Below are 57,671 nucleotides of genomic sequence, written 5' to 3'. Positions count from 1 at the left end.
TAAAACGTGCTAAGTATATATATAATATACAAGATTTTAATCCCGAACAGATCATGAGTGTAGGGTATAGTAACAATAATATATTTTTAAAGTTGGCGATGAGTTTGGATAAGTTTACTTGTCGTCATGCGGATATGGTTATTACTGTTGGTAGAGATTTAGTAGAAACATTAAAGAAACGGTTTGCGAATAAGGATGTTCCCAGATATGCAATGATTAATAATTGGATTGATGAGCAGAATGTTTACCCATTATCAAGAAAAAATGTAAATGTACTAGCATTTAAAAAGAAATATGGGTTAGAAGGTAAATTTGTTGTAATGTATTCTGGAAATATTGGTCTGTATTATGATTTGGAGGGATTGATGAGAGTAATATATGAGTTTAAGCCGGGAACAACCATGTATGATGGACGGGAAGTAATATTCGCTTTTGTGGGTGCCGGAACAATTCTTAATAAACTAAAAGAATATGTAAAAGAGAATAAAATGAGAAATGTATGTTTCATTCCTTATCAAGACAAATCGAAACTTATTTACTCTTTGAATGCTGGAGATGTTCATTTGTGTGTAAATGCGAGAGGAATAAAAGGTGTAAGTTGTCCTTCGAAAGCTTATGGAATCATGGCAGTGGGGAAACCAATAATAGGTGTGTTAGAAGCTGGTACTGAGATTAGAAGTATCATTGATGAAAGCGGATGTGGAAAGTGCTGTGAGCCTGGAGATTATGAGAAAATAAAAAAAATAATTCAATGGTATATTGAAAATGATAGTGCTGAAATGGGGGAGAGAGGAAGATTGATATTAGAGAAAAGATTGACTAAGAATCGTAGTGTGAAAGAATATATTAATATAATAAAAGGTTTGTGATTTTGTGAGAGTTGTTCAAATAAATACGTTTCCAAATAAGTCGACAGGAACAATTATGATGAATATCCATCATGCGTTGCAACAACAAAATTATGAATCTTATGTTGTGTGGGGACGTGGACGTAAAACTGAAAATGAATACGAATATTCTATGGAAGATATTTTGGGAATATGTATTCATGGTGTCATGACTAGATTGTTTGATCAAACAGGATTTTGGTCAATGCATGCAACTCGAAAATTAATTGCCTTTATTGAGAAAATAAAGCCGGATATTATACATCTTCATAATTTGCATGGATATTATATAAACATAGATCTGTTATATGAATATTTAAAAAAAACAAAGGTTAAAGTGGTTTGGACATTACACGATTGTTGGGCTATAACTGGACATTGTGCACATTTTCAAATACCGAGGTGTAATAAGTGGCAAGATGGGTGTGGCAAATGTGTAAAAAAAATGAGTTATCCAGCATCGTTTTTTGTAGATGGATCTAAAAAAAACTGGGAACGAAAAAAAAGAATTTTTGCAAGCGTAGAGTCTTCTATCGTTGTCCCTAGTAGGTGGCTAGGAGATATAATAAAAAAATCTTATTTAAGAAATAATAGTATTACTATTATTAATAATGGCGTTGACCTTGATTTATTTAGACCTAGAAAAACGAGTTTTAAGATAAAATATGGGATTGAAAATAAAAATATAGTGCTAGGGGTAGCTAGTGAATGGACTGAACAAAAAGGTATTAATGATTTTCTAAAACTAAGGAATTATCTTGATGACAGTATTCTGTTAGTTATGGTTGGTGTTACAAAAAAACAGAGGAAAAAATTGCCAGTCGGAATAATAGGGATTGAGAGAACCAATAATGCGAAAGAATTAGCAGCGATATATTCTTCGGCGGATGTTTTTTTAAATACGACGTATGAAGATACGTATCCAACTGTAAATATGGAAGCTTTGGCGTGTGGGTGTCCTGTCATAACATATGATACTGGTGGGGCATTAGAATCAGCATGCTTAGGGGATTATGAATATAAGCCACATGGAAAAGCATTTCGGAAATTAGGAACAAATTCAGTCTGTATAGAAGAGCTTGCGGATAATGTTAAGATGATGATAAATAAGAAAAAAAACATAAAAGCATGTCGTTCTGTTGCAAAAAAAAATCATGATGTTCATACTCAAAACTTAAAGTATATTGAGCTATATAAAAGGATATTAGTACCTTAAGACTTCTGGCAATTTTTATTATTTGAATGTAGGCGGTAATGTTATGAAAATTTTACATATATGTTTGTGTGGGCCGATGACTGATGGATGGAGTTATCAAGAAAACGTAATTACAAAGTACCAAAAAAAAATGGACTTGGATGTAACAATAATTGCATCAAAATATGTATGGAATAAAAAAAATCAGTTGGTTTTTTTTGACAGAACTAACTATGTCAATGATGATGGGGTTAAAGTTGTTAGAATTAATAATGCTTTTCACACCAACGTATTAAGCAAATTTAAGATATATACTGGATTGTATGATAATATAGAGAAAATTAAGCCGAATGTTTTGTTTATACACGGCGCATCGTTTTTGGATACATATACAATAGTTAAATATTTGCGTAATAATCCGGATACGAAAGTATACGTAGACAATCATAATGATTTTTCGAATTCAGCGAGAAATATGCTTTCAAAATACATTCTGCACAAGTTTTTATGGAGAATTATGCATAGAATGCTGCTCCCGTTTACAGAAAAGTTTTATGGAGTTTTACCAGCGCGTGTTGATTTTTTGGTAGACGTATATGGAATCCCCTCTCAAAAAACTGATTTATTAGTTATGGGGGCAGATGATGAAGCGGTAAGGAAAGGGATGGGGAAGAAAGGGGATATTCGAAGAAAGTATAGAATAAAAGATACTGATTTTTTAGTTATGACAGCAGGGAAAATAGATTTGTATAAAAAACAAACACTGTTATTGATGAAAGCAGTTAAGGCGATAAATAGAGATAATGTTAAGCTGATAATCTTCGGTAATATAGATAAAAAAATAGAAAATGAATTTTTAAAGCTATGTGATAACAAGCTTGTTAAGTATATAGGTTGGGCTGAAGGAAATGAATCGTATGCTTTTTTCTCTGCAGCTGATTTGGTAGTGTTTCCTGGTCGTCATTCTGTATATTGGGAACAAGTTGTGGGGATAGGCGTGCCAATGATTTGTAAACATTGGCCGGGAACTACACATGTTGATATTGGGGGGAATATTAGATTTTTAAATGAAGACTCTCCAGAATGCATAAAAAAAGAGATTTTATCATTGGTGGATAATCCAACTGAATACGAGAAAATGAAGATGAAGGCTAATGGGAAAGGCAAAAAAAGATTTTTGTATAGCACTATAGCAAGACAATCAATAGGATATCAAAATGGTGATGATTGAATTATGTAAGGTAAGGATAAGAAAATGAAGCATACTTTTTATGTATTAAAACTGCATGATTATGTTGCAATATTATTCTTTTCATTTGGGATAGGAAGGATAGTATGGTCTGGATATAATACGGTGTTACTTTTTTTGGGGCTTTTGTGGATATGTTTGGTGTTGCCATGGTTTGTTAGAATGTCATATATAATAGATAAAAAGGTTATGTTATATAGCTTATTTATATTGATATATGGCCTGATAATGTTGACGGCAAATGATTTTAATGTTGCGATTAGTTATTTTGGCACATATTTGATCTATTGGATTATTTTGGTTATGTCTTCTTACTATTGCCAGCCAATGTATATTAATAGGATAAAAAAGATTATAGATATTGTGCTTGTTTGGATAGGAATAATGTGCTTAGGCGCAATAATATATTATAATAGTCATCCTGGAGCGGCACGATTATATGCAACGCATCAATCGGATTTAGATGGTTATATGATAGGGGGGGGATATCAATTAGCTATAATCTGTTCTATGTTATTACCACTTTGTATTGAGCGGATCTTTAAACATGAAAGAATATATATATTGTTTTCAGTGTTGATGATAGTGTTGATTTGGAAGACTTCATCGGTGATAACTATAATAACGGCAGCTCTAGCTTGCTTGGTTCAATTCGCTTATCAAATAAGCGCGCGTAAAAGATTTTATATGCTTGTCGTTGTGGCCGTTTGTGCCTTCTTTAGTGGTTACGTTGGTGATATTATAATTGACTTGTTTTCTGTCCAAAAAACATCTGGAATAGCACCAAACCCTGTTTTTGTAAGAATGTCAGAAATTGGGATGTTGCTAAATGGTGTAAATGTAGGGGAAATCCTTAATACGGCGTTATATTTACGGATAGAAAATTATATGTATCCAATACAAAGTATAATGGATAATCCGTTGTTTGGGAGTATGTTTTCGAAAGGCGTAAGTCCAGAGTCTGGTATATATAATGATTCAGTGATAATTACGTCTTTTGCTTGTTGGGGAATACCTTTGACAATGCTTTATTTATCTCCGTTTATTTGTAATTTTGTGCGATATAAAATTTGGGGTGGATCAATATTTGCGATAATTATGACATTGCTTTTAAATCCGTCTATGGGATTTTCACTTATTTGTGGAGCATGGCTCATTTTGCCAGCGTTATGTAAAATAAATATGAATTATAGAAACGAGAGGTAATATGAATATTGTATTTTTTATCAATAAATCACATAACTTTCCTAGTAAAATGATTGAATACATGACACAAAGATTTCCTGAAATTAAGAAAGAATTTTATGTAGTTGATAGAAAAAATGAGGTTTACTTGCCTAATCTAAATAATGTACATAGAATTACATCATATTTTGAATTTATTACAAATAATCAATTGAGAAGAGACATAAGGAAAAGTGATAAAATCATTGTCAGTGGTGTATTTACGATGCAATATGTGATGATGTTTATGGGTAAAGATATATTAAACAAAACATATTGGCAATTTTGGGGTGGGGATTATGAAGTATTCAATAATGAGAAAATCACCATTAAACAGAAGATGAGAAAGAAAATAGTAGATAGATGTTTATCTCTAGCTAAAGGAATCGTTTTATTAACACATCAAGAAGTGGATGTGTTTAAGAAAGTTTTTGGTAAAGTATATGATTGTAAAATGTTTGCAGTTCCAGTTCCTAGTGGAAGCGGATATGAAAAAATTCTAAAAAAAGTTAGAAGCCAAAATCCTCAAATGAAAAGAGGGGGGAAGAAAAGAATAATAATTGGAAATTCAGCTACGGTAACTAATAGACACGAAAAATTATTCAATAAAATTGCGAATCTAAATTTTAAGGATATCGACTTGCTATGTCCTCTCTCGTATGGTAATGATTTATACCGAAATGAGATAGTTATATTAGGGAAGCGATTTTTTGGGGATAGATTTATACCTATTGTTGACTATATGGAATATGATGAGTATGTTTCCTTGTTGAATTCTTGCGATGTAGGTGTTTATAATCATAGTCGACAACAAGCCTTGGGGAATATATCATTGATGCTACATTTAGGTAAAAAAGTCTATGCGCCTTCTAATATCTGCGATTATTATGAGCAGTATGGCTACAAAATATATAATATAGATTTGATTTCGAAGCAGAATATAAATGAGGTGCTTGAGTTTTCGGATGAATATGCAAAGCGGAATGTGAAATGTTTAGCTGTTAGACAAAAATATATTTATGATGAATGGAAAAAAATAATTACTGATTAAGACAATGTGCACAAGTTTAATCGATAATATTTGACAAGGAATTCCAATGCATACATATATTGTATTTGTTTTGAAAATTTTTATATAATTATTCGATATATGGCAAAAAGGATAATGTTTTTTCTTGAAAAATAAGGAGAAAATTTCTTTTTTATGAAGATTTCACGCGTTATTTCGGGTATGTTCTGGCGATTTATAGAAAAGTCTGCTTCGCAGGGAATTTCTCTGGCGGTTACAATTCTTTTAGCGCGTCTGCTTAGCCCTACAGATTTTGGTACCCTTGCATTGCTGACCATTTTTATCAATATTTTACAGGTTTTTGTAGACAGTGGTCTTGGGAGTGCTTTGATACAGAAGAAGGATGTCGATGATGTGGATTTTTCCACGGTGTTTTATTTCAATTGTGTATCTTGTGCTGTGATGTATGGAGTACTTTATTTTGGGGCACCTTGGATTGCAGAGTTTTATCAGGATGAAGCGCTGACGGAGTTGATTCGCGTTCTAGGTCTAGTATTGTTGATTTCTGGTGTGAGGAGCGTTCAGAATGCCTATATCATCAGAAAGTTGGCTTTCCGGTTGTCTTTTACTGCTTCGCTGACGGCTCTTATGATTTCAGCAATTGTAGCTGTGGTTATGGCATTTTATGGTTTTGGTGTATGGGCGCTGATTATGCAGCAGATTGTTAACGTTGCTGTGGGAACGGTTGTTCTTTGGTATGTGACGGCATGGCGGCCTAAGTTAACTTTTTCCAGACAGAGATTCCATTTCCTGTTTACGTTTGGCAGCCGATTGCTATTGTCTTCCTTGTTGGACACGGGATACAAAAATCTTAGCCAGCTGATCATCGGTCGGATTTACTCGCCCAGTGATTTAGCTTATTACACGCAGGGGGCGAGGTATCCGATGACAATCGTTTCGAATATCAATGCTTCCATTGACAGCGTTCTGTTTCCTGTGCTATCGCAGGCACAGGACGATACGGCACATTTACGAAATATGATGCGCCGGGCAGTCTGTGTGAGCAGCTTTTTGCTGTGGCCGTTGATGATGCTGCTTGCAGCGGCGGCGGAACCTTTGGTGCGGCTGCTGATGACGGAAAAGTGGCTGCCGTTGGTGCCCTATCTGCAGGTGTTTTGCTTTAGCTATGCTTTATGGCCAATTCATACCGCGAATCTAAATGGCATCAAAGCTTTAGGACGGAGCGATATTTTCCTGCGACTGGAGATAATAAAAAAAGTCATGGGCCTTTGTGTATTGGTGACTACTATGTTTTACGGGCCGTTTGTGATGGCTTGCGGTACGGCGGCAAGCGGCTTGGTTAGCACAGCAATCAATTCCTGGCCGAACCGGAAGCTTTTGGGGTATTCCTGCCGTGAACAGTGGGAGGATATTGCTCCAGGATGTATTTTGGCAGTGTTGGTTGGAGCAACTGTTTATCCGCTGGGGCATATGGGCTGGCCTGATGCATTGTCTGTGGCGGCAGAAGTCTTGCTGGGCCTGTTGCTATATGCTTTGCTGGCTTATCTGTTGAAGCTGGAGGTTCTGACTTATTTGGTGCAGACGGTAGAGAGCATCCGAAAAAAGCACCAGAGCAAATAGTATGAGCAAAATATTTTATATGAATGTCAGGGGGATTTTAGTATGAAAAAATTGATGCTTTTAGGTGGTTCACGATATTTATTGCCGGCCATAAAAGCTGCACATGAATTAGGTGTTTATGTTATTACCTGTGATTATCTGCCGGATAATTATGCTCATAAATTTGCAGATGAATATCATAATGTAAGCATTATAGATAAAGATGCTGTCCTGGAATTGGCACAGAGATTAAAAATTGATGGAATTATGTCTTATGCAACCGATCCCGGTGTGGTTACGGCTGCTTATGTGGCTGAACAAATGGGATTGCCTACTAGTCCCTATGAATCTGTATGTATCTTACAAAACAAGGGGCTGTTTCGCGCTTTTTTGCAAGAACATGAGTTTAATGTTCCTAAAGCGAAGAGTTATAAGCAGTTTGCAGAATTAGAAAAAGATATGGATGAGTGGGATTTTCCGGTTATTGTTAAGCCTGTGGATTCAGCAGGAAGCAAAGGAGTTAGCCGCGTTGATGATAGAGAAAAGCTTAAAAGTGCTTTTGATTATGCAAGGGAAAAATCTCTAACCGATGAATGTATTGTGGAGACATTTATCGAAAATGTTGGTTATGCCATGTCAGGGGATAGTTTTTCTGTTGATGGTCAGCTGGTATATTTTTGTTTGGACAGTCAATGGTTTGATGTGTCAGCACCCAATCCGTTTGCGCCAGGTGCAAACTTTTGGCCCACAAATGCAGCTAAAAGTGTGCAGTTAGAGCTTAAAAGAGAAATTCAGCGGTTGATATCGCTTTTAGGGATGAAAACGACCATATATAATATCGAGGCACGTGTGGGGAAGGATGGCAAGGTCTATATTATGGAAGTTTCACCTCGAGCTGGTGGAAATAGATTGGCCGAGGTTCAGCGTCTGGCAACAGGACAGGATATTATTATGGGAGCAGTAAAGGGCAGTCTGGGCATGGCTGTTACTGAACTGTCAGAACCACAATACGATGGAGTATGGGGGCTGAGTGTTATTCATAGTCGGCGTAACGGCAGGTTTGTTTGTTTAGATATAGCACCTAAGGTAAGGGATAAGATTCATGAAATTGATTTATGGGTAAGCCATAATGAATTCGTTAGAGCATTTACAGGAGCAAACGAATCATTAGGGACGATTATCTGGCATTGTGCAAATCAGCAGGAGATGATAAATATATTAGATGATTTAGGGGATTTGGTACAAGTAAATGTAGAGTGATGGGGGCAGAACATATGAGAGAAGATATGCAGGAATTAGGTGGATATATCGAATTTGAGCGATTTGATCGTCCAATGAAGTATGCAGATGGAATCCTGTTAAATTCTGGGAGAAGCTGCTTGGAATATCTGTTGCGTGCAAAAAATATTTCGCTAATTTACCTGCCATGGTTTTGCTGTAGTTCTGTAAGGGATACTTGCTTGAAAATTGGCACGGAAGTACGTCAATATGATTTAGGCGAAGATTGGTTGCCGTGTAATTTGGAGGCGGCTGAAGACGCATATGTATATATTGTAAATTTTTATGGACAAGTATCGGCAGAACAAATTTTGATGCTTAAAGAAAAATATAAGCATATTATTGTAGATAATGCTCAAGCTTATTTTGCAGCACCAGTTACAGGTGTTGATACGCTTTATACATGCCGCAAGTTTTTTGGCGTAGCGGATGGTGGTGTGCTATATACTGATGTGACATTGGATATGGATTTACCACTTGATGAATCTTTTACGAGGATGCATTTTCTTTTGGGACGCTATGAACGGACTGCTTCAGAATTCTATCAGGAGTATATAGACAATAATAAGATTTTTGCCAGTGAGGGAATCAAGCGAATGTCTACACTGACACAGAATTTATTGCATGGTGTGGATTATGAGAAGGTTTCTGAAAAACGCACAAGGAATTTTGAATTGCTAAATAGAGAATTTGCTGGAATAAATAAACTTCATATTAAAAGTACACTAGGGGGATATTGCTATCCTTTGCTACTGGATGAAGGTGCAAGTATTCGTAGAAGAATGATTAAGGAAAAAATTTATGTGCCATGCTTATGGCCTAATGTTTTGGAAGATGTCCAAGCAGGTACATGGGAATATGAACTGGCGACAAATGTACTTCCATTGCCCATTGACCAGCGTTATGGTAGGACAGAAATGGAATATATTGTGAAAAAGATAAGGGAAATATTATGAATGATAAAGAAATTATCTATGATAGTCCACCTTATGATAAGATGAAAATGGTAGATTTATCAGCTGAATCAGAGGATATGCAGTGGGCTATTCTTGATTATCATAATCAGTCATTTGTATTGAATAACATTGTAGATAATATGGTGTTTACTCGCGAGGGACATGCAAATTTTTTAGCTAAATATCCCACTATGCAAAGAAAACAGTACATTGTTTATTATGATGGAAAAGCTATCGGTAAAGTCTCATTTACTCCGCTGGAAAATGGTGAATATGAAAGCATGGGATATTATCTATTCCATGAAGAGGATTTGCACAAGCATTTTGGGATGCTTATGGTGACTTTTTGCTATCATTATTTGTTTGATCAGAAAAAAGCTAAAAAGCTAAAGTACAGTGCTTTAAAAGGCAATAAAGCTAGCCAAAGAATTTCTTTGAGATTAGGTTGTAAAATTGTGCGAGAAGATGGGGAAAAAGTATATTTGGAATGTCAAAGAGATGATTATGAAGAGCATATTGCAGATGTTGATAAATATTTAGCTGCATATTTTCGTTAAATAATGAGTGAGAAATAGGAATGGAGATTTTTATGAAAAATAATATATTAGTTACGAGGTCTTCTATGCCATTAATGGAAGAATATGTAGATGAAATAAAAGATATATGGGATTCGCATTGGCTTACCAACATGGGGGCGAAGCATAAGGAGCTGCAAAAGGAACTGCAGGAATATTTCGGTGTTGAACATATGGATTTGTTTACTAATGGCCATATGGCATTGGAACTTTCCTTGCAGGCATTGAATTTGCAGGGGGAGGTAATTACGACACCATTTACCTTTGCTTCCACGACACATGCAATTGTGCGGAATGGGCTTACGCCGGTATTCTGTGATATCAATCCCGTCGATTTTACGATGGATGTAGAGAAGCTGGAATCATTGATTACGGATAAGACCTGTGCAATTATGCCGGTGCATGTGTATGGCAACGTTTGCAATGTGGAAGAGATTGAGCGGATTGCCAAGAAATATGAGCTCAAAGTCATCTATGATGCGGCTCATACCTTTGGCGTGAAGTATAAAGGTATGAGTACCGCTGCTTTTGGTGATGTATCCTGCTTCAGCTTCCATGCGACTAAAGTTTTCAATACCATTGAAGGCGGCGCGGCCTGCTTCAAGGATGAGGAATTCGGGTTGGAGCTTTATCGTCTGAAGAACTTTGGCATCCGTGGTCCGGAGCGGGTGGATGCTGTGGGGGCAAATGCCAAGATGAATGAATTCTGCGCGGCTATGGGACTCTGCAATCTGCGACATGTGGATGAAGAGATTGCTAAGCGTAAAAAGGTTGTAGAACGTTATCGGGAACGCTTGGATGGAGTGGAAGGTCTGCAACTGAATCCGATTCAGAAGGATGTAGAGCCTAACTATGCATATTTCCCTGTCATATTCACGCCGAAGTTGTTTGGAGCAACGCGCAGCGAAGTGGTGGACGCTTTGGCTGAAAAAGGAATTGGTGCAAGAAAATATTTCTATCCATTGACGAATACGTTTGAATGTTTCCATAATGCTTTTGATGTGGATAAAACTCCTGTGGCTTTGCATATGAGCCGAAATGTATTAACCCTGCCATTATATGCGGATTTGGCATTGAAGGATGTTGATGTAATCTGCGATACTGTCTTGGAGTGTGGCAAACAATGATTAGATAAGTTATGAATAGGAAGGGGAGACTTAGAAATTTTATGGAATCAGCAATATGAAAGGGAATTATATGTAAATTAAAATCAAACAGGGTGAAATATGATGCTATGTTGTCAGTAAGGAAGTGGTACAGGTATTGAGTCACAGACAGAACATTTCTGTATGTTTTGTTTTGGGACACATATACTTGGCTCTGTACCATTAACGTTGGTGAAGGAATAGGTATAGCCTTAGAGGTTTAGATTAAGGTGGTTGTGAAAGTTTTTCTGAAAATAATCGCAAATCGACTATAAGAAAAAATCCTTCTAAACGCAATGTAACTCAATATATTATGGGACGGATTGTCAAGTCAAGTGCAACACCTTTGAAAAGTGAACCTCATATGGTGTTTTGTAGTTAAGACATTTCCTTGGACGTAAGTTCATCATAGCCACTTTTCTCTGTATGTAATCATCAGAGATAGTTGTTATATCTTTGCCTTTTGGAAAATATTCTCTAAGCAAGCCGTTAGTATTCTCGTTGGAGCCTCTCTGCCACGGATGGTGAGGCTGCGGAAAATAGAATGGCAGTCCATCCAGGTATTCTGTCACATCTGCATGACGGGCAAATTCTTTGCCCCTGCCAGGCGTTACCGATAGAGCTGTGGCACCAAGAAGCAAGTCGATCGTTGTCCTGTTTACGGCCTGAGCATTTTTCTTGTCAGCTTTGCCGCACATAAGGTAGAGGCTCTTTCGGTCGACGAGGGTTACAAGGCAGGCTTTCCTTGCTGGCCAACAACGGTGTCAGCTTCCCAATGCCCTATTTCTGAACGGTTTTCGGCTCCTGCCGGGCGTTCTGTAATATCGTGGCTAATCTGGATTTTGCCAAGCTTCTCCTCAGCGGAGCGTTTCCTCTTGCGCTTGCCACGGTGCCTCAATTTCTTTATGACACTTGCTGTAAAAGCTTTTTGGGCGTTCAGCCATCCGCTGTATATCGCACGGTATATGGTCGTGGTGCTTATGACATACTGGCCATATTCGGCTCTCAGCCGTCTGGCAATTTCCTCTGGAGACCACTGACATTCGAGTAGTTTGTGCTTTACAAGCTCCAAGAGGCTGGTGTGTTCCAACCTGTTATGGGGCTTGCAATAAGCACGGCGTGCCTGATACTGGTGCTGTGCCACTACTGGCATATACTGGCTGCCAACAGAGTTTCTGCGAAGCTCTCGGGATATGATTCCCTTGTTTCGCCACATACTTTCGGCTATGGCAGTGATGGAATAGCCTTTGGCCCTAAGAAATAGTAGATTTTCTCTCTCATATAGTGTAAGATGTTCGTAATGACGCATAGTTCCTCCTGGAAATGGGTTGTCGCAAACACCATTATACCAGAGGTCTATGCGTTATTTTATTTTACGCTATGTGATGTTGCACTTAGATTGTAAATCCGTCCTGTAATTGTTAATGAATTGGGATATGAGCTTAAATATACTAATTATATAACTATGTTATAAGACTTCAAACGTGAAATGGAACTTAATAGTTTTGTATAAAAATGACAACTTTAAGACATGTCGTCGGGCCATTTTTATTTGCTTAACAGTACGTGTGTTCACCGTTCGTTTCTGTTTGGTTGAAATAGGGCGGCATATCTTCCCGCCTTGTTGCGTACTTGCCCCGAATGCAAGTCGGGAACCGACGAGGGCGGTTTATACATTGGTTGCCACAATATACTTCCAAAGTTGAATCTAGCAACTATGGAAGTATATTGTGTCCGGTGTATTTATAGGAAATCAAGGTGCTAGAGAGAGCTTCTCTGATGTGTGTAAAAGTTTTTGGGAGGTTAGGATGCTGACTGTTCGAACAAAACGAATTCAGTATACGCCCTCTCTTTTTGCGCGGGTATCGTTATTGCATTTGGCGGAGACGGGGAGTCTTACGGCGTTAAAGCCACATACTTCCAGGAGGACGAATTTAGGCGGATTTTTACTTTTGGTGGTGGAAAAAGGAACAGGTGCTGTTACGGTAGATGGAACAGAATATAGATTGAAGTCAGGCGAGGCTGCTTTTATTGATTGTTCGCGGCAGTATTCACATAGTACTGATGAGAACTTGTGGACGATTCACTGGGCTCATTTTGATGGGCCAGCGCTATTAGCGGTGTATCACAAGTTTTTGACTCGTTCCGGTAAGCCTGTGTTTGCTGTGGCTGATGTGGCAGCGTATATTGGCTGTCTGCAGCAGCTTTATGAGACGGCGGCGGGGGCATCCTATGTGCGTGATATGAGTATCAATACCATACTATCGACATTACTGGAGAAGGTAATGGAAGATTGTTGGGAAGATAGGCGCTCGGAGTCATGGGGGCGTGTGGAGGAGATACGATTATTCCTTGAGAATAGCTACATGGAGCGCATCACGTTGGAGAGCCTGGCGCAAAAGTTTTTTATGGAGCGAACGTATCTAGGGCATATGTTTAATCGCGTGATGGGGATATCGCCTATCAAATATCTTTCAACGGTACGTATCCGCAAAATCAAGGAGTTCCTGCGCTTCACGGATAATACACTGGCTGAGATTGCAGAGAAGACTGGTTTTTCTTCGGAGCAGTATCTGTCCCGTGTGTTCAAAGATATGGAGGGAATCTCGCCACGGGAGTATAGGAAACGTTGGAAGTAGGCGGAAAAGTAAAAAGCCAAGATTGTGCAAGTTTCGCCAAAGAATGTGAATTAAAAACGAGAAGAGAATATGGAAAAATAGTGCATAGCCTAGGGCGATTGCACGATATCAGTCTCGCTGTTCTGGCAGCGGGACTTTTTTATTTATGGAGGAATAATGATGAAAAAAGCATTGATTACTGGTGTTACTGGTCAGGACGGTTCGTATTTGGCAGAGTTCTTGCTGGATAAGGGATATGATGTGCATGGTATTGTTCGCCGCTCGTCGGTAGAGTATCGTGAACGCATCGCGCATCTGGAGGGGCTGCCGAATTTCCATTTGCATTATGGCGATATGGGGGATTCGATGGGGCTTATGGCTGTCATCAGCACAGTGCGTCCCGATGAGATTTACAATCTGGCAGCCCAGAGCCATGTACAGGTTTCTTTTGATGCACCGGAGTTCACGGCAGATGTGGATGCTACGGGTGTTCTTCGCATCCTCGAGGCTGTTCGCCTTTGCGGACTCAAGGATACCTGCCGTATTTATCAGGCATCAACGTCGGAGCTTTATGGCAAGGTTGAAGAGGTTCCGCAGAACGAGAATACGCCGTTCCATCCGTATTCTCCGTACGCTGTGGCCAAGCAGTATGGTTTTTGGATTACGAAGGAGTATCGCGAGGCCTATGATATGTTCTGCTGCTCGGGTATCCTGTTCAACCATGAGTCGGAGCGTCGCGGCGAGACTTTCGTCACGCGCAAGATTACGCTTGCAGCTGCCCGCATTGCACAGGGCAAGCAGGAGAAACTGTATCTCGGTAATCTCGACAGTCTGCGTGACTGGGGCTATGCCAAGGATTATGTTGAGTGCATGTGGCTGATTCTGCAGCATGATACGCCGGAGGATTTTGTTATTGCTACGGGGGTACAGCATTCTGTTCGTGAGTTCTGCCAGCTGGCCTTCCATCATGCGGGCATTGAGTTGGAGTTCAGCGGTGAAGGTATGGAAGAAAAAGGCATCGATAAGGCTACGGGCAAGGTAGTCATCGAGGTGAGCCCGGACTTTTATCGTCCGACGGATGTTGTCAATCTTTGGGGTGATCCTACCAAAGCCAAGAAGGAGCTGGGCTGGAATCCGACTAAGACGACGTTTGAAGAGCTGGTCGAAATTATGGTGAAGCATGATATGGAGAAAGTGGGTCGGGAGTAAGTGCATATCGTATTATTATCTGGCGGTTCGGGCAAGCGCCTTTGGCCGCTGTCGAACGATATCCGCTCAAAGCAGTTTATCCCGCTGTTTCCGCAGGTGGATGGAGCGTATATATCCATGGCACAGCGAGTATTCCGGCAAATCCGCAAGGTGGATGCGTCTGCAGATATAACGGTGGCTACTTCTAAGGCACAGGTATCGACGCTAAAGAACCAGCTCGGCGATGCAGTGGATATTTCGGTAGAACCTTGCCGCCGGGATACTTTTCCGGCGATTGTGCTGGTAAGTGCCTATCTTCATGATGTGAAAGGTGTAGGACTGGATGAAGCGGTGGCAGTTTGTCCTGTTGATCCTTATGTGTCCACGGACTATTACAAAGCGGTACAGCATTTGACGGAGCTGGCGGCGCAGGGCACGGCAGATCTTATGCTGATGGGCATTGAGCCGACTTATCCTAGCGAGAAATATGGCTATATCATGCCTACATCAAAAGATGAAATCAGTAAGGTGGATTCTTTTAAAGAGAAGCCTGCGGCAGTCAAAGCTGCTGAGTATATCGAAAAAGGCGCTTTGTGGAATAGTGGTGTCTTTGCTTATCGGCTGGGCTATGTGCTGGAAAAAGCGCATGAGCTGCTGGATTTCAAGGGGTATGAGGATCTGTATGAGAACTACGGCAATCTGACGAAAATCAGCTTTGACTATGCCGTGGTGGAGAAGGAGCATAGTATTGGCGTGCTTCGCTATGCGGGGGAATGGAAGGATCTTGGCACTTGGAATACTTTGACGGAAATCATGCATGAGCCGTCCATTGGCGAGGTGACTATGGATGACAGCTGCTCAGATACTCATGTGGTCAATGAACTGGATGTGCCGATACTCGTGATGGGGGCCAAGAATCTTGTTGTGGCTGCCAGTCCTGAGGGGATATTGGTGGCAGATAAAGAGTCATCAAGCCATATTAAGCCCTATGTGGAAAATCTTACGCAGCAGGTAATGTTCGCAGAGAAATCCTGGGGCAGTTTCCAAATCATTGATGTGGAAGAAGACAGTCTGACTATCAAAGTGACACTGAATGCAGGGCATGGCATGAATTATCATAGCCATGCGCATCGTCAGGAGATATGGAATATCGTCAGTGGTGAGGGGACAGTTTTGCTGGATGGACAGGAACGTATGGTCAAGGCTGGCGATATCGTCGAGCTGCCGGTAGGGTGCAAGCACAAGGTCACAGCGCAGAGCCGTATGACTATTATGGAAGTCCAGTTGGGTGAGGCCATTTCCAAGGCGGATAAAATCAAGTGGGAATAAAGAGGCGTATCATAATGATGGAAAAAAATGCAAAAATCTATGTAGCTGGTCACAGAGGTATGGTAGGATCGGCAATTGTCCGCGAGCTTGAGCGGCAGGGGTATACGAATATCATTACTCGCACGCATAAAGAACTGGATCTTATCGATCAAGTGGCTGTGAATGAGTTCTTTGCGCAAGAGAAACCCGAGTATGTATTCCTGGCGGCAGCTAAGGTGGGCGGTATCGTAGCCAACAGCGAGGCATTGGCTGATTTTATGTATGACAACATGATGTTGGAGATGAATGTGATTCATGCGGCTTGGAAAAATGGCTGCAAGAAATTGGAATTCCTAGGGTCCAGTTGCATTTATCCGCGTATGGCACCGCAGCCGATGAAAGAATCATGCCTGCTGACTTCGGAGCTGGAGAAAACCAATGAGGCCTATGCGCTGGCCAAGATTTCGGGACTTAAATACTGTGAGTTTTTGAACAAGCAGTATGGTACAGACTATATCTCCGTCATGCCGACGAATCTCTATGGGCCTAATGATAACTATCATCCGACGCATAGCCATGTGCTGCCTGCTTTGATTCGCCGTTTCCATGAGGCGAAGGAGCAGGGATTGCAGTCTGTTACCTGCTGGGGGGATGGCTCGCCTCTCCGTGAATTCCTGTATGTAGATGATTTGGCCAATCTCTGTGTGTTCCTGATGAATAACTATAGTGGGAATGAAACGGTCAATGCTGGTACGGGCAAGGAGCTGTCCATTAAGGAATTGACGGAACTGGTAGCTAAGGTTGTTGGCTATGAGGGTGAGATCCTTTGGGATACGACACGGCCCAATGGTACGCCGCGTAAACTCCTTGATGTGTCGAAGGCAGAAAAATTAGGCTGGAAGTATCGGACAGAGTTAGAGGATGGTATTCGTCTGGCATATAAGGATTTCTTAGAGAATCCAATGCGGGCAGAGCGTTAACAAGATAAGGGAATGGTTTAATGAGTTATTGTACGAAGGCCTTTGGTGCCTATGATATTCGCGGTATTTATCCGAATACTATCAATGAGGAGATTGCCTATCGTATTGGACGGATATTTCCGATATTGTTTTCCGCCAAAAAGGTTGCTGTTGGGCATGATATCCGATTGTCGGGGCCGTCAATTCAGGCGGCGCTTTCTCGTGGCCTTATGGAATCGGGGTGTGATGTTATTGATATTGGTCAGTGCGGAACAGAGATGATTTATTTCGCGACGGCGCATCTAGGATTAGATGGTGGTATCATGATTACAGCCAGCCATAATCCGAAGGAATATAATGGGATGAAGTTTGTCCGTAAAGGGGCACGTCCAATTTCTGGAGATACAGGGTTGCGTGAGTTGGAGCGGCTGGTGGCTGAGGGAGCGTTAGCTGCATCGGATGCAGCGCCCGGAAAAATCGAAACGCTGGATATTACGGAAGAGTATGTGAAGCATATCTTGTCATACGTGGATGTGTCTAGGCTGAAACCGCTAAAGGTAGTTGTCAATGCGGGAAATGGTGCGGCGGGCCCTATCCTTGATGTGATGGAGAAATATCTGCCGTTTGAACTGGTAAAAGTTCATCATGAACCTGACGGAAATTTCCCTAATGGTGTTCCCAATCCACTGTTGCCAGAGAATCGTGAGGCAACGGCAAAAGCAGTGCGAGAGTCAGGGGCTGATGTCGGTGTAGCTTGGGACGGTGATTTTGATCGGTGCTTCCTCTTTGATGAGAAGGGAGACTTCATCGAAGGTTACTATATGGTTGGCTTTTTGGCACAAGCGTTTCTGGAAAAGTATCCTGGCGAGAGAATTATCTACGATCCGCGGCTTACTTGGAATACGGTTGAGCTAGTAGAAAAGAATGGCGGAACACCAGTGGTTTCGAAGAGTGGGCATGCATTTATCAAGGAGAAGATGCGTGAAATAAATGCAATCTATGGTGGCGAGATGAGTGCACACCATTATTTCCGCGACTTTTCGTATTGCGATAGCGGGATGATTCCTTGGCTATTAGTATTGGAGCTTTTGTCTAAGTTAGGCAAGTCGCTATCTGAGTTGATGAAGGAACGTATCGAGCAGTATCCGTGCTCTGGTGAAATCAATAGCAGGGTTAAGGATGCAGATGAGGTGTTAGAGCGCATTGAGGAAGAATACGGTCCGCAAGGACATGTTATGAAAATTGATGGGTTATCGGTTGAGTATGATAAATGGCGGTTTAATTTGCGCAAATCAAATACTGAGCCGGTGATTCGATTAAATGTTGAGACGCGTCAGAACAAGGGGTTGCTGCAGGACAAAACGGAAGAACTACTGGCGAAAATTCGTATGTGAGATTATTTTGATTTAAGAATGTAGATGGGTGGTGTAGTTATGGAACAACCGATAAAAAAGGGAATTATCTTAGCAGGAGGATCAGGCACACGTCTTTATCCCTTAACAAAGGTTGTATCAAAACAGTTAATGCCAATTTATGACAAGCCGATGATTTATTATCCGCTTAGTACGCTGATGCTGGCAGGAATCAATGATATATTGATTATTACGAATCCTGCTGATAAGGATTTGTTTGTAGATCTTCTAGGGGATGGCAGTCAGTTCGGTATCCACATTTCATATGCAATCCAGCCAAGTCCGGATGGCCTTGCCCAGGCATTTCTGATTGGTGAAGAGTTCATCAATGGCGATGCTTGTGCTTTGGTGCTGGGGGATAATATCTTCTACGGTTCGGATTTATCCCAGGCGATGCAGCGGGCAGCTGCCAGTGAGCTGGGCGCAACGGTGTTTGCCTACTATGTATCTGATCCTGAGCGCTATGGCGTGGTGGAGTTTGATGCAGCAGGCAAGGCTTTGAGTTTAGAGGAGAAACCGATAGCGCCGAAGTCAAACTATGCGGTCACGGGACTGTATTTCTATGATAAGGATATTGTTGATATTGCCAAGACCATCAAGCCATCGCCCCGCGGTGAGCTGGAAATCACCGATGTCAACAAGGTTTATCTGGAGCGTGGCACGCTGCAGGTTGAGAAGATGCGCCGTGGCTATGCTTGGCTTGATACGGGGACGCATGAGTCGCTCTTGGATGCGGCTTCCTTTGTGCGGACGATTCAGGCACGGCAGGGGCTGAAGATTGCTTGTATCGAGGAGATTGCCTATCGTATGGGATATATCGATGCGGCACAGGTTGAGAGGCTGGCACAGCCGCTGTTGAAGAATGAGTATGGCAAATATCTGATTCGCATGATTCGGGAATAAGGAAGCATCGTAACGTGAAGGTTATTGAGACAAGTATTGAAGGTGTTTTGATTATCGAGACGGATGTGTTCGGTGATCATCGTGGTTTTTTCACGGAAACTTACAATAAGCCAAAGTATGAGGCGTTAGGTATCACGAATGATTTTGTGCAGGATAATATGAGCTTTTCTGCGCAGAAGGGGACACTTCGCGGTCTGCATTGGCAAAAACCGCCGTATGCTCAGGCGAAGCTGGTATCTTGCTCAAAGGGCCGTGTTATCGATGTAGCCGTAGATATCCGTAAGGGAAGCCCGACCTTTGGCAAGTGGGTTTCGGTGGAACTTAGTGCGGAGAATCATCGGCAGTTCCTTATTCCGCGAGGCTTTGCGCATGGCTTCCTGACATTGACGGATGATGTGGAGTTCCGCTACAAATGCGACAATGTGTACAACAAGGAGTCTGAGGGCGGTATGCGCTATGATGCGCCAGAGGTAAATGTCGACTGGGGAACTTTATTGGCAGGCATTGAGCCGGTTCTCAGTGAGAAGGACACGACTGGCCCAACATTGACTGATAGCAAGAATCAATTTGTATATGGAGAGAATTGTTAAATGAAGATAATCGTAACAGGTGGCGCTGGATTTATTGGCTCGAATTTTGTCTACTATGAACTGCAGAATCATCCAGAAGATGAGATTATCTGCTTGGATGCTCTGACTTATGCCGGGAATATGGAGACGTTGGCTGAGGCACAGAAGAAGCCTCAGTTTAAGTTCGTCAAAGCAGACATTGCTGACCGTACGGCTATCTATAAGCTGTTTGAGACAGAGCAACCGGATGTTGTCGTAAACTTTGCGGCTGAGTCCCATGTTGACCGGTCAATCGAGAATCCCGAGATTTTCCTGCAGACGAATGTCATTGGGACGAGTGTCTTACTCGATGCTTGCCGCAAATATGGCATCCAGCGCTATCATCAGGTATCGACGGATGAGGTTTATGGTGATCTGCCACTGGATCGGCCGGACTTGTTCTTTACGGAGATGACCCCACTGCATACGTCTAGTCCATATTCATCATCAAAGGCGGGCGCAGACTTGCTGGTGCAGGCATACCATCGGACTTACAAGCTGCCGGTGACGATATCGCGCTGCTCGAATAACTATGGGCCGTATCATTTCCCTGAGAAGCTTATTCCGCTGATGATCATCAATGCTCTGGCGGATAAGAAGCTGCCTGTTTATGGAGATGGCTTGAATGTCCGAGACTGGCTCTATGTTGAGGATCACTGTGCGGCTATCGATTTGATTGTCCGCAAGGGCAAGGTTGGTGAGGTCTACAATATTGGCGGACATAATGAGCGTGCCAATATCGATGTAGTAAAGACCATCCTGAAGGAGCTAGGAAAGAGCGAAGAACTCATTGAGCATGTTACAGACCGCAAAGGGCATGACCGCCGCTATGCGATTGATCCGACAAAGATCCATGAGGAGCTCGGCTGGCTCCCGGCAACGAAGTTTGAGGATGGCATCAAGAAGACCGTGCAGTGGTATCTGGAACATCGTGAGTGGTGGGAGCATATCATTAGTGGTAGTTATCAGGAGTACTATACAGAAATGTATGATGCTAGGACCGTATTGGAATATGCGCAGTAAATGCGTATCGCGAAAAGATTGTTATGGACTATGGGAAAAAGAATTCGTAAAGTGGTAATTCCAGCGGCGGGATTCGGTACTCGTTTCTTGCCGGCGACGAAGGCGACGTCGAAGGAAATGCTACCGATTGTGGATAAGCCGACGATCCAGTATATCGTTGAGGAGGCGTTGGCTAGTGGTATCGAGGAAATCTTGATTATCAGCGGTCATGCGAAGCGGGCGATCGAGGATCATTTTGATTCGGCACCGGCATTGGAGATGGAGTTGGAGCGTAAAGGCAAGGATGCGTTGCTGCAGCTGGTACAGGAGACAGCTGCCATCAAGATTCATTATATCCGCCAGCGGGAGATGCGCGGTTTAGGTGATGCCATCTTGTGTGCGAGGGCTTTTATGGGCGGTGAGCCGTTTGCGGTGCTGCTTGGCGATGATGTGGTATATAGTGAGCCGGGGAGAGCTCCTGCGCTGCGGCAGCTGATGGATATTTATGAGGCGACTGGCGGCTCTGTTTTAGGTTGCCAGCTGGTATCACAGGAAAAAGTTTCTGCGTATGGTATCGTGGATGGTACAGCCACGGATAATCCGCGGTTGCTGCGGGTGCAGGATATGGTAGAGAAGCCAGCGGTGGAGGCAGCGCCGAGCCGAATGGCGGTGCTGGGGCGCTATGTGATTACGCCGCAGATTTTTGACATTCTGGAGAATACGCAGCCGGGCAAAGGCGGTGAGGTACAGCTGACGGATGCTCTGCGGGTATTAGCACGGCAGGAACCGGTGTATGCCTATGATTTTGAAGGGATTCGCTATGATGTCGGGGATAAGCTGGGCTTTTTGAAGGCGACGGTGGAGTATGCTCTGCGCCGTCCGGATCTTGGGGGAGATTTTGCAGAGTATTTGAAGGGGATTATGTGGTAAGAAAAAGAGAGACTTGGATGCTGATTTTCAGGCAAGTCTCTCTTTTGATGTTTTCATCATTCGGGGATGGAAAGGTTATTTTCTTTAGCAAAGGTAAGAATTCTTTCTTTTGGCCAGGCAACAACATCGATGATTTCATTCAGTGGTTTATGCTTTAGAAGCATGCGTTTTACGATGGTAATCTCCATGTTGCGTTCGCCTTCAGCACGTCCTTCGGCGCGTGCATTTTCGTGGTCGGAGTTGTAGTCCATGATGGACATTTCACGGTTGATGTAGCGGCGGCGTTCCTCGGTGTTGTTCAGGAATATGCGCGCGGCTTTCATGGCACTTTGGATGGCAGCATCAGTCATGGACAGTTCCTCCTTTTCTTTATCATCGAGCTGGTTGGCAAAGTATGCCAGCCAGCGTTCCATTTTTGTCATTTCGGCGATGGGTTTTTTGGCGTATTTGGGGATTTCCAGGAAATGTAGCGTCAGGTCTTTATTGAGCCGGTCGCCGGTTTCTTGGTTATAGATACTCCACATAGAGTAGGGATTAGCCTGTGGGAGCAGTTTGAATTTTAGGATGTTTACCGTAATGGATGGTTTTAGATCCCGATAGTGTTTGCCGGCGGGCAGAGACATCAGGTAGAGCTGCGCCCAATAGTATAGGGTCCGTCGTGCCATGTCCTTGTGGTTGACGACCTGGACTTCGACGTCTACCTGTTCGGTGGTGTCGAGGACGCAGGTAACATCGAGGCGTGTGAGCTTGTCCGATTCATTTTCGGGGGACATTTCGGTTTGGGTGAAGGTAATGTCCTGAATCGGATGCTGCAAATCATGCTGCAGGACGGCATTGAGGAAGTCGATGGTAATCTGTTTTGCGTTCTTCTTTACCAAAGATGAATTTAAACAAGACATCGTTCATCGGATTGTAGTTGCGTTCGCTGAGATCTGCAAAGAGATAGGAGTTCTGCCTCGTAGTCATTTGAGAGTCCCTTCTTTCTTTATATTATAGAAAAAACATTTTTGGCCGGCAAGAGAAAAGTTTGTACGAAAACATGTTCTTTGTAAGCAAATTATAACACAATACGAACATAAATTCTATATAGCTTAAATGTATACACCAGGTTGGCTCCAGACGAGAATGGTTGTAATCGCAGATATTTGCTTAGTATTTGCAGGGGATTATTGGATAAGCTCTGTGGGAAAGCGTTGTTTTTGCGCCATGTGCATGGTAAAATGGGGGAGGAAAGATGAAGGCTGTGCCATTACAGGATGGATGGTGCAGAAGATGCATGGAGAAAGGATTGGATGTATATGGAGACTGCGCAGAGTGTCATCAAGAAGTTTATGAAGTCGCTGGATGATACGTCGCAGCAGGGGATTGCTGCGGTCGATGAGGCGATTCGCGCGGCATCGGCTGGACGTTTTTATAATATGCGCTCGGTTTGGGCGGCGTTTGTCCGTGATGCGAGTGGCCTTTTGGGGACGAATGCAGATAAGACGCGTATCGATAGTTTTTTGAAGACGTATTGCGATGTTGATTTGCATAATAACGATACAGGAGCCATCAGCGGCCTTGATGCAGGTGGCAGTACGGTGGCCAAGACGGCGGAAAGCGTGATTCCCGATATTGCGTCAACGAATACGTATTGGAATTCTTTGTATACGGTGCAAGGGGTTAATTTTCATGTGGATAACCCGCAATCGTTGACTTCTGCGCAGGTTCATATGTGCCGTTTGATTCAACGTTGGTGGATTGATAAGGCTTTGGCGGTAATCCGTGATTCCTATGGTATCAGCCTGGATGAGGCGGGATCTAAGATAAAAGATATTCATATCCGTTTCACGAAGCCGGCATCGGAGACGCAGGCCCGGTGGGATGGAATGTTGGCTTGTGTAGGGGATGGACAGCGCAGTTCAGAGCTGGTGCTCAGTATCAATCTGGATCATATGCAAATCGTGGACTTTAATAAAGATGGTTCTATCAATTATAATGGAATCATGAAAAATGTAAAAAATCCGCAGAATCAATATTATGAAGAGTATTTTGACCGTACATTGACGCATGAGCTGGTTCATGCAGTTATGAGATCAACCATCAACAATCATGGGGCGTTGCCGGCCTCGATAAAGGAAGGCTTGGCCGAGCTGGTTCATGGTATCGATGACGCACGTACTGGCAATATTTATCATGTGTTCCAGGCGCATACGGCCAGCGATTGGTGGTCGAAGCTGCTGGAGCCGAAGACGACTTATGATTCGGCAACGGATACGTATCATTCGGATACGTATGCGGCTGGTTATATTTTCCTTCGTTATCTGGCAAAGCAGCTGGCGCAGGCGGCAAATCTGCCGGCGGCCAAGGTGTTTGATAAGTCGGGCCAGACGGTGACGCTGGGGGCAAGGTTTACGCCGAATACCATTGACCTGCGCCAGGAGGCTCCGTTCGTGCGGAATGCCGATGCACGGGCTGTGACGCATGCGACGAATGTCTATGGCGATGCGGAAAACAATGTACTCTATGCAAGCAATAAGGGTGGCACGCTGCGCGGCTTTACGGGCAACGATACGCTCTATGGCGGCAGTGGCAAGGATACGTTCTACTATGCCAATGGGGATGGCAATGATACCATCCGCAATTATGGTTCGGGCGTCGATGTTGTGCAGGTAGCCTCCGGGGCTGTTACGACGCAGGTTTCGGGCTATGACCTGCTTTTGAAGGTGGGCACGGGCTCCATCCGTATCGTCGATGGCACGACGAAGAATGTACTGCTCAAAGAAGGCAACAAGGCAGTCCGCACCATCAAAGGTTATAAAAAACTGCCGACTATGGCAGCTTATAATGCAAACCAGACGGCTGTGACGCTCAAGGCAGCAGCAAAGAATACGTTTGATGCCCGCAGCTATAATCCGTCCATCCGTACGATTGATGGCCGGGCCGCAAATGCGGGGGTCAATATCTATGGCAATGCGGCGGCCAATACCATCTATGCGGGCAAGAAGGGCGGCCTGCTGCGCGGCTTTGGCGGCAATGATACGCTCTATGGTGGTGCAGGCGTGGATACGTTCTACTATGCCAATGGCGATGGGGCTGATGTCATCCGTAACTATGAGTCGAACAAGGATATCATCCAGATTGGCTCGGGAGCCATCAGCGGGACGACGGTCTATGGCAATGATGTGACGTTTACGGTCGGCAAGGGCAGCATCAAAGTGATTGGCGGTGCTGGCAAGACCTTCCGCTTCAAGGATGCGAAGAACAAGGTTACGACGCGGCGCGTAGACTTCCGTGCGCTGCCCCGTGGGGCGGCGTATGCGGCTAACTATACGCAGGTAAATCTGTCGGCTGCTTTTGCCGATAAGAGCTTTGATGCCCGGGCATATCGCAGCTCTATTCGTAACATCGATGCCCGTGGCGCGAAGAAGCAGGCCGTTACGATCTATGGCAACGCAAATGCCAATACGATTTATGCCAGTGCCAAGGGCGGTCTGCTGCGCGGCTTTGGTGGCAATGATACGCTCTACGGCGGTGCAGGCGTGGATACGTTCTACTATGCCAATGGCGATGGGGCTGATGTCATCCGCAACTATGAGTCGAACAAGGATATCATCCAGATTGGCTCGGGAGCCATCAGCAAGACGACGGTCTATGGCAGTGATGTGACGTTTACGATTGGCAAGGGCAGCATCAAAGTGATTGGTGGTGCGGGTAAGATATTCCGCTTCAAGGATGCGAAGAATAAAGTCACGACGCGGCGTGTAGACTTCCTGGCGCTGCCGAAGGGCGCATCCTATGCGGCTAATTATACGAGGGTAAATTTGGCATCCGGCTTTTCGGGCCGGGTTGAGGCGAATGCCTACCGTCCGACCATCCAGACCATTGATGCCAGCAGGACTTCGCGCGCGGTCACGCTCTATGGCAACAGCAAGGCAAACCGGCTGGTGGCTGGCCAAGGGGGCAGTACGCTGCGCGGCTTTGGCGGTGATGATACGCTGGTGGGCGGCAATGGCGTCGATACGTTCTACTTTGGCAAGGGCGATGGCAAGGTAACGGTCGATAACTTCGAGTCGGCAAAAGACTGGATTCGTCTCTATGACAGCAATTCCTATACCAGTAATGTGAATACATCGGCCAAGACGGTCACGATTCAGGCTGGCGGCAAGCAGACGCTGACCATTCGCGGTGGGTATGGCAAATGGATTGGTTTACAGACGGCCAATGGCGCCAAGACCAGCTTACGGTACTACAACGGCGATAGACAAGTCCAAACGTATTATTTCAAGGATCAGAGATATATTACGTGCGGATCCTGGCGGGATGTTCTTTACATGCATGCGAACAGTGGTAAGTATGTCATCAATAACATGCAGAAAAACGATATCCTCTATCTGCAGAATGTCGCCAATATCAACCAGATTTACGCGAATGTTAAAAATAGCGTGTTGACGGTTGGGATTTATGGCAGCAGCATGGAGACACGTTTCACGAACTGGAAACAGGGTCAGTCGTTCCAGGTGGTCTATGGCAACGAGAGCAGCCACCGTCTGCATACGCTCAGCACTTCTGGCAGCAAAGTCAGCATCTCTCGTTAATAAATAGGGAAACTTCAATGGCAGTCACGTTAGGTGGCTGCCATTTTTGTGCAGCAATCCTTTCAGACAGCAGATCGCATAAAGCGGATGATGCAATTTACAGTGTATATTTAATTGTAAAACGCACTGCAAATTGATATAATAAAAGCATTGAATACAAGGAATGGTTTTATTATGAGGACGGGTTTTGCTTTTATGGGAGAAACGAATACCAGTTTATTGTCAGGGGGAAAGTGGAATTATTTCATTTTGCCGGTTGCGTTATTTGCTGCAGATTTGCTGGTGGTGTATGGTACGATGATGGCGGCGATGCTGCTGGTATCGCAGGTGCTGGAACAGCCTTTAGGGATGCCGCGCAGCTGGGGAGTCTTGCTGCCGGTGCTTTATATGTCAAATCTTTTGTTTGCTGATCTCTACCGGACGCGGAGAGTTCTTGCCGATCATGCACGTAAGATTTTCAAGGCATCGGGCTATGCGGTGATTACGATTGTACTGGCAGATTTCCTGCTGCATATGGGGGAGACGCCATTATCCCGGTCATTCTTGCTGCTGTTTTGGCTGCTGAGTTTTTGGGGGCTGTATACTGAGCGGTATTTTTTGCGGGCTGTGTTCAGCCGGCTGGGGTTATGGAAATCAGAGATTGTTATCATTGGTGCTGGCAAGACAGCGGAGAAGTTCGTGAAGGCGTTTGGTTCGGGGTTTGATATCGTTGGTTTCGTGGAGGATAATCCGCGGCGTCCGCTGCTGCAGAAATATCCGCATCTGGGAGGTTTTGCTGATATCGAACAGGTGCTGCGTGAGCATCCAGTCTACGAGGTGCTGCTGGCGGTGCCAGGGCTGTCGAAGGCCCAGACAATCAAGCTTTTCTATGAGGTGCAGCCCTATACGAAGCATGTGTCGCTGATCCCGGATCTTTTCGGTGTGCCGATCGGCAATATGAAGGCGTTGCGGAGTCTTGATGACCAGCTTTTGGTGCTGCGCACGCATAACAATCTGAACCGCATGTCAAACCGTCTGTTGAAGCGTGCTTTTGATCTGGTGGTTGGCAGTCTGATTGCTGTCTGTATCCTGCCTATCATTGTGGTGACGTATGTGCTGGTCAAGATGGATTCGGATGGGCCGGCGTTTTACAATGCGGAGCGTATTGGCAAGGATGGCACGACATTCCGCTGCTATAAGTTCCGTTCGATGTATGTGAATGCCGATGCGATCTTGCGGGATTATTTGGATAAGAATCCTGAGGCGCAGCGGGAGTGGCAGGAGTTCCAGAAGCTGCGCGGCGAGGACCCGCGCGTGACAAAGGTCGGACGGTTCATCCGCAAGTACAGCATCGATGAGCTGCCGCAGATTTTCAACGTGCTCGAGGGCAATATGAGCCTGGTCGGGCCACGGCCATATCTGCCGCGCGAGCGGGAAGATATCGGCGAGTACATGCCAGTCATTTGCATGACGACGCCGGGCATGACGGGCCTCTGGCAGGTCAGTGGCCGCAGCAATGTGAAGTTCAGCGGCCGGCTGAAGATGGACTCGTGGTATGTGCGGAACTGGAATCTGTGGACAGATATCGTGATACTATTCAAGACCGTGCGGGTCGTGCTTGGACGGGATGCGTACTGAAAGAACATAAAAAAGGGCTTAGCCGCGTGTGGCTAAGCCCTTTCTTTAAGTTATTGGTTTCTGTTAAATTGTTTTTGCAAGTTCGGCAATGCGCTCTGCGGAAAGCTTGGTGTATTTCATGATTAAGTTGATATCCATATTGTCACGAAGCATGTCAAGTGCCATGCGTTCCTGCTCTTCCATTCGCCCTTCCGCACGTCCCTCCGCACGCCCTTCTGCACGTCCTTCTGCACGTCCCTGTGCACGCCCTTCGGCGAGATTGGCCTTGAGGTCGCTATTGTAGTCCCAGATGGCGGATTCGCGGGCTATGTATTCCCGATAGGCGGCGTCGTCCATGATGTAGCGGTCAGATGCCTGCATGGCATCCTTGATGGCGGTGTCTTTCATCGCAAGTTCCTCCTTTTCTTTTTCGTCGAGTTTATTGGCAAAGTAGGCAAGCCATTTTTCGATTCGATCCATGGATTGTACGGGCTTGTTCTTGTATTTCGGGATTTCGAGGAAATGTATTTCTAAATCCTCTGTAAGACGGTGCTGTGTCTTAGGATTATAGAGGACATAGGCTGCATGGGGATTGTCCTGTGGCAGGAAATTGTAGCGCAAGATATTGATGGAAATAGCGGGTTTCAGTGCACCGTAGTCATCGCCAGAACGGAGCGTATCGAAATGGAGATACATATGTGACCAGTAGAAAAGAGTACGTTTTTCCATGTTGCGCCGATTGATTACCTGCATCTCGATATCGATGCGGCTGCCATCGTTGAGAATACCGAAGATGTCGAGCCTGCCGAGTTTGTCAGATTGTTTTTCGGGAGAGAATTCCGTATTGCGGAATTGCAGGTCGACAAAGGCATCATCGCCATCACGCCCGAGGATATCGTTGATGAGTTGGAGCGTGATGTTTTTTCGTTCTTCACGTCCAAAGACGAATTTGAAGAGCAAATCGTTGGTGGGATCATAGGGGCGAGAAGCGTATACATGTGCCGTTTCCATGAAAATCCTTCCTTTCTTTATTATAGATAATGATGGATGCCTCTGCAATATGCAGAGGCTATCTACACAGTAAAAAACATACATTCCCCACACATACATTCTATCATAAAGGGAACATAAATTCTAGCGAACATTGTGTATACATGCTGGTAGTTGCATGGCATTTCAGACAGATTGTTCTTGTATGAGCTTAGCCGTACATTTTATAATAAAATTAAGATTCTTTGGGGTGTTATAGGATAGGGGCGTTTTTTGTGACAAGTGTGGTAAAGCGATTTTTATCTTTGTTTATTGTTGCGATTTTTATCGGTGCTGGGGTACCGGGGATAATTTTTCCTGTCTATATTTTTGCGGTTGTGCTGCTGGTTCTGTTGTTATGGGTAAATGCTGCTACGGTAACGAATCTTCCCTTATATGGCATGGGGGGAGTATTGCTGGTTGGTAGTTTATGTGGGAAGGCTGGCGTAGTTGCTTTCAAGGATATGAGCCCGGAGCAGTGGGAATGGGTTGTTTCATGGGGGCGTATTCTTTTTCCGTTCCTTGGTTTAGGATTGTTGATTGCTGCTTTAGTGGAAGGGATAAAGTATCTGGCATATCGTACGGAAAATAATAAACGCGTACCCGCATGGAAGTCTCGTAATCTTTTTTTGGAGCGGGAGGATGACTTGGCGCGGCTGCTCGGGTATGTGAAGAATCCAAGGGTGACCACACTTGGTTTGGAGGCTGAGTGGGGGCAGGGAAAGTCATTTTTGCTGGCGGGGCTTGTTGAGGCGTTGGAGCGTGAGAAAGAGAATCCAGTTGATAAAGAATAGATTTAAAGAACGATAGCAGCTTGCAGGTAGGTGACATCTTCATGCAAGCATATAAAAAAGGGGCTTCCTCAAGCGAGGAAGCCCCTTTTTGTCCTATTTTACAGATATTTTTCCATTGGTTTGATTGAGGTGGTAGGTTTTGCCGCCTACTACGAAGTTGTTCATACCGGTGGTGCTCCAATAGCTCAATGTTATGGTGTCGTTTTTGTTGTTGGTAAAGTTCATGACAAGGCTGTTGCCTACCAGAGTAAATTTTGCCTGCGTTTTTATGTTGGAAATGTTATAGAGATAAAGGACATCTTTTTTATTGGCACCAATGATGATATCGTTACCATCGCCCTTGTAATATTGGATTTTGTCTACACCTTTGCCGCCAAAGATAATATCATTACCCGTGTTGCCGCGAAGGATATCTGTTCCAGTACCACCTTTTAACGTGTCATCGCCGGCTCCGCCATATAGGGTGTTATTCCCGCTTTGTGCATAGAGTTCATCGTCGCCGCTGCCACCTTGCAGGTTGTCATTTCCGGCACCGCCGATAAGGGTATCATCGCCTGCGCCGCCAATAAGGGTGTTGGCACTAGCTGTACCTCGAATGGTCATATCAACTTTGGCTTTAGAAGCGTTCACATTGTCGATACTGGTATAAAGTGACTGATTGGCTAAATTTATACTTTGTGACTTTGTTCCCGTGATGGTTAGCGTATCGATTTTTGATGAACCGTGATATCCTTGTCCAGCTGTATAGTTCCAATTATTAGCCATGGCGTTTGTGCCAAAATTATGGCGGACAGAGATTCCGTTGGTACCGATAATATCCGCGTACTGTCCTTTGGTGGCTTTGCCAATCAATTTTTGATAGCCTATATCGTTATAGAGTAAGACGTCCTTGCCGACAAGTTTTACTTGATCTAGCTTACCACTGGTATAGCGGATTTTATCCTTGCCAGCTTCGAAGTCTTTGATGGTATCATTACCATCATCACGGGCATAATAGAAGACATCGTTGCCAGCACCGCCATAAAGTATGTCATTTCCTTTGCCGCCATAAAGGGTATCGTTGCCAGTTTCGCCATAAAGCGTATCATTGCCTTTTCCACCGTGCAGCGTATCATTTTCTGTGCCGCCGTAAAGAATATCTTTTCCTTTGCCACCATAAAGCACATCCTTGCCGGCATTGCCATAAAGCGTATCATCTCCAGCACCGCCTTTGATTGTATCGTTGCCGGCACCGCCTTTTATGAGATCGCTTTTTTTACTGCCTTCAATCGTATTAGCGCTGGATGAGCCAGTGATAGTCATAGCGGCTGTAGATTCAGAAGCATCTACGTTATCAATACTGGTATAAAGGGAAGCGTTGCTTAAATTGATATTATATGATGTTATGCTTGTGACGATCAAGGTATCTGTTTTGGTGGATCCATGATACCCTTGTCCTGCACTATAGTTCCAGTTGTTAGCGGTGGCATTTTTACCAAAGTTGTGGCGTACAGATTTGCCGTTGGTGCCGATGATATCAGCATACTGTCCCTTGACAGCTTTGCCGGAAAGCTTCTGATAGCCTGTACCGTTGTAGAGCAGGACATCGTTGCCAGAAATCAGCACTTTGCTCAGGCTGCCGCTGGTATATCTGATCTTATCCGTGCCTGCCGCGAAGTCTGCAATGGTATCGTTGCCATCGTTTTGCGCATAATAGAATGTGTCATTGCCAGAACCGCCGTAAAGTGTATCGTTGCCCTTGCCGCCATAAAGGGAATCATTGCCTGCTCCGCCTTTGATGAGATCATTCTTATTACCGCCAATAAGAGTATTGGCTTCTTCACCGCCGGTAATGGTCATGGCGGCGGTAGCTTTAGAGGCATCAACTTTGTCAATACTGGTATAGTGGGAGGCATCTGCTAAATTGATGTTGTAGGATTTTCCGCCAGTAACGGTTAACGTATCAATTTTAGCTTTCCCGCCATGAAAACCTTGCCCGGCGATATAGTTCCAGGTATTGTTTGCCGTATAACTACCGAAATTGTGGCGTGTGGTTTTGCCATCTGTACCGATAATATCCGCATATTGGCCCTTTTGGGACATTTTTGTCAAAATCTGGCATCCATTACCATTGTAGAGGGAAACATCTGTAATACCGATTTTTGCTTTGCTTAAGCTGCCGCTTGTATAGCGTATTTTATCTTTGCCGGCTTCAAAACCTTCAATGATATCATTGCCATCGCCTTTTGCGTAATAGAAAACATCATTGCCAGTACCACCGCGGAGAATATCGTCGCCTTTACCGCCGTAAATGGAATCATTGCCCGCCATGCCATAGATTGTATCATTACCAGCACCGCCATAGATTGTATTTGCATTGCTGTTTCCAGAGATAGTTATGTTGAAAGCGTTCTGTGCATTGATGGTCTTTATGGTGGCACTGTAATCAGCGGTATTGAGTATGTCTTGTGCATAGGCTGATGATACGATAAGGACTGTCTTATCTTTATTATAACTGAGACCTACGGGGAGTGGTGAGCCTAGTGTGGACAGAGTGGTTGTTGTATTACCGCTTATCAGCTTGATGTTTTTGGCCGCCGTTAGATCCGTCAGCCCTTTCAATATGAAAGAGATCGATTGTTGATTTTCATCGGTCAAGGTGACCGTTATACCGGAAAAGTAGCTGTCGGTATAATAATCCGAATTAAATCCTGTATTATAATATCCTGAAAATGATTTTATTGATACGCCTAGTTTTGACAGGTCTTTGGTAGTTTCCAGTTTATCCTCGGCAATATTGAAATCTGTTATAAGATTGGTGGTATCACCATATTCTTTACGAAATCTTAAAACGTATGTATCAGCTCCGTTGCCGCCTGTAAAAGCATCGCCGCCGCCATAATGCAGATAGAATTTATCATTTCCAGCACCACCGTTGACAACGATAGCATGATTGCCAAGGTATATGGTATCATTTCCAGCACCGGCGTTGACAACAGAATGCTCTGCGCTTGTATGGATTTCATCCTGTTGGGATGAACCTGTTATAGACCAACAGGAACCAGATGCGTTTATATATTGACCGATAGTTTGGTTTTGGGCAGCATATTGACAAAGATAAGACGTTGAATCCTATGAAATTGTACCTACAATCTCATAATCAGTAAGGGAGATGTTTGCGTCATTGCTGATGAACTGATAAGAATTTACGTCATTGATAGCTTTGCCTTTCTTTCGTACTATTTTCCCGGCAACATTATTCCAGGTTCGTAAAATGACATCAAGGTCGATTAACTGCAAGCTGGTTACTACCATAGTAAACACTCCTCCCCAAAATCAGTGATCGGAAGTTCCTGCCAGCCTGCTCCGTTGTAACGCAGAACATGCTGTTGTACTTCTGGATGGTCAAGGCATAAGCCATATGATAGCTCGAAAAGGGGCCTATTTAATACTATATCGACGGTTTGGGGGAAAAATTAAGTGATAATGATTGAAAAGTTGGAATAATAGCGTTATTATTTACTCGTATGACTATATCTAAGTGATGGAACAATATTCGCAGTAAGGAGGACATTGATTATGGCAAATTTGAATGAGATATATTACACCGGGAAAAAATGGAAAGGTACAACTGGCAAAGATGTGGTCAATATTAGCAGCTATGGGGCCAATGCGACCTTTGACGGTGGAGCTGGTGATGATTTTATCAGTGTAAATGGTGCACAGAATGTGAATATTTATGGTGGCGCCGGAAATGACATGCTTAAGGTCGATTGGCAGCAACAGTCGGAAAATGTCCTGGTAGACGGTGGTGCCGGCAATGATAAGATTGATGTGGATGGACATAATTCTAGGGCGCTAGGCGGTGCAGGTAATGATTTCGTATCCGTCAAAGGGTACAATTGGCGTGTAAATGGTGGTGCTGGCAACGATACCATCCAGATATGGGGGTGGGATAGGAACGTGACGGTAACTGGCGGTGCAGGCAAGGATACCTTCAGGCTGATGGGGCCTCATACAGAGAAAGGTAATTGGCTTACTATCACTGACTTGTCTGCAGAAGATGTATTGCGCTTCGAAATGAATCCGGAGTATACAGCAGTCAAAGTCCATCCTAAGACACATAAGCCGAATCCTTACTATAGGAAAGACGGCAGTATCCGTTACCTTACGGCAAAGCGTTCTGGCAGTACGGTAACTCTTATTGGCAATGCCTATGGTGTGAATCTCACCTTGCAAAATGTTACGGATTTGAACAAGATTGCCAACGTAAAGGTATTCAATGGCTCAAAGCAGACGACGCTGCGTCAGCTTATCAGGACCTCGGCTCTTCCTAAGGGGGTTACGGAAAGAAATAATCAGTTGGTGATTTCTAATACCTTTAGGAAAACGTTTGACTTGGGGAGTTATGTATCTTGGAGCAAAAATATAAACGCTGCGGCAAACAGACAGAAAATCACCATTAAGGGTGACGGACGGGCAAATACTATTGTGGCAGGCAGTGCTGGGGAAACGCTTTATGGTATGGGCGGTAACGATACCCTCAGAGGCGGCACAGGTGCAGATGTCCTTTATGCTGGTGCTGGCAACGATGTCCTCAAAGGAGGAAAAGGCAACGACAGGCTGTACGCTCAAAGCGGGAATAATATCCTTTGGGGTGAAGCGGGCAATGACTATATTGAAGGTGGTTTGGGCACGGACACCATCCGTGGCGGCCTTGGCAATGACACGATCAAATGCGGCCGAGGGGTGGATAAAATCCAGTTCTACAAAGGGGATGGCAAAGATACCATCCAGAACGGTGCCAAGAATGATATCCTCTATCTCTACAATATCAATAACATCAAGACCCAGGCGAAGTTCAAGATGTCTGGCAAAAATCTGGTAATGAACTTTACCACCAACAAAAACGATTCCATCACTATTACAAACTGGACAACGGGCGGCCTCAATAAGTTCGTGGCAGGTGGCAGGACTTACAGTCTCGCCAAGTCCGGTAATCGGGTATATGTGAAGTAAATGGAGAAAATAGAGTAAATAAAATATCCCGGCTAGTCAGAATTACTGTGCGCAGACAGTTGACTAGCCGGGATATTTGGTTGTGTTTGGCAGAGAGGATTATACGGTTAGTTTGTTCTTTCCTGACTGTGCCAGTGTGAGTTTTTGGGACATGGATAAATAATCGTTATGGTTTTGGGAGGTGATAGGCATGAGCGATGCGGTGGAGGCTTGTTGTTTGGTATTGACAGCTAAAACATCGCATTGGTAATTCAGTGATGTTTTATTAGTGGTAAGTGGTGCAGAGTTATAGATGTTGCCAATGGTAACGTCAGTTATTTTTGTATTTTTTAATGTAAGGGTTGAATTAGTGGTTTTTAGAACGAGATCGTTGCCACTGGTGTAATAGGTGTAGCTGCCAGTAAAATAAATTTTATCCTGTCCCTTGGTATAATTGTAAACAACTTTGTCATCATCATAGCTGTACCAGTATAAGGTGTCTTTACCTTTTCCGAAATATATCGTGTCCTTTCCGCGCCCTGTGAAAATCGAGCTGCCGCTATTGCTGGCGTACAGGATATTGTCACGGTCATCGCCGGAAAGTATGAATCCATAAGTGGCCACAACGGCTCGGGCATCTACATTTTTAGCGATGGTGGGGTAAGCGCTCATATTGAAGCTAGAGGAAGGATAGGCGTTGGTTAAGATGAATGTGTTAGTGGCGTTGTTGCAGGTAACTCCAGCAGGCAATTTTTTGTCATACCAGTAAGTGTCTTTTACATCGTTGCAGGTGTAGACGGTAATGTCAGTCGGTTTGACATCTTTTACGGTCAATGTTGCCGTGCCGCTTTTGAGGATAACGTCATTGCCCGATACCGTGTAACTTTCAATTCGTCCATTAAAGAGCCGGATATTATCTTGTCCTTTGGTGTAGTTATAGATAACGTCGTTTCCGTAATAATTGTCCCAATAAAACGTATTCGTCCCGCTGCCGCCATAGAGCTTGTCGTTGCCATAGCCGCCGCACAGGCTGGTATTATAGCCATTGCCAGCAATCAGTGTGTCGTTGTTGTTAGAGCCCCAGAGGGAAATATAGTCGTCCTGATTGGCGGTTCCGTTTAGCGTCGTTGCTTGAGAGCCGTATACGGATAGGGAGTAGGTGTACATATAGCTGGGGGATTTTTTGCCTAGAACAACTTCTGTGCGGTTGCTATTGTAGGCAACGCTGCTTGTGGTGGGGATGTTAGCGGCCACTTTATATGTAGCCTTAACCCCATTGCCATTCACGACACTCAAAATCTTATCCTTTGCGTTGGCAATGCGGATATTGCCGACGGTGCTCTTGAGAATTACGTCATTGCCGGAAAGGGAGAAGTCCGTCACGATGCCCGTGCTCAATTTTACCGTCATGGTCTGGCTGTTATAAGTAACACCAGCGGGAAGTGATGTGGTCGTGGGTGCGCTATAGGTTTTCGTAATCTTTTTCCCATTGGATCCTTGGATGGTGATAGTCTTGCCAGCTGCTTTTTTGAGGGTCAGTGTATTACCGGTATTAGAGGTCAGGATTACATCCTGGCCAGAAACTTTGCCGCTCTTGAGACTGCCGGCACTAAAGATAATCAGATCTTTGCCGCTGGTGTAGTTATAGATGGTGTCATTGCCAAGGCCTGCTCCCCAATAGAATCTATCGGTGCCATTGCCACCGTACAGGGTGTCGTTGCCTTTGCCGCCATAGAGGGAGGCACCGCCGCTGCCTGCTGTCAGTGTGTCGTTTAAGGCACTGCCGTAGAGCGTAGCGGCTTTCGTGCCGCCAGTAAGCTTGACGGCGGCTTTGGAACGGGTGGCATCAAGGGTGTCGATGTCGTGGTAGAGGGCAGTGTTGGCTAAGGAAACCGTAGCGCCGGTATTTACCTGCAGGGTATCCTTGTACTTGGCGCTGCCATAGTAGCGCTGGTTGGCACCATAGACAAAGGTATTGGCTTTGTCCTGACGGCCGAAGTAATAAATGGCGTTTTTGCCAGCGGTGTCTGTGATGTCCACACGCTGATTGGTTTTACCTGCCAATTTTACCGAACCACTGCCGATTTTCAGGGTGACAGTGGTACCGGCAGTCGTGACGCTGCCAAGCTGCGCTTTGTTATAGAAGCGCAGGATATCCTTGCCGCTTTGGAAGCCGCTGATGGTATCAGCACCATCGCCGCTGCCATACCAGACCACATCTTTGCCATTACCGCCATAGATCGTATCGTTGCCCCCCTGGCCATAGATATTGCTGCCGTTCTTGCCTGCCTTTATCGTATTGTTGTAGCTGCCAGCTTTGATGGTGATCGGCTTGGTATTTTGCGAGGCGTCAACGGTGCGCACTGTCGTGGCGAAATTTGCAGCATTCCAGGTGCCCGAATAGGGGGCTTTGATGGTGACGGCAGTCTTATTGGTATTGTAGGTGATTCCGGTAGGCAGGTAGAGTTTTCTTGTCAGTTTGCCTTTGGTATCTGCCACAAGGATTGTTTTATTGGTGGCGTTCTTCAGGGTGATGGTATTGCCGGCAGAGGAGGTCAGGATGACATCCCCACCGGAGGAACGGCCGCTCTTTAAGCTACCGGAGGTGAAGGTGACGATGTCTTTGTTGCTTTGGTAGTTGAAAACCACATCGTTGCCAAGACCAGTCCCCCAATAGAATCTATCGGTGCCATTGCCGCCGTACAGGGTATCGTTGCCTTTACCGCCATAGAGGGAGGCGCCGCCGCTGCCCGCTGTCAGCGTGTCATTCAAAGCACTGCCGTAGAGTGTAGCGGCCTTCGTGCCGCCGGTTAGTTTGACGGCTGCTTTTGAACGGGTGGCATCGAGGGTGTCGATGTCGTGATAGAGGGTAGTATTGGCCAGGGAAACTGTAGCGCCGGTATTTACCTGCAGGGTGTCTTGGTATTGGGTGTTGCCATAGTAGCGTTGGTTAGCACCATAGACAAAGGTGTTGGCTTTGTCCTGACGGCCGAAGTAATAAATGGCGTTTTTACCAGCGGTGTCTGTGATGTCCACACGCTGATTGGTTTTACCTGCCAATTTTACCGAACCACTGCCGATTTTCAGGGTGACAGTGGTACCGGCAGTCGTGACGCTGCCAAGCTACGCTTTGTTATAGAAGCGCAGGATATCCTTGCCGCTTTGGAAGTTATCGATGGTATCGGCACCATCGCCGCTGCCATACCAGAAAACATCCTTGCCATTGCCGCCGTAGATGGTATCGCTGCCCCCCTGGCCATAGATATTGCTGCCGTTCTTGCCCGCCTTTATCGTGTTATTGTAGCTGCCAGCTTTGATGGTGATCGGCTTGGTATTTTGCGAGGCGTCGATGGTACGCACGGTTGCAGCGTAATCCTTGCTGTCCCAGGTGCCAGTAAAGGGGGCAAGGATAGATACGGTGGTTTTATTGGCGTTGTAGGTGACTCCGGCTGGCAGGCGGATGGGTGTAGATGTTTCCGTAGCTGCTTGTTTTGCCAGATAGCGGAACAGCATGTAGCCGCCAGCATAGGTATGGCTTCCATAGTTATAATAGGTGCCACGGATGCTGAACAATTGGCTTAGATCGGAAACAAAGCTAGTGGAGGCTAGCTGCCGAATGGAGCTGGTACGTTCATCGTCAATACCATGGATCAATTCTGCTAAGCCTTCTTTGACAAATAGGGGCAGATTGTGAAAATGATCAATATTGGCGGCCATGACAGCATGAACAAATTCGTGTGCTAAGGTACGGTCAAGGTATCCTGCAGAATAATTATTGGAGGCACCATTCACATCCTGCTGGTTAAAGCCACTGTAATAATACATATTGACATTAAGCGTTAACTTGGAAGCCTTTCCTGTATACAGGGAGTAGGAGTGGTTGACAGATGCTAACGCACTATCGGTTGAATCGCTATAGAATTTGACGGTAATCTCTTTTACCGATGTGCCTGATTCCTGGAAATTCAAGCCGTATGATTCCTGAATAAGGTTTAAGGCACCTTTGGCCCACCAAGTGTAGATCCGGTCAGTGATGGCCTGCTCGTCGGCTGTCAAAGTATTTCGATCGGGCCAGATGAAGGTCAAGCCGTTGATTGTTGTCCTGCCACCGCTGGGGAAATGGGCAACATTGGCAGCGCTTCCGGTTTCGGGAACAATGCTTTGGGCAGTCTTTGTTGTAGTGCCACCGGCATCAGAACCGGAAATAGCACCTGTATCGGTGTTGTCCAATATGATCCCGCAATAATTTTTTAAGAAGTTAGTGGTTTGGACATCGTAACTGTAGCTGCCGCCATATTTTCCGACATCACGGATGAAGCAATCAATTAGATTCTGCATATCGGAAAATTTGCCGTTAGAGCAGTTCCGAATGGCCTCGTCTAAAGCATCAGCACCGGATAATGTGGAGTCGTCCAGTGAACGCATGAAAGCCTTGATGACATCTTGTTGCGTAGCCATGGTGGTTTCAGTCCCTTCTTATATAGTTTTATTTCCTTACAAATAGAGCCGATTGTTTAGTGGTATATCTATTATTATATCATACTATATCTCGCTTTGTCATGATTTCGAAAGGGTACTATCCGGTGAAAGGTATTTTTTTAGAAAAAAAGAGAAACCTGTCTGCGGCAGCAGCTGGTTTCTCTTTTTCGTGTTCTTTTTTAGCGGACGTTCATGGACAGTTCGATGAATTTGTTGGCAAGTTTTGCCTTCTGGAGGACTTCTTCGGTGATGTCCTGGCCAGCCTGGACGATTACGATGCCGTTGTCCATCTTGATGTCGCGCGTTGCTTTTTTGCCGAGCAGGAAGCGGCGATGACGCTCTTCGGTTGCTTTGTCAGCTGCGGCCTGTTTTGCGGCGTCAGCTGCCGGAGCAGCGGCTTTCGGTGCTTCTTTTTTCGGTGCCGGAGCGGCAGGTTTGGCCGGAGCAGCTTTCGGCTCTTCAGCCTTCGGTGCTTCTTTTTTCGGCTCTTCTTTTACTGCCGGAGCTGGCTCGGCTTTCGGTGCTGCCGGAGCTTTTGGCTCTTCAGCTTTGGGTGCCTCAGCCGGTTTCTCCTCAGCTTTCGGAGCTTCTGGAGCTGCCTCGGCTTTGGGGGCTGCGGCCGGTGCCGGAGCCGGAGCCGGAGCGGCTGCTTTTGGTGCAGCGCTTACAGGTTCATTTTTTTTTTCACCGTTCGGATCGATGACCGTTACCTGCTTACCAAAGATGGAGATCTGGTCGCTGGTAACTTCGGAGCTCGTTCCGTCCGGTGCTGTGATTTCGCATTTTTCGATTTTGCCATCGTCGCCGATGAAGACCTCAGAGATGTTACCCTGAATCGTACCGGATTTCGTGATGGCCTTGGTGCCGATGACGCGGATGTTTTCATCGAGCAGCGTCTCATAGTCGCCGGCGTCGTCGAGCTTGAGGATGTTCTCGCTGTTCGTGACGGTTACGGCGTCATCACCGATGGCGATGACCGATTCGTACGGAATCAGTTTGACGCCGCGGTACCAGTCCTCGTCCTCGATGGTGATGGCTGCGACGAGACCGTTTTTGGCATCGATGAGCAGGGTCTTGCTCATGCCAAGCTCACGGCCTTCGGTGATGCTGATGACCGGCAGGCCAAGGATTTCTACACTTTTCTTCATGAATATTCCCCCATTAGATTAGCTGCTCTGCTGGAACTTCGTTTCGATTTCCTGCATGACGCCGGCCGGGATGTCCGGGAATGGCGTCGAGAGCGCGTGATGTTTGGATAATATATCCTGGACGATGGTAAGATAGCGGGTGTTCTTGATGAACTCCTGCTTCATGTCATCGTTCGTGGCGATAATCGGAAGGGACAGGGCCTGCTGGTAGGACTCGATGGCCTTATCGTAGGCGGCCTGCTCCTTGTAAAGGTTGCCCAGCTCGATGACGAGGAACGGTGTATAGCTGTCCTCGCTGTAGCGGTCGATGGCCTGCTGGTAGGCACAGATGGCCGCAGCAGGGTCGCTGCCCGCATGGTCATAGGCATAGTCGAGGATGCGGTCGAGCGAATCGAGTGCTGCGATTTCCTCGCGGGTTTGCTGCTGTTTTGCCTCGGCTTTTGCGGCGGCCTGCTCTGCTTGCTGCTGGGCAGCTTTTGCCTCAGCTTCAGCGGCTTGCCGGGCCTTGAGTTCTTCGGCGGCCTTGCGGCGGGCTTCGTCTTTTTCGGCCTGCAGGGCCTGGGCGCGGGCAATTGCTTCGGCTTTTGCTTTGGCGGCTTGCTCAGCCTTGGCGGCGAGCTCCTCCTCGGCGCGGGCGGCAGCAGCCAGAGCTTGTTGTTTTTTCAGGGCTGCAGTGCGGGCGGCTTCTTCTTCGGCAGCCGTATCACTGGCAGCTTTGGTGGTGTTTGGTTCAGGTTCTTGTTCACCGTCCGGTGCGTTATCCACCGCTGCTGTACTGGCAGCTGCCCCGGCGGATGCTGCCGCCATCGCGGGCTGTTCCGCTTTCCAGGGCAGGGTGACTGCCTGGCTGTCGCTGGCCTCGTCTGCTGGCTGCCCGTCTTTTTGGCTGCGGCGCAGCAGGTGCTCGTTGAAGAGCGTGACGATGGCAGCAGCAGCGATGACAAGAACGCCGAGCCGCAGGTAATGCGAACGGTCCAGAAATGGACTCATGGATATGGCCACGGCATTCACGAGGAAGGCCATGACTGCACAGAGCACTAACGACAGCCATTTCATCTCGATGCCGATGAAGCGGCAGAGATGGTAGATGAGGAAGATGCTCACGGCCATGATGGAGCCCGTCACCAGGATAAATGTCATGTTGCTCACCTCTTCCTGTATTGGGCAAAATACCACTATGTTCCTCTATTCGACATGATAGGGGGAATTCCTGCTGCCGTCTGGCAGAAATTCCCTTATATTATACCATGAGAAGGGAATTTCAAACAATCCCGAATTCGCATTGAAATTTCTTATTGTTTTTGGCAGATTTTGACGAGGTTTTATAGTATAATATAAGGAACAGAAAGGAACGATTCGCTATGATGTTTGAGCAGGAGGCCGTTATCCGTCATGAAAGCGGCATCCATGCCCGTATTGCCGCGATGATCGTGCAGCGGGCGAAGGATCTCGGAAAGAAATATGGGACACCGTTATTTTTGCGCAGCGAGCGCAGTGAGCGCTGTGAGATGCACAGCCTCATGAAGCTCGTAGCGCTCAAGATTTCCTGTGGGGATTCGGTGTTCGTGGCCGCGGAGGGCGATGAGGGACGGCAGGCTGTCTATGAGATGGTTCGCTTCCTCGAGAGTGATTTCGAGATGAATTCGCCAGGCGATATCCATGAGATGGATTTGCTGCTGCATGAGAACGCGCTGATGCAGGAGCGTCTGCAGATGATCTTGGAGGCTGTGCAGGACGGCATCTGCGTCGTCGACCGCACGGGCGAGATCACCTATGTCAATCCTTCCTATCTGCGCATTGTGCATAAGACGCCGGAGATGGTGGTCGGGCAGAATGTTTTCAAGACGGCGCCTGATGGCAATCGCTGCGGTGTGCTGCGCTCGGGCGTGGCGCGTATCGGCAGCATCAGCCGCAAGAAGGACGGCACGACGGTCGTGGCCAATGTCAATCCGATTTTTGTCGACGGCGAGATTGCCGGCGTCGTATCGGTCATCAAGGATATCACGGAGCTGCAGAACCTCATGGCGCGGCTGTCGCAGGTATCGGCCCGGGCGGAGTACCTCGAGCAGGAGCTTTTGCGCACGAAGAAGACGGCGCAGGCGTTCAAGAACTATATCGGTAAGAGCGGCAAGGTCGTCGATGTGCTGGCGCTGGCTTCGAAGGCTGCGGGCTCGGCGGCGACGGTGCTGATCCGCGGCGAGAGCGGTACGGGCAAGGAGGTTATCGCTGAGGGCATCCACTATGCGAGCGGCCGCCGGCGCGGCCCGTTCATCCGCGTCAATTGCGGGGCTATCCCCGGAACCCTTTTGGAGTCGGAGCTTTTTGGCCATGAGAAGGGGGCGTTCACCGGGGCCGTGCGGCGCAAGCTCGGCAAGTTCGAGCTTGCCGATAAGGGCACGATCTTTCTCGACGAGATTGGCGAGATGGACAAGAATATGCAGGTAAAGCTTTTGCGCGTGCTGCAGCAGAAGGAGTTTGACCGCGTGGGCGGCGAGGAGACCGTGCATGTCGATGTGCGCATCATCGCGGCGACGAACCGCAATCTCGAGCAGATGGTCAAGGATGGTGCGTTCCGCGATGACCTCTATTACCGCCTCAATGTCATCCCTATCAGCCTGCCGCCACTGCGCGACCGCGTCGATGATATCCCGCTTTTGGTCGAGCATTTTGTCGAGAAGGTCAGCGCTGCGACGGGCAAGACAGTCCGCGATGTGACGCCTGAGGCCATGGAGGTGCTGATGGGCTACAAGTGGCCTGGCAATGTTCGTGAGCTGGAGAATGTCATCGAGCGCGTGATCACGCTGATGGATACCGAGCGCATCACGGTGGCGTCGCTGCCGTCCTACATCAAGGGCGAGATGGCGGGCCGTGAGGTGCAGCAGTTCACGGCGGCCGAGACGGTGCTGCCCTGGGAAGAGTACGAAAAGCAGATCATTGCTAACGCCCTTAAGCAGTGCGGCAGCTTCAATGCAGCGGCCAAGATGCTCAAGATCACCCATAAGACCGTCGCGGCCAAGGCGCGCAAGTATGGTCTGGTCGAATAAGCGTTGGTAAAATTTACCTATGAGTAGAAAAAATTACCAACACATGACGATTTTTAGGTAAATTTTACCAATCGTATCGCTGGCATTTATGCATATTTCCGAAAACATAATTTCAGGCTTTTGCTGAGCCCTTGTTTTACGGGGGCTTAGATAAAAGATATAGAATTTTTTCCCAACCTGGAAAAGTTGGCACGCGACTTGCAATAATTAACAGGCAGTTAGACAAAACGTGCTGACAACCTGCCAGGCAGGAAAAGAAGTATTTTTTATGTAAAGATTGGAGAGGTTTAACAATGACTCAGGAAACTATTACGATCGAGAACAAAACTGGTATCCATGCTCGTCCGGCATCCATCTTCGTTCAGACGGCTACGAAGTTCAAATCCAAGGTTCAGCTTCAGGCTAAAGGCAAGACGGTTGATGCAAAGAGCATCCTCATGATCATGAGCATGGGTCTGGTTAAAGGTACGGAAATCACGATCGTTGCAGATGGCCCGGACGAGGCTGAGGCAGTTAAGGCTCTGAAAGATCTCGTTGCTTCCAAGTTCGGCGAGGAATAATTCCAGCCTGCGATAGAGCAACAATTGAATAGCCTTCCTCCAGCTGCGAAAGATGTGCGGCCGGGGGAGGGCTTTTCGTGCGAGTTTTGGTAATTTTTTGATAGTTTCAGGGGGAAAGAAACAAATGGCAGAGACGATTCGCGGAAAAGGCGTAATTTCCGGTATTGCTATGGGTAAGATCATGCTGGCTGGCCAGAATCTGGACGGCTATCTCGTGAGCTACCAGCCGGAGAGCAAAGAGACGGAGCAGCAGAAGGCTACGGCTGCTCTGACGGCTGTCGCCGAGATCCTGCGCGAGAGCATCGAGCGCCTGCAGAAACAGGATATGACGGAGCAGGCTGCTATCATGGAGGCTCATCGTATGATGGTCCAGGATCCGATGATGGCGCAGAAGATCGAGGAGAAACTCGACGAGAACGCCAGTGCACCGCATGCAGTCCTCAAGGCTGCAGAGGAGCAGGCGCAGATGTTCGAGTCGATGGAAGATGAGTATTTCGCTGCCCGCGCTGTCGATCTGCGCGACGTCGGCAAGCGTGTTGCCAAGTACATCCTCGGCGTAAAAGAGCCGGAAATCGGCGATGAGAAGGTTATCCTCTGCGGCCGTGAAATCGAGCCGTCGGTCATCGCTGGTATGCCGACGGACAAGATTGCCGGCGTCCTCCTGGGCTCGGGCAGCACGACGGCTCATGCCGTTATCATCGCTAAGGCCCGTGCAATCCCGACGATTGTCGGCCTCAACAAAGAGGACCGCATCGACAAGATTGCCGATGGCGACCATGTCGTCATCGATGGCGAGGCTGGCCAGATTGTCATCAACCCGACTGAGGCGGAGATGGCTGAGTATAACGAGAAAATCAAGAAACAGCAGGAGATGGCTGCGCACTATGCGCAGCTCAAGGATCTGCCGGCTGTGACGACGGATGGCGTAAAGGTTGACCTCATGGCCAACATCGGCACCCATATGGACGTCGACAATGCCCTGACCTACGGTGCTGAGGGTGTCGGCCTGTTCCGTTCTGAGTTCGTATTCATGGGCCGCCAGGACATCCCGAACGAGGAAGACCAGTTCAAGGCATACAAGGAAGCTGTCGAGAAATGCGGCGGCAACCTCTGCGTCATCCGCACGATGGATATCGGTGGTGACAAGCCGCTGCCGTACCTCAACATCCCGGCTGAGGAGAACCCGTTCCTGGGCTACCGCGCCGTCCGCATCAGCCTGCAGCGCAAGGATCTCTTCCTGCCGCAGCTCAAGGCTATCCTGCGCGCTGGTAAGTACGGCAAGGTTGGCATCATGGTGCCGATGATCATCAACGTTGCTGAGTTCAAGAAGGTCAAAGAGCTCATCGAAGAGGCTAAGCTCGAGCTTACGCATGAGGGCAAGGCTTTCGCGGATGATGTTCAGGTTGGTATCATGGTCGAGACGCCGGCAGCTGCTATCATGACGCCGGTTCTCGCGAAGTATGTCGACTTCTTCTCGATTGGTACGAACGACCTCGTTCAGTACACGCTCGCCTGCGACCGCGGCAACGCCAGCATCTCTTACCTCTACAACCACTTCAACCCAGCTGTCCTGACGCTCATCCAGCGCACGATCACGAGCGCACGTGAGAACGGCATCTGGGCTGGTATGTGCGGCGAGATGGCCAGCGATCCGAATGCAGCAGTCCTCCTGATGGCTATGGGCATCAGCGAGCTCTCCATGAGCGCTCCGTCCATCCCGCGCGTCAAGGAGAAGATCCGCAACATCAGCTCCATCAAGGCGAAGGAAATCCTCGCGGACGTCATGAAGATGGAAGATGGCGACGAAATAAAAGCATATCTGGCAAAAGTCCTCTGATTGAGGCTTTTGCAGGCAATAAAAAAGGCAGAACCTGTTTGGCAGGTTCTGCCTTTTTCGTATGCGTTATTTTATCTCGCCGATGTCCATGCTGATGTCGAGGGCTTTGACGCTGTGCGTCAGCGCGCCGACGGAGATGATGTCGACGCCGCTTTGGGCGGCCGCGGCAATAGTGGTTTCGTCGATGCCGCCGGAGGCTTCGACGATGGCGCGGTGATCGATGCGCTTTACGGCTTCGGCCATTTGCTCTGGGGCCATGTTGTCGAGCATGATGACGTCGGCACCGCCTTCCAGAGCTTCCTCGACGCCGGCGAGGTCTTCGACCTCGATCTCGATTTTGGTCATATGGGAGGCGTAGGCATGGGCGCGGTCAAGCGCGGCCTTGATGCCGCCAGCCACCTGGATATGGTTGTCTTTGATGAGCATGGCATCGTAGAGGCCGAGGCGGTGGTTGGCTCCGCCGCCGACCTTGACGGCGTATTTGTCAAGCAGGCGCAGACCTGGCGTGGTCTTGCGCGTGTCGACAAGCTTTGCGCCGTATGGGGCCGCTAACTTCGCTAGGTTGTGGGTGCGGGTGGCGACGCCCGAGAGATGCTGCAGCAGGTTCAGCGCCAGCCGCTCCCCTGTGAGGATGGCCCGGGCCGGGCCGTCGATGGTCGCGATGACGGAGGTCTTGGTGAGCGGTGCGCCGTCATCAAGCTGCTTGGTGAACTTGAGGGCGGGATCAAGCAGGGAAAAGACCCGTGCGGCGATGTCGACACCGGCGAGGATGCCCGTATCCTTGGCGTGGATGATGGCATGGGCCGTGGCTCCGGCAGGCACCGTGGCCAGCGTCGTGATGTCGCCGCTGCCGATGTCCTCCTGGAGCCAGGCGGTAAGGGATTGGTCGAGATTCTGTATGTTCATGGTAATGGAATCCTTTCTTTGATGTCAGGCGAAGGCGGGGGCCAGCATCTCGCTGGCAGCGGTGCTTCCGGTGCTGGTCTGGGCATCGCTGGTAACGGTCAGCTGGTCGGAAAAATGCTGGCGCAGGGCTTCGTTCTTAGCCGGATAGTCGCTGCGGTAGTGAGCGCCACGGCTTTCCTGGCGGCGCTGGGCGGCCTTTACGATCATGAGGCCGCAGGTAAGCCGTGCGCGCAGGTCGAGGTCGGCGATGGTCTTGGCGGCGCAGCCTTCGTAGAGACCTGCGATTTCCGTGAGGCCTTGTGCGGCGTGATCGAGTGCGGCGGCTGTGCGTGTGATGCCCAGATAGCGGCTCATGATCTGCTGGCAGCGGGCTGTGTCCTTGGCGGTAAATTCCAGCGGTGTCTCGTCAAGCGTGGCTTCGCGCCAGGAAAGTCCTGCTTCAGCTTGCGGCAGGCGTGTCTTGCCGATGATGGTCGCCGTGCGGCGGCCAAAGACAAGGCCCTCGAGCAGGCTGTTGCTGGCCAGGCGGTTGGCACCCTGCAGCCCGGTGCAGGCGGCTTCGCCGCAGGCATAGAGCCCGGCGATGTTCGTGCGTCCCCAGTGGTCGGTGCGGATACCGCCCATCATGTAGTGTGCGGCGGGGGCAATCGGTATGAGGTCCTTTTCGATGTCGATGCCGTAGTCCTTGCAGGTCGCGGCGATCATCGGGAATTTCTGCGCGGCATCTTTGATGCAGCGGGCATCAAGCCAGATATGCGTGGCGTTGGCGCGGGTCATCTCGCGGAAGATGCAGCGCGCGACGACATCGCGCGGCGCAAGCTCGGCCAGTGGATGGCAGGCGGGCATGAAGCGCTCGCCGTCGAGGTTCAGCAGGTGGGCGCCTGCGCCGCGGACGGCTTCAGAGATCAGGAAATTCGGGCAGCCCTTGAGGGCAAGCGCCGTCGGGTGGAACTGCACGAATTCCATATCGGCAAGGATGGCACCGGCGCGGGCAGCCATGGCCATGCCGCTGCCCGTCGCCCCTTCGGGGTTCGTCGTGTGCAGGAACAGGCGGCCAAGGCCGCCTGTTGCGAGCACCGTATGCGTTGCACGCAAGGCCAGCTTGCGGCCGTGCCAGAGCGCGGTGGCGCCGTAGCAGCGGCCCTCGTGGGTCAAAAGGTCAACGATATAGCAGCCCTCAAGCGGCTGGATGTTGGGCTCGCGTTCTGCCATCGCGCGCAGGGCGCGGGCGACTTCGGCACCTGTGGCGTCGCCGTGGCTGTGCACGATGCGGTGGCGGCTATGGCAGCCCTCGCGGCCCAGCATGAGTGAGCCGTCTTTCTGGCGGTCGAATTCGGCACCGTTTTCGGCGAGCCAGCGGATGTCCGCGGGGCCTTCGGTCACGACAAGGCGCGAAACGGCTTCATCGGAGAGCCCGGCACCTGCAATCAGCGTGTCCTGCAGATGCAGCTCGGGATTGTCATCGGCACCGAAGGCGGCGGCGATGCCGCCCTGGGCCTTGGCCGTGTTGCTGTCAGCCAGCGTGTCGCGGACGGCGAGCAGTACATGGTGGCCGTGGCGGGCAAGCTGGACGGCTGCGGTGAGTCCAGCCACGCCGGAGCCGATGACAAGGCATTCGGTGCGGCGTGTTTCCATGGTGCGGGTATTGAAGTTCATCAGATAACGTTGCATAGTTCATATCACCCCTTTATCGCCAGCATTTTCGTAAGCGCGGCGGCGCTGCGCTCACGGATTTCGGGCGGTACGACGACGCGCGGTTCCATATTGGCAAGTGCATCGCGTACCTTGGCAAGCGTCGTCTTTTTCATATTCGGACAGAGGAGATGGCGTGAGGCTAGATGGAATTTCTTGCCGGGGCAGCGCTCCGTGAGCTCGTAGAGCACACCTTCCTCGGTGGCGATGATGAACTCCGTGGCTTCGCTCTTTTCGGCATAGTGGATGATGCCGCTCGTGCTGCCGATATAGTCGGCGAGCTCGCGCACCTCGGGGCGGCACTCCGGATGCATGAGGACGAGGGCCTGTGGGTATTTGATCCTGGCCAGGCGGATGTCGTTCACCGTGAGGCTCGCGTGGATCGGGCAGCCGCCGCGCCATTTGAGCAGCGGGCGCTCGCACTGCTCCTCAGCCCAGCCGCCGAGGTTCTGGTCGGGAATGAAGATGACATCCCTGTCCTCCGGCAGTGAGCTGACGACGGCTGCCGCGTTCGAGGAGGTGCAGCAGATGTCGCTCATGGCCTTGACCGAGGCCGGCGTGTTCACATAGGAAACAATCAGCGCATCGGGATGGTCGGCCCGCGCCTGCCGTACCTGCCCCTCGAGGGCATCGGTGAACATCTGGCAGCCCGCATCGGCGGCTGGCAGCAGTGTGACCTTGTCCGGCGAGAGGATGTTGGCCGTCTCCGCCATGAAGCGCACGCCGCAGAACACGATGGTGTCGGCATCGGTGGCAGCCGCCTGCCGCGACAGGGCAAACGAGTCCCCTGTGAAGTCAGCGATTTCCTGGATCTCCTCGGGCTGGTAGACATGCGCGAGAATGACGGCGTTGCGCTCACGCTTCAGGCGCAGGATTTCCTCAACAATATCTTCCATAGTTTCTCTCCATTTATGTGTAAAGTATGAAATATTGTCTACTGTCATGACAGTAGACAATAACATTATAAACACAAATGGCGGCGCTGGCAAGGCGGGGATTATGGAGGTAAACGAAAAGCCGCCCATTTGGTCTTGGACGGCTTTTCTCCCTCTACGGCTGACCTTTGCCCGAGGTATTTACTGACGGCTGTACTACTTCATCAGCACGGTGAATAAATAGTTGGCGGCTAAGCCTGCAATCAGAGAAAGCAGGAAGTCACGCAACAGGGTTAAGAAACGCATAGAACGGCCCTCCCTTCCGCTGAGAGGCGCACAGCGAAACAATTATAGCATTTTTTTTCACTATGTGCTATAATATCGGTAGGTTAAGAGACACATAAACGGTAGCGTTTCGGGTTGACCGCCTGCAACGCATGGAGTCCGCTATGTGGACAGTGAAAAGCCACCCTTTTGGTCGAGGGTGGCTTTTTTATTTACAGGAAAGTAAAAGCTGTGCATAACTTACGAGAAATCAACAAGTTATGCACAGCTTTGCGTGTATATGTGGATATTTTTGTGGATAACGCTGTTTTAGCGGGCGGCTGGCTGCGGCAGCTGGGAGCGGCAGGTGGCGCCTGCGAGGCGGACTGCTTTTTCGGCGAGCACTTGGGTGGCGTCGATGAAGTTGCCAGTGATGTGGTACATGGCAACTGCGACGGGAATTTCGGTGCAGCCGAGGATGAAGGCTTCGGCCCCTGCGGCTTCCATTTCGTGCAGGGCTTGGCAGACGGGCTGGGTATCGTAGTCTGCCTTGCCGGCTTTGACGCCGTCGTAGATCATGGCGTGGATGGCGGCGCCTTGTGCTTCAGTGGGCAGCAGCGGTTCTATGCCGGCGTGCTCGAGGGCGCGCTGGTAGATGCCTGTGCGGCAGGTGCCTGTCGTCGCGAGCAGGCCGACTTTCTGGTAGCCCTGGGTCTTACAGTATTCGGCCGTTGCTTCGATCATGCTGATGACGGGAATCTGCAGATAGGGCAGCAGTGGTGGCAGGAAGTAGTGGGCGGTGTTGCAGGCCATGACGAGGAAATCCGCTCCCTGGCTGGTCAGGCGTTCGGCTGATTTCAGAAGTTCGGGAACGGGGCTGGGGCCCTGCCCGAGAATGGCCGCTGTGCGGTCGGGAACGTTGGTATTATTGTCGACGAGAATATGGATGTGCTCCTGATCTTCGCGGGCCTCGGTGGCGCAGATGATTTTCTGCATGAGGTCGACGGTGGCCATGGGGCCCATGCCGCCAATGATGCCAATCGTTTTCATGATGCGATCCTCCTTATTCTATGGGGCGTGCGTTTCTTTTGGCTGCCGGATTGTTGTCTGTTCTTTGCTTGCTTCTAGCATAGCATTGGCGTATGATATAAGCAAATATGTATAACTTTAACAATTATATAAAAAAATATTATAAGGATAAGGAGATAATATTCATGATTAGTGGAATGGATTATGTCTATGCCGTTTGGCAAGCGCGCAGTTTTTCGGCGGCAGCGCGGCGCTTGTTCGTTTCCCAGCCTGCCCTGTCGGCGGCAATCAAGCGCGTGGAGACGGAAATCGGCCTGCCGCTTTTCGACCGCAGCCGGAGTCCGCTGCAGCTGACCGATGCGGGCAAGGCGTATATCGAGGCAGCAGAACGCATCTACCGCATCCAGCGCGACCTGGAGCGCTATTGCGGAGATCTGGCGGGACTGGCCAGCGGCACGCTGCAGCTCGGCGGGACGAATTTCTTTGCGTCCTGTTTCCTGCCGCCGATGATTGAGGCGTTCAGCAAAAAATATCCGCAGATCCGGCTCACGGTGACGGAGTCGGATTCTGCGGATCTGTATCACAAGCTGGCAAACGGCGAACTGGATGTCATTGTCGACAGCGGAATCTATGATGCGTCGCTTTATGATATCCTGCCGTTCTATACGGATCAGCTGCTATTGGCAGTGCCGGCGGGGCTGGCCATCAATACACGGTCGGAGCTGCAGGCGTGCAGGCTCAGGCGTGAGGATATCCTGGCGGGGCGTCATCGCGATGGTACGGTGCAGCCGGTTTCGTTGGCGGCATTTGCGGAGGAGCCTTTCCTGCTGCTCGGCAAGGGCAACGATATGCATCGGCGGGCCAAGGGGCTTTTTCAGGCAGCCAAGGTCACGCCGCAGGTCAGGCTGTATCTCAACCAGCTGATGACGGCGTTCCATATGGCCCGGCAGGGACTCGGGCCGACGTTTTTGACCGATACGCTGGTGCGCCTGGCCGCGCCAACCGAGGCGCTGGTATACTACCGGCTGAGTGGCGAGCTGGCGACGCGGCAGACGTTCCTGGCGGTCAAGAAGCGCGGCTACCGTACGAAGGCCATGGAGGGGTTCCTTGCTTGCAGCCTGGCGCTTTATGGGCGCCCGGAAATCAGCGCGTGATGGCGTCGTAGAGGGCGAAGATGAATTTTTTCGTGTTGATATGTACCTGCGACAGCGAGGGTTTCTCGTCGTTTTCGATGAGCCGCATGGTATTGCGGATGTCGCTGTAGTCGAAGTAGATAGGTGCGTATTCTTCAAAACGGGGATTTGTGTAGTCGACGGCACCGAGCGTGGCGAGGTGGACATGCGCCTGATAGATGGTGCGGCGCAGGCGCTGCTCCATGGCCTTAGCTTCGCGGGCGGCGTCGCTGGTGGCAGGGCGTTCGCTGGCGACATTGGTGAATAGCTGCTTGAGGCTCGGATTCATACCGGGATGGCGCGTGAGATAGTTGATGATATCCAAAAGATCCTGTGCGCCGGGGGCGTTTGCTATGCCCAGCTCCTGCAGCATCGCCGTTCCTTTTTGTGCTGGGGAGGGAGCGGGGGCTGGTGCGGCCATCGCCTGCGGCGTGAGGCTGGCCAGGGAGCTCTGGAGGTTCTGGGCGAAGGATTCCAGCCGCAGGTGCTCGCTGACGTTCCGGATGATGCTGACAATTTCATTGCGGTTCAAGGGTTTGGTGATGTAGTAGTTCACGCCCTGTTCGTAGGCTTTGCCGACGAGATCTTTGCTCTCGACTTGTGAGAGCATGATGATTTTGCCGGCAAAGTCTTTTTTTATCTGGCTGACGGCGGCGATGCCGTCGATGCCGGGCATCAGCATGTCGATGATCAGGATGTCGACATGGTGCAGGGCCAGCAGGCTATTGGTAAGTTCCGCCGCGGAGGGCAGGCTGGCCACGACTTCACCGAGATTGTAGTCTTCGATGATGTCCTGGAGCATCATGCGGATGGCTTCGTCGTCGTCGATAAGCAGGATATTCATGGTTGATTTCCTTTCGTGTCGTTTTTGTGGAGCTTGTGGCAGGGCAGGACGATGTCACAGGTGACGGTGTTCCGCCCGTCGGAGTCGATGGCAATCGTGCCGCCGAGATTTTCCACCTGATGGCGGACATAGGTAAGCCCGACGCCGCTGGAGGCCTTGCCGGTACTGTCGAATTTCGTCGTATAGCCCGGATGGAAGACCCGGGACAGGCGGTGTGGCGGGATGGCGCTGCCGGTGTTGCCGATATGGATGCAGAGCCTATCGTCGCCAGCGCCGCCAGTGATGCGGATGGAGATCATGCCCTTGCTCTGGATGGCCTCGACGGCGTTGGCGACGAGGTTGCCGAGCAGCGAGAGCAGCAGGAAGACGTGCAGCGGCGGCAGGCCGCGCGGTACATTGCTATGGAATCTGATATCTTTATTCAGCGAGCGCGCGTATTTTTCCTGCGTATGCACGAGCAGCCGGACAATCTGGTCGGGCGGCAGATAGTCCTCGACATGGCGGTTGTTCGTGAGCTCCTGCAGGCCTGCATAGATGCGCTGATGGGTCTTCTTGATTTCGTGGCACTGACCGGCGATGCGCAGCAGTTCCTGCGCGATGGCTTGCTGCTGGGGCGTATGCGCTAGTGATTTGACGGCGTCGTAGATTTGATAGCAGTCGTGCGTGACATCTTCGGCACTGCGCAGGGCGCAGCGCAGCTCGAAGGCCTCTTCATAAAGGCTTGAGATCAGCAGCGAGAGCCGGTGCTGCTCCTTGGTCTTGCGCGCCAGCCGCACCTCGGTGTTGTAGAGCTGGAACAGGAAGAAGAACGAGAGGATGAAGAAGCAGCGGAAGACCGCGATGAGCAGCAGCCGGCCGAGCATGCCGAGGGTGAGCTGGTAGCTTTCCTGATAGGCGATGGCGTTCATGGCTGCCAGCTCGGCGACGCTGGCAAAGACCTCGGCGATGATGGCCCAGAAGGCGATCTCGAGGGCCTGGGCGTAGATGGACTTGTGCGTGAGCTGCGGCAGTGCGAAGAACAGCGCATAGCCGAAATAATAGAAGAAAGTCGGCACATGCAGGGCAAAGGAAGCTCCCAGTGGCTGGCCGTAGAGGCAGACATCGAGCGCCGTGCGGAACAGCATGACCGTGATGCCGGCGCAGGTGCCGGTGAACAGCCGCGGGAAGGGACGCAGCCAGAGCAGGAACAGCAGGAAGACCGGCGAGCCGAAGCTCACGCGGAAATTGGCGAAGTCCCCGGTGAAGGGGTGGATCTTGGGCTCACCGGCCAGCGGCACGAGGATGAGCATGAATAGGAACACGAGCCAGTCGCGGCGCGTGGGCTTGGTGTCAAACATGATGTACTCCTTCAAGATGATGTGTATTTATTATTTTGTATACACGTATAAATGTATCCTCTTAGAGATAATATAAAATTATCAAAAAATATTTGTCGTTAATGTGTCGGATTTTGTAGTTTCTTGTAGTCGGTTAGTTATATTAATATCATCAATCAAACCATTAGTCAATTCTTATCGTTGGAAACGCAGGAATGGCTGATGGGACGGAATCATAAGGAGGAAGTATCATGTCTGAACAAAAGCAAAGCCAAGGGCTCAGTCCCCTGGTACGTGGCCTCATGTGTGTGGCCATTGGCGCAATCATCTGGTTCATCCCGGCACCGGCTGGTGTCGGCCCGCAGGCTTGGGGCCTGCTCGCCGTATTCATCGCGACCATCGCGGGCTTCATCCTGCAGCCGATGCCCATCGGTGCCATCGCCATCATCGCCTGCGCTCTGCTGCCGGTGCTCGGCATCATGAAGCCAGGTGAGGCGCTGGCTGGTTTTTCGAACACGACGATCTGGCTGATCGTATCGGCCTTCATGTTCGCCGAGGGCTTCATCAAGACGGGGCTTGGCAAGCGCATTTCCTACATGCTGCTCTCGAAGTTCGGCAGCAGCACGCTGCGCGTCGCCTATGTCATGAGTGCGGCTGACTTCATCATCGCTCCGTTCACGCCGTCCAACACGGCGCGCGGCGGCGGCATCATCTATCCGATCGTCCGCAGTGTCACGGCGGCGATTGGCTCTGATGCGGAGACGGGCAAGAACAAGCGCACGGGTGCCTTCCTGATGTTCAGCGCCTATGCCGCTGTCATCACCTCGGCCTGCATCTTCCTGACGGGCGCTTCGAACAACGTGCTCTGCAACACGCTGGCCCAGGAGATGTTCGGCACTTCGATCGGCTGGGGCGAGTGGTTCCTGGCCTGCATCATTCCGGGCCTCATCCTGACCATCGCTACGCCGGCTATCCTCTATAAGCTCATCAATCCGGAGATCCAGGACTCCCCGGAGACGATGCAGCTGGCCAAGAAAGAGCTCAGCCAGATGGGCGCTATGACGCTCAAGGAGAAGATCCTCTGCGTGATCTTCATCGCAGCTCTCGTCATGTGGGCTACGGGCTCCATCCACCATATTGACTCGGCCTTCGTCGCACTCCTGGGCCTTTCGGCCATGCTCCTGACGAAGATCCTCGACTGGTCGGATATCACGAAGCAGCATGGTGCCTGGGACGTCCTCGTATGGATGGGCGTGCTGGTCAACATGGCAGCCTACCTGTCGAAATTCGGTCTGATGAAATGGTTTGCTGGGGCTATGGCTGCACAGTTCGCAGGAATGCCGTGGATGACGATGCTCATCATCCTCTGCCTCATCTATACCTTTGCACACTATCTGCTCGCGAGCAACAGTGCCCATATCATGGCTCTGTTTGCGGCTTTCGCGACGATCCTGGTGGCTGCTGGTGCGCCGGTGCTCGGCGTACTGATCCTCTTGGGCGCGCTCTGCAACAGCGCCTCGTTCCTCACCCACTATGGCTGCGGTGTCACGCCGATCTTCTTCGGCGCGAACTTCATGGGCCAGGGTGAGTGGTGGAAGATCGGCTTCATCATCACGGTCCTGCACATCGTGGTCTGGATGGGCGTTGGCCTGCCAGTCATGAAAGTGCTGGGCATGTTGTAAGTCTATGTGATTTCGTTGCGGAAAATGATTTGCCTGCCTGAATTGTACTACAATAATGTACAATTCAGGCGGACAAAAAAGTAAAAAATATTAATTTTGTACTTGCGTGTATTTTGTATACATGATACAATAATACCAAGTTAAGCGATTGATGATTCTAGGAATCAGAAACAATACGTTTCACTATCAATGATGTTGTTTGTGACTGCTGGGGGATAACAGCAGCCAAAAGAAAGGAACGTGGACGATTATGAGAACAGAGCATGATTTCATTGGTGAGCTTCAGGTACCGGATGATGTTTATTATGGCGTTCAGACGATGCGTGCCATTGATAACTTCAAGATCACGGGTCAGACCATCGATCCGGATTTCGTTCAGGCATTTGCCAAGGTAAAGAAAGCTGCTGCCCTGGCTAACATGGCTACGGGCCGCCTGCCGAAAGAGATCGGCGAGCCGCTCGTCCAGGCTGCTGACGAAATCATCGAAGGCAAATGGCTCGATCAGTTCCCGGTTGATCCGATTCAGGGCGGCGCTGGCACGTCAGTCAACATGAATGTCAACGAGGTTCTCTGTAACCGCGCCCTCGAGATCATCGGCAAACCGAAAGGGAGCTATGATATCATCTCCCCGAACAACCATGCCAACATGGCACAGTCGACGAACGACAGCTTCCCGACGAGCATCAAGGTCTGCCTCTCGCATAAGGCTAAGAAACTCACGGCTTCCCTCGACCGTCTCGCTACGGAGCTCGAGAAGAAGGCTGAGGAGTACAAGGATATCCTCAAGATGGGCCGTACGCATCTGCAGGATGCTGTACCTATCACGCTGGGCCAGGAGATGGGCTCCTATGCTTCGTCCATCCGCCGCGGCATTGCCCGCATCGATTATGCCATCGATGGCATCCATGTCATGAACATGGGCGGCACGGCTGTAGGCACGGGCCTCAATGCTGAGCCGGAGTACATCAAGAAAGTCGCTGAGACGCTTTCGGAAGTCACGGGCGAGAAATATGTGACGGCTGACAACATCATCGATGCAACGAACAACACCGATGGTTTCTCCGATGTATCGAGCGCTATGAAGACGACGGCTCTCGTACTCATCAAGATGGCTAACGATTTCCGCATGATGGCTTCGGGCCCGCGCTGCGGCTTCAACGAGCTCAAGCTGCCGAAACGCCAGCCGGGTTCCTCGATCATGCCGGGCAAAGTCAATCCGGTCATCGCCGAGGTTCTCGACCAGGCTTGCTATCAGGTCATCGCTAACGATATCGCTGTTTCCCTCGGCGTTGAGAACGGCCAGTTCGAGCTCAATGTCATGGAGCCGGTCATCAGCTTCAACATGTTCAATTCGATGAAGTACATGGCTAACGCTGTTGATACTTTCGTTGATAAACTGCTCATCGACCTTGAGCCGAATAAAGAGCAGTGCCAGGAGTGGCTCGACAAGAGCGTCGGTGTTGTCACGGCTATGCTGCCGCACATCGGCTATGAGAACTCCGCAATGATTGCCAAGGAAGCCTACAACACGGGCAAACCGGTCCGTCAGGTTATCCTGGAGAAGGGCCTCATCTCCCAGGAGAAGATGGAGAAGATCCTCTCCCCGAAACAGATGACGACCCCGGGCATCGCCGGCTGATCAGCTATCCAAGAACTTTCTATAAATTCCCCGAAAATCCCCCAGGATGCTTCCAAATCCCCTGGGGGATTTTTACTGTACAAAAATAAATTGCAGTTTGTAAATTACCGTGTTTTTATTCGAGGAAAGCCGCGCCGCCGGGCAG

44 protein-coding genes and 1 pseudogene (1 of these 45 running past the window's edge) are annotated in these 57,671 nt (G+C 48.5%); 29 read left to right on the top strand and 16 right to left on the bottom strand.

All coding sequences use genetic code 11. The features are described from left to right. From BM181_RS06750 to BM181_RS06705, 10 genes are all read left to right on the top strand, one after another. Positions 1-869, top strand: partial view of a glycosyltransferase family 4 protein gene (locus tag BM181_RS06750; protein ID WP_075443227.1) — the 3' portion only. Its footprint begins 382 nt before the window's first position; only the last 869 of its 1,251 coding nucleotides appear in the window; its start codon lies off the left edge, out of view; the stop codon is at positions 867-869. Between the two features lie 55 nt (positions 870-924). Continuing rightward, positions 925-2,103: a glycosyltransferase gene (locus tag BM181_RS06745; RefSeq protein ID WP_075443225.1), complete on the top strand. Its 1,179-nt coding sequence runs from the start codon at positions 925-927 to the stop codon at positions 2,101-2,103. Between the two features lie 43 nt (positions 2,104-2,146). Next, positions 2,147-3,313: a glycosyltransferase gene (locus tag BM181_RS06740; protein ID WP_075443223.1), complete on the top strand. Its 1,167-nt coding sequence runs from the start codon at positions 2,147-2,149 to the stop codon at positions 3,311-3,313. 24 nt (positions 3,314-3,337) lie between these two features. Continuing rightward, a complete protein-coding gene (locus BM181_RS06735) occupies positions 3,338-4,537 on the top strand; it encodes a hypothetical protein (RefSeq protein ID WP_075443221.1) in 1,200 nt (399 codons plus the stop codon). 1 nt (position 4,538) lies between these two features. Beyond that, a complete protein-coding gene (locus BM181_RS06730; protein ID WP_075443219.1) occupies positions 4,539-5,606 on the top strand; it encodes a TDP-N-acetylfucosamine:lipid II N-acetylfucosaminyltransferase family protein in 1,068 nt (355 codons plus the stop codon). A 153-nt stretch (positions 5,607-5,759) separates the two neighbouring features. After that, positions 5,760-7,205, top strand: coding sequence for a lipopolysaccharide biosynthesis protein (locus BM181_RS06725; protein WP_075443217.1), 1,446 nt, complete (start codon positions 5,760-5,762; stop codon positions 7,203-7,205). Positions 7,206-7,247: 42 nt separating this feature from the next. Next, entirely contained in the window at positions 7,248-8,444 is a 1,197-nt protein-coding gene (locus tag BM181_RS06720; protein ID WP_075443215.1) for an ATP-grasp domain-containing protein, read from the top strand. Between the two features lie 14 nt (positions 8,445-8,458). Further along, positions 8,459-9,418, top strand: coding sequence for a hypothetical protein (locus BM181_RS06715; RefSeq protein ID WP_218150102.1), 960 nt, complete (start codon positions 8,459-8,461; stop codon positions 9,416-9,418). Then, entirely contained in the window at positions 9,415-9,975 is a 561-nt protein-coding gene (locus tag BM181_RS06710; RefSeq protein WP_075443213.1) for a GNAT family N-acetyltransferase, read from the top strand. Before BM181_RS06715 ends, BM181_RS06710 begins: the two co-directional genes overlap by 4 nt. Positions 9,976-9,995: 20 nt before the next feature. Beyond that, complete coding sequence (locus BM181_RS06705; RefSeq protein WP_256211313.1) at positions 9,996-11,120, top strand: DegT/DnrJ/EryC1/StrS family aminotransferase; 1,125 nt, start codon at positions 9,996-9,998, stop codon at positions 11,118-11,120. Positions 11,121-11,464: 344 nt separating this feature from the next. On the opposite strand, the pseudogene BM181_RS06700 reads toward BM181_RS06705, so the two are convergent. After that, positions 11,465-12,447, bottom strand: a pseudogene (locus BM181_RS06700) (IS30 family transposase). A 499-nt stretch (positions 12,448-12,946) separates the two neighbouring features. Between BM181_RS06700 and BM181_RS06695 the strand changes: the two are divergent. The 9 genes from BM181_RS06695 (at position 12,947) to galU (ending at position 22,066) form a co-directional block, all read left to right on the top strand. Beyond that, positions 12,947-13,777: an AraC family transcriptional regulator gene (locus tag BM181_RS06695; protein WP_075443211.1), complete on the top strand. Its 831-nt coding sequence runs from the start codon at positions 12,947-12,949 to the stop codon at positions 13,775-13,777. Between the two features lie 159 nt (positions 13,778-13,936). Next, a complete protein-coding gene (gene gmd, locus BM181_RS06690) occupies positions 13,937-14,965 on the top strand; it encodes a GDP-mannose 4,6-dehydratase (protein WP_218150103.1) in 1,029 nt (342 codons plus the stop codon). After that, positions 14,966-16,273 carry a sugar phosphate nucleotidyltransferase gene (locus tag BM181_RS06685; RefSeq protein ID WP_075443207.1) on the top strand — a complete coding sequence of 436 codons (1,308 nt, stop codon included), beginning with the start codon at positions 14,966-14,968 and terminating at the stop codon, positions 16,271-16,273. It begins immediately after the preceding gene. Between the two features lie 14 nt (positions 16,274-16,287). Next, positions 16,288-17,232 carry a GDP-L-fucose synthase family protein gene (locus tag BM181_RS06680; protein ID WP_075443205.1) on the top strand — a complete coding sequence of 315 codons (945 nt, stop codon included), beginning with the start codon at positions 16,288-16,290 and terminating at the stop codon, positions 17,230-17,232. A 20-nt stretch (positions 17,233-17,252) separates the two neighbouring features. Further along, positions 17,253-18,605, top strand: a complete 1,353-nt coding sequence (locus tag BM181_RS06675; RefSeq protein WP_075443203.1) for a phosphohexomutase domain-containing protein — start codon at positions 17,253-17,255, stop codon at positions 18,603-18,605. A 39-nt stretch (positions 18,606-18,644) separates the two neighbouring features. Then, positions 18,645-19,526: a glucose-1-phosphate thymidylyltransferase RfbA gene (gene rfbA / locus BM181_RS06670; protein ID WP_075443201.1), complete on the top strand. Its 882-nt coding sequence runs from the start codon at positions 18,645-18,647 to the stop codon at positions 19,524-19,526. Positions 19,527-19,540: 14 nt separating this feature from the next. After that, a complete protein-coding gene (rfbC, locus tag BM181_RS06665) occupies positions 19,541-20,116 on the top strand; it encodes a dTDP-4-dehydrorhamnose 3,5-epimerase (protein WP_075443200.1) in 576 nt (191 codons plus the stop codon). Then, positions 20,117-21,157 carry a dTDP-glucose 4,6-dehydratase gene (rfbB, locus tag BM181_RS06660; protein WP_075443198.1) on the top strand — a complete coding sequence of 347 codons (1,041 nt, stop codon included), beginning with the start codon at positions 20,117-20,119 and terminating at the stop codon, positions 21,155-21,157. It begins immediately after the preceding gene. Positions 21,158-21,187: 30 nt separating this feature from the next. Next, positions 21,188-22,066, top strand: a complete 879-nt coding sequence (gene galU, locus BM181_RS06655; protein ID WP_075443196.1) for a UTP--glucose-1-phosphate uridylyltransferase GalU — start codon at positions 21,188-21,190, stop codon at positions 22,064-22,066. Positions 22,067-22,122: 56 nt separating this feature from the next. Here the strand turns inward: galU and BM181_RS06650 are convergent, their stop codons facing one another. Beyond that, on the bottom strand, positions 22,123-22,944 hold the full coding sequence (locus tag BM181_RS06650; RefSeq protein ID WP_218150101.1) for an Rpn family recombination-promoting nuclease/putative transposase: 822 nt from the start codon (positions 22,942-22,944) through the stop codon (positions 22,123-22,125). Positions 22,945-23,358: 414 nt separating this feature from the next. On the opposite strand from BM181_RS06650, the gene BM181_RS06645 reads away from it, so the two are divergent. Together BM181_RS06645 and wbaP are read left to right on the top strand one after the other, a co-directional pair. Further along, positions 23,359-26,643, top strand: a complete 3,285-nt coding sequence (locus BM181_RS06645) for a calcium-binding protein (protein ID WP_177207175.1) — start codon at positions 23,359-23,361, stop codon at positions 26,641-26,643. 195 nt (positions 26,644-26,838) lie between these two features. Next, complete coding sequence (wbaP, locus tag BM181_RS06640; protein WP_177207174.1) at positions 26,839-28,260, top strand: undecaprenyl-phosphate galactose phosphotransferase WbaP; 1,422 nt, start codon at positions 26,839-26,841, stop codon at positions 28,258-28,260. 63 nt (positions 28,261-28,323) lie between these two features. Here wbaP and BM181_RS06635 read toward each other — a convergent pair whose 3' ends face one another. Next, entirely contained in the window at positions 28,324-29,250 is a 927-nt protein-coding gene (locus BM181_RS06635) for an Rpn family recombination-promoting nuclease/putative transposase (RefSeq protein ID WP_075443192.1), read from the bottom strand. 254 nt (positions 29,251-29,504) lie between these two features. Here BM181_RS06635 and BM181_RS06630 point away from each other — a divergent pair, with 254 nt between their 5' ends. Further along, positions 29,505-30,062 carry a P-loop NTPase fold protein gene (locus BM181_RS06630; RefSeq protein WP_075443190.1) on the top strand — a complete coding sequence of 186 codons (558 nt, stop codon included), beginning with the start codon at positions 29,505-29,507 and terminating at the stop codon, positions 30,060-30,062. 93 nt (positions 30,063-30,155) lie between these two features. On the opposite strand, the gene BM181_RS06625 is transcribed toward BM181_RS06630, so the two are convergent. The 3 genes from BM181_RS06625 to BM181_RS06615 form a co-directional block, all read right to left on the bottom strand. Beyond that, on the bottom strand, positions 30,156-32,699 hold the full coding sequence (locus BM181_RS06625) for a hypothetical protein (RefSeq protein ID WP_143092127.1): 2,544 nt from the start codon (positions 32,697-32,699) through the stop codon (positions 30,156-30,158). A 188-nt stretch (positions 32,700-32,887) separates the two neighbouring features. Beyond that, complete coding sequence (locus BM181_RS15275; protein ID WP_075443186.1) at positions 32,888-33,067, bottom strand: hypothetical protein; 180 nt, start codon at positions 33,065-33,067, stop codon at positions 32,888-32,890. A 106-nt stretch (positions 33,068-33,173) separates the two neighbouring features. After that, positions 33,174-33,356: a hypothetical protein gene (locus BM181_RS06615; protein ID WP_075443184.1), complete on the bottom strand. Its 183-nt coding sequence runs from the start codon at positions 33,354-33,356 to the stop codon at positions 33,174-33,176. Between the two features lie 264 nt (positions 33,357-33,620). Here BM181_RS06615 and BM181_RS06610 point away from each other — a divergent pair, with 264 nt between their 5' ends. Beyond that, the gene (locus BM181_RS06610; protein ID WP_075443182.1) at positions 33,621-35,060 is read left to right on the top strand and encodes a calcium-binding protein; all 1,440 of its coding nucleotides are present in this window, start codon (positions 33,621-33,623) and stop codon (positions 35,058-35,060) included. A 99-nt stretch (positions 35,061-35,159) separates the two neighbouring features. Here BM181_RS06610 and BM181_RS06605 read toward each other — a convergent pair whose 3' ends face one another. The 4 genes from BM181_RS06605 to BM181_RS06590 all read right to left on the bottom strand — a co-directional run bounded on the left by BM181_RS06605 (position 35,160) and on the right by BM181_RS06590 (position 41,806). Continuing rightward, complete coding sequence (locus BM181_RS06605; protein ID WP_075443180.1) at positions 35,160-38,099, bottom strand: calcium-binding protein; 2,940 nt, start codon at positions 38,097-38,099, stop codon at positions 35,160-35,162. 63 nt (positions 38,100-38,162) lie between these two features. Then, a complete protein-coding gene (locus BM181_RS06600; RefSeq protein WP_075443178.1) occupies positions 38,163-39,497 on the bottom strand; it encodes a hypothetical protein in 1,335 nt (444 codons plus the stop codon). 200 nt (positions 39,498-39,697) lie between these two features. Further along, entirely contained in the window at positions 39,698-40,666 is a 969-nt protein-coding gene (locus tag BM181_RS06595; RefSeq protein WP_075443176.1) for a PRC-barrel domain-containing protein, read from the bottom strand. A gap of 18 nt (positions 40,667-40,684) precedes the next feature. Further along, complete coding sequence (locus tag BM181_RS06590; protein ID WP_075443174.1) at positions 40,685-41,806, bottom strand: tetratricopeptide repeat protein; 1,122 nt, start codon at positions 41,804-41,806, stop codon at positions 40,685-40,687. A gap of 221 nt (positions 41,807-42,027) precedes the next feature. Here BM181_RS06590 and BM181_RS06585 point away from each other — a divergent pair, with 221 nt between their 5' ends. The 3 genes from BM181_RS06585 (at position 42,028) to ptsP (ending at position 46,107) form a co-directional block, all read left to right on the top strand. Further along, entirely contained in the window at positions 42,028-43,710 is a 1,683-nt protein-coding gene (locus BM181_RS06585; RefSeq protein ID WP_075443172.1) for a sigma 54-interacting transcriptional regulator, read from the top strand. Positions 43,711-44,003: 293 nt separating this feature from the next. After that, positions 44,004-44,270: an HPr family phosphocarrier protein gene (locus BM181_RS06580; protein WP_075430198.1), complete on the top strand. Its 267-nt coding sequence runs from the start codon at positions 44,004-44,006 to the stop codon at positions 44,268-44,270. Between the two features lie 124 nt (positions 44,271-44,394). Continuing rightward, positions 44,395-46,107, top strand: a complete 1,713-nt coding sequence (gene ptsP, locus BM181_RS06575) for a phosphoenolpyruvate--protein phosphotransferase (RefSeq protein WP_075443170.1) — start codon at positions 44,395-44,397, stop codon at positions 46,105-46,107. Positions 46,108-46,173: 66 nt separating this feature from the next. Here ptsP and nadC read toward each other — a convergent pair whose 3' ends face one another. The 4 genes from nadC to BM181_RS06555 all read right to left on the bottom strand — a co-directional run bounded on the left by nadC (position 46,174) and on the right by BM181_RS06555 (position 50,894). Continuing rightward, positions 46,174-47,013, bottom strand: coding sequence for a carboxylating nicotinate-nucleotide diphosphorylase (gene nadC / locus BM181_RS06570; RefSeq protein WP_177207173.1), 840 nt, complete (start codon positions 47,011-47,013; stop codon positions 46,174-46,176). A gap of 24 nt (positions 47,014-47,037) precedes the next feature. Beyond that, entirely contained in the window at positions 47,038-48,684 is a 1,647-nt protein-coding gene (locus BM181_RS06565) for an L-aspartate oxidase (RefSeq protein ID WP_082336209.1), read from the bottom strand. An 8-nt stretch (positions 48,685-48,692) separates the two neighbouring features. Then, positions 48,693-49,601: a quinolinate synthase NadA gene (gene nadA, locus BM181_RS06560; protein WP_075443166.1), complete on the bottom strand. Its 909-nt coding sequence runs from the start codon at positions 49,599-49,601 to the stop codon at positions 48,693-48,695. Positions 49,602-50,174: 573 nt separating this feature from the next. Beyond that, positions 50,175-50,894: a cysteate racemase gene (locus BM181_RS06555; protein ID WP_082336208.1), complete on the bottom strand. Its 720-nt coding sequence runs from the start codon at positions 50,892-50,894 to the stop codon at positions 50,175-50,177. Positions 50,895-51,058: 164 nt separating this feature from the next. Between BM181_RS06555 and BM181_RS06550 the strand changes: the two genes are divergently transcribed. After that, complete coding sequence (locus tag BM181_RS06550; RefSeq protein WP_075443162.1) at positions 51,059-52,027, top strand: LysR family transcriptional regulator; 969 nt, start codon at positions 51,059-51,061, stop codon at positions 52,025-52,027. Here BM181_RS06550 and BM181_RS06545 read toward each other — a convergent pair. Together BM181_RS06545 and BM181_RS06540 are read right to left on the bottom strand one after the other, a co-directional pair. Beyond that, positions 52,017-52,889 carry a response regulator gene (locus tag BM181_RS06545; protein WP_075443160.1) on the bottom strand — a complete coding sequence of 291 codons (873 nt, stop codon included), beginning with the start codon at positions 52,887-52,889 and terminating at the stop codon, positions 52,017-52,019. The two genes, BM181_RS06550 and BM181_RS06545, sit on opposite strands and share 11 nt — an antisense overlap. Next, positions 52,886-54,226, bottom strand: coding sequence for a sensor histidine kinase (locus tag BM181_RS06540; protein WP_075443158.1), 1,341 nt, complete (start codon positions 54,224-54,226; stop codon positions 52,886-52,888). Before BM181_RS06540 ends, BM181_RS06545 begins: the two co-directional genes overlap by 4 nt. A 230-nt stretch (positions 54,227-54,456) precedes the next feature. On the opposite strand from BM181_RS06540, the gene BM181_RS06535 reads away from it, so the two are divergent. Together BM181_RS06535 and BM181_RS06530 are read left to right on the top strand one after the other, a co-directional pair. Next, positions 54,457-55,887, top strand: a complete 1,431-nt coding sequence (locus BM181_RS06535) for a DASS family sodium-coupled anion symporter (protein ID WP_075443156.1) — start codon at positions 54,457-54,459, stop codon at positions 55,885-55,887. A gap of 250 nt (positions 55,888-56,137) precedes the next feature. Continuing rightward, on the top strand, positions 56,138-57,526 hold the full coding sequence (locus BM181_RS06530) for an aspartate ammonia-lyase (protein ID WP_075443154.1): 1,389 nt from the start codon (positions 56,138-56,140) through the stop codon (positions 57,524-57,526). Positions 57,527-57,671: the final 145 nt, after the last annotated feature.

This window comes from Pseudoselenomonas ruminantium (assembly GCF_900113715.1).
Lineage (GTDB): Bacteria > Bacillota > Negativicutes > Selenomonadales > Selenomonadaceae > Selenomonas_A > Selenomonas_A caprae.
The sequence above is the reverse complement of the archived record's forward strand: the minus strand, read 5'-3'. Positions and strand labels throughout refer to the sequence as shown.

Bases quoted from the DNA above. Each gene is read 5' to 3' on its own strand.
- BM181_RS06540 (WP_075443158.1), bottom strand. From the start codon at position 54,226: ATGTTTGACACCAAGCCCACGCGCCGCGACTGGCTCGTGTTCCTATTC.
- BM181_RS06725 (WP_075443217.1), top strand. From the start codon at position 5,760: ATGAAGATTTCACGCGTTATTTCGGGTATGTTCTGGCGATTTATAGAA.
- gmd (WP_218150103.1), top strand. From the start codon at position 13,937: ATGAAAAAAGCATTGATTACTGGTGTTACTGGTCAGGACGGTTCGTAT.
- nadA (WP_075443166.1), bottom strand. From the start codon at position 49,601: ATGGAAGATATTGTTGAGGAAATCCTGCGCCTGAAGCGTGAGCGCAAC.
- BM181_RS06745 (WP_075443225.1), top strand. From the start codon at position 925: ATGATGAATATCCATCATGCGTTGCAACAACAAAATTATGAATCTTAT.
- BM181_RS15275 (WP_075443186.1), bottom strand. From the start codon at position 33,067: ATGAAATCCATACAAGCGCAGAGCATTCTGTTGTCAACGCCGGTGCTG.
- rfbA (WP_075443201.1), top strand. From the start codon at position 18,645: ATGGAACAACCGATAAAAAAGGGAATTATCTTAGCAGGAGGATCAGGC.
- ptsP (WP_075443170.1), top strand. From the start codon at position 44,395: ATGGCAGAGACGATTCGCGGAAAAGGCGTAATTTCCGGTATTGCTATG.
- BM181_RS06695 (WP_075443211.1), top strand. From the start codon at position 12,947: ATGCTGACTGTTCGAACAAAACGAATTCAGTATACGCCCTCTCTTTTT.
- BM181_RS06710 (WP_075443213.1), top strand. From the start codon at position 9,415: ATGAATGATAAAGAAATTATCTATGATAGTCCACCTTATGATAAGATG.
- BM181_RS06585 (WP_075443172.1), top strand. From the start codon at position 42,028: ATGATGTTTGAGCAGGAGGCCGTTATCCGTCATGAAAGCGGCATCCAT.
- BM181_RS06550 (WP_075443162.1), top strand. From the start codon at position 51,059: ATGATTAGTGGAATGGATTATGTCTATGCCGTTTGGCAAGCGCGCAGT.
- BM181_RS06535 (WP_075443156.1), top strand. From the start codon at position 54,457: ATGTCTGAACAAAAGCAAAGCCAAGGGCTCAGTCCCCTGGTACGTGGC.
- BM181_RS06730 (WP_075443219.1), top strand. From the start codon at position 4,539: ATGAATATTGTATTTTTTATCAATAAATCACATAACTTTCCTAGTAAA.
- BM181_RS06740 (WP_075443223.1), top strand. From the start codon at position 2,147: ATGAAAATTTTACATATATGTTTGTGTGGGCCGATGACTGATGGATGG.
- wbaP (WP_177207174.1), top strand. From the start codon at position 26,839: ATGGGAGAAACGAATACCAGTTTATTGTCAGGGGGAAAGTGGAATTAT.
- BM181_RS06580 (WP_075430198.1), top strand. From the start codon at position 44,004: ATGACTCAGGAAACTATTACGATCGAGAACAAAACTGGTATCCATGCT.
- BM181_RS06715 (WP_218150102.1), top strand. From the start codon at position 8,459: ATGAGAGAAGATATGCAGGAATTAGGTGGATATATCGAATTTGAGCGA.
- BM181_RS06595 (WP_075443176.1), bottom strand. From the start codon at position 40,666: ATGAAGAAAAGTGTAGAAATCCTTGGCCTGCCGGTCATCAGCATCACC.
- BM181_RS06530 (WP_075443154.1), top strand. From the start codon at position 56,138: ATGAGAACAGAGCATGATTTCATTGGTGAGCTTCAGGTACCGGATGAT.
- BM181_RS06590 (WP_075443174.1), bottom strand. From the start codon at position 41,806: ATGACATTTATCCTGGTGACGGGCTCCATCATGGCCGTGAGCATCTTC.
- BM181_RS06635 (WP_075443192.1), bottom strand. From the start codon at position 29,250: ATGGAAACGGCACATGTATACGCTTCTCGCCCCTATGATCCCACCAAC.
- BM181_RS06705 (WP_256211313.1), top strand. From the start codon at position 9,996: ATGGAGATTTTTATGAAAAATAATATATTAGTTACGAGGTCTTCTATG.
- BM181_RS06680 (WP_075443205.1), top strand. From the start codon at position 16,288: ATGATGGAAAAAAATGCAAAAATCTATGTAGCTGGTCACAGAGGTATG.
- nadC (WP_177207173.1), bottom strand. From the start codon at position 47,013: ATGAACATACAGAATCTCGACCAATCCCTTACCGCCTGGCTCCAGGAG.
- BM181_RS06545 (WP_075443160.1), bottom strand. From the start codon at position 52,889: ATGAATATCCTGCTTATCGACGACGACGAAGCCATCCGCATGATGCTC.
- BM181_RS06600 (WP_075443178.1), bottom strand. From the start codon at position 39,497: ATGGCTACGCAACAAGATGTCATCAAGGCTTTCATGCGTTCACTGGAC.
- BM181_RS06720 (WP_075443215.1), top strand. From the start codon at position 7,248: ATGAAAAAATTGATGCTTTTAGGTGGTTCACGATATTTATTGCCGGCC.
- rfbB (WP_075443198.1), top strand. From the start codon at position 20,117: ATGAAGATAATCGTAACAGGTGGCGCTGGATTTATTGGCTCGAATTTT.
- BM181_RS06735 (WP_075443221.1), top strand. From the start codon at position 3,338: ATGAAGCATACTTTTTATGTATTAAAACTGCATGATTATGTTGCAATA.
- BM181_RS06675 (WP_075443203.1), top strand. From the start codon at position 17,253: ATGAGTTATTGTACGAAGGCCTTTGGTGCCTATGATATTCGCGGTATT.
- BM181_RS06565 (WP_082336209.1), bottom strand. From the start codon at position 48,684: ATGCAACGTTATCTGATGAACTTCAATACCCGCACCATGGAAACACGC.
- BM181_RS06645 (WP_177207175.1), top strand. From the start codon at position 23,359: ATGTATATGGAGACTGCGCAGAGTGTCATCAAGAAGTTTATGAAGTCG.
- galU (WP_075443196.1), top strand. From the start codon at position 21,188: ATGGGAAAAAGAATTCGTAAAGTGGTAATTCCAGCGGCGGGATTCGGT.
- BM181_RS06555 (WP_082336208.1), bottom strand. From the start codon at position 50,894: ATGAAAACGATTGGCATCATTGGCGGCATGGGCCCCATGGCCACCGTC.
- BM181_RS06615 (WP_075443184.1), bottom strand. From the start codon at position 33,356: ATGGTAGTAACCAGCTTGCAGTTAATCGACCTTGATGTCATTTTACGA.
- BM181_RS06610 (WP_075443182.1), top strand. From the start codon at position 33,621: ATGGCAAATTTGAATGAGATATATTACACCGGGAAAAAATGGAAAGGT.